Origin of the sequence: Vibrio hibernica, from assembly GCF_015223435.1 — a bacterium.
In the GTDB taxonomy this organism is placed as follows: Bacteria; Pseudomonadota; Gammaproteobacteria; order Enterobacterales; family Vibrionaceae; genus Vibrio; species Vibrio hibernica.
In genome coordinates this window covers 1-57,671 of record NZ_VHKO01000011.1, presented here as the reverse complement: position 1 = coordinate 57,671, position 57,671 = coordinate 1, and the positions used below count along the sequence as shown (strand labels likewise).

The window sequence follows — 57,671 nt, the reverse complement described above, 5'->3', positions numbered from 1 at the left end:
GAGACAAGATGATCAGCTAAAAGATCAAGCCTTACGTTTTTTTCAGCGTCTGCAATTACTCAGTGATGATGCCATTTTGAATGGACAAGATTACGGTATTTATATTGATGATAAAAAATTCAACTATAAATACATGATCTTAACTGAAGATGGCTGGAAAGAAGTAAAAGATGATAAGCATTTTACCGCAACGCAGTTACCGGAAGGCACTCAGTTTCAATTTCATTTAGGCTCTGGCGCTTGGGCGGATGATGATCGTCTATTTAAAGCAGAAGATTTTTATGAAGATCATTTTGAAGAGGATGATATAAAGCCTAAACCTCCACAAATCTTTGTACTTTCAAGTGGTGAAAATACGCCATTTGAAATCACTTTTAACTCTGAGCAGAATAAAAACAATGAACAAAATTGGCGAGTTAAAGTGTTAGGAACGGGTGAGGTTACACTACTGTCTCCGGGGGAGTTGTCTCCGAGTGAGTCGGATGAGAATGATGATGCTAAAGCATATTAAATCATCAATATGGTCGAATTCGTCGACATTGGGTCGAAAAAACCAGATCGGCATGACGTTACTTGAAGTTTTGATCGCACTGGCTATTTTTGCTACCGCAGCGATTAGTGTGATCCGCGCTGTCACCCAGCATATTAATACTTTGACGTATTTAGAAGAGAAAACCTTTGCCAGTATGGTGGTCGATAATCAATTGGTATTACTGCATTTAGATAAACCATTAACGTCAGCTAAAAAAGGCAAAGAAGAGTTTGCCGACAAAACGTGGTATTGGACGGCTAAGCCAGTAAAAACCGGTATGGATTTAATTAAAGCCATCGATGTTAGTGTTTCAACCGATAGCGATCAAAAGAATAGTATTTTAACGGTGCGTACTTATGTTAAACCATAATCTCAACCGTTATTGCAGGCAAAAAATAGCGTTCAAGCAGAGCCGAGGCTTTACTTTAATTGAAGTCTTAGTGGCTATTATGGTATTTGCTAGTTTAAGCCTTGGTGCGTATCAAGTCGTCAATCAAGTACAGCGTAGCAACCAAGTTTCATTGGATAAAACCGAGCGGCTGCAAGAGTTGCAACGAGCAATGATCGTAATGGATAACGATTTTCGACAAATGGCTCAACGACAATTTCGCTTTGGTAGCGATAATGGCAACAATGATAAAGCGAAGGTTCTCTATGCTGGAGAATATGTTCTAGATTCTGACAGTAATGGCATTGTTTTTACGCGTTTAGGTTGGCTGAATCCACAACAGGCTTTTCCTCGTGGTGAAATCGTAAAGGTTGGCTATCGAGTGGTGCAAGAAAAGTTAGAGCGAGTCTGGTGGCGCTATCCGGATACTCCAGTTAGCCAAGAGCCATTACATAAAGTTGTGCTATCTCAAGTCGAAAAACTGAAATTTCGTTTTTATGATGGAACCACTTGGCAGCAAGCATGGACAAAAGATGCCCAGTTACCTCAAGCGATAGAAGTGACATTACATTTAAAAGATTATGGTGATATTCGTCGGGTTTATGTGATCCCACAAAGTGAATCAACCAATGTTGCTGAAGGGGATAATAATGCCGCTTCATAAACAAAATACTGCTTATAAAATGACAATGAAGCATCGTCAAAAATATAAAACTAAGCAAAGCCAGCAAGGTGTGGCGCTCATTTTTGTATTGTTGATTGTCGCGGTATTAGTGGCATTAGCGGCAACCATGACAGAGCGTATGTCGACTCAATTTTATCGTGCCAGTAACTTATTGAATCACCAACAAGCTTATTGGTACAGCATGGGCGTAGAAGCGCTCGCGCAAGTGGCAATTGAAGAAACCTATAAAGAAAACAGCGATGTGGTCAATTTGAGCCAAGCGTGGGCAATGAAGGATGCACATTATCCGCTTGATAATGGTGAAGCGATTGGCAGTATCCGTGATATGCAGTCGTGTTTTAATCTTAATGCACTTTCAGGATTACCCGTTTCGAGTAACCCAAGTGAACGACCTTATTTAGTTAAAGTACTGGCGTATATGCTAGAGGATGCTGGAATAGAAAGCTATCAGGCCGAAGTGATTGCTGACTCAGCCAAAGAATTTGTTGATAGTAACGATACGGTTAATACGCCATCAGGTGTTGAGAATAGTACTTATGAAGGTTTTAAACCGGCGTACAGCGCGCCCAATGGCATGATTGCAGATGGCACTGAATTTAGAGCGATTAATCAAGTGAGCGCTCAGGCAATGAATGCTGTTAAGCGCGTCACTTGTGCCATTCCAACTTCTACTTTAGCGGTTAATGTGAATACGATTAAACCCGAACAGGCCTTGTTATTAGCCGGTTTATTTCAGCCGAACTTGAGCCTCGATGATGCAAAAAAAATAATCGATGGTCGACCTTATGACGGCTGGTCAAGCGTACAAGATTTTTTGGCCGAGCCAGAAATTAGTCGAGTGGCAGCTAATATTCAATCGGAAGCCACACCATACTTAGTGGTGACCAGTAAATATTTTGAATTAGACGCGCAAATTAAAGTGGATAAATCGAGAGTGCGCTTAAGAAGCCTGTTATATAGTGCAGACAATAAAACCACCCAAATCATACGTCGTCGTTTCGGAGGGATCAGTGAACGAGTTTCTGACAATCAGACTGAGCAATAACCCTAGCGATCCTATCGCATGGTTAGTGTGGTCGACCCAGTTAAATGATGTGATAGCCTCGGGCGAAATTGTGGGTCGTCAACATTTGGCGCAGTTGTTTGAATACAGCCAGCAACGTACTACGATTGCATTATTACCGAGCAGTCATGTGTTATTGACTCCAGTCACTGTGCCTTCTGGTGCTGCGCGGCAACTCAATAATATGTTGCCATTCTTAATGGAAGATACGCTGACACAAGATATTGAAACCATGCATTTTAGCGTATTGCATAAAGAAAGCGATCAAGCGACGGTTGCGACGGTTGATCGCGATTTATTGGCACAATGGGTACTCGATTTTAAGCAAGCGGGGATATTGCTCAAGCGAGTTTTACCAGATTGTTTAGCACTACCAAAACGAGACACGGGCATTAGCGCTGTGCATCTTGATGGGCAATGGTTATTTCATCAAGGTGAGGTAAAAGGCGCTGCAGTTGATGACTCTTGGTTAGACATATTCTTACGTTCAGGCTGGCTTGATCCTGAAGGCGATGCATTACATTTTGAAGATCTGCTACAAGATATTGAAGATCCCGATCTTGTCGATCAAGGTGAAAGCGCTGAACCCGATGCAGATTCTGAACTCAATGAGATCCAGTCGATTCAAGAATCGGTAGAAGAATTGGCAAATGCATCAAGTGGCGCTCTAGTTACAGATCAAACGGCTGTTGGAAATAACGGCGAATTAGAATCTTCTGCGTCTAAACCATCTTCTGTGTCAAAGGCTGAAGACAATACTACGATTTACAGTTATAGCCCGTTACCCATCGGACACGAAAGTTTACCCGGACAATGGCAAGCATTACCTGATAAATTAATCATGTCAGTTTTGGCGCAGGGCGCTATTTCAAATAAAGTGAACTTGTTGACTGGGGAGTTCAAATCTCAATCTTCATGGTTAAAACATTGGAAAGTATGGCAGAAGGTTGCTATTGCCGCTGGCGTGCTTATCGTTGTTTTACTCGCGAATAAAAGTTGGCAAGTGCAACAGCTAGAAGCTCAAACGCAAGCGTATAGAATTGAAAGTGAACGTATTTTCCGCGCTGTATTTCCAGACAAGCAACGCATACCAACCGTGAGTTATTTAAAGCGCTCTATGCAAGATGAAGAACAAGCGTTATCTGGCGGCGGCAGTGGAGCATCGGCGCTGGGTTGGATGGCCAAGCTTCCAAAGGCGCTGCAACAAGCAAAATCTATCTCCGTACAAAGCGTTCAATTTGATGGCACCAGACAAGAGATTCGTCTGCAAGCACAGAGTAACGATTTTCAACCTTTCGAGATTCTACGGACTGAACTCGCAAAAGATTTTTCGGTTGAACAAGGTCAGTTAAATAAGAATGGTTCGGTTGTACAAGGTAGTTTTGTTATAAGAGCTAAATCATAAAAAGGCGTACTCATGAATGAAAAAATAGCGGCTTATATTACGCCTCTGTCGACTTGGTGGAACAGTATTTCCTTACGAGAGCGCCGATTAGTCTTAGCATGCGCGGGATTACTGGTGCTTGGGTTTTTATATTGGGGAATATTTCAGCCGTTATCACAACGCAGCGAAGATGCTCAATTACGCTTAAGCAGTGAGAAACAATTATTGTCTTGGGTAACTCACTCTGCCGATAGCATCGTTGAACTGAGATCGAAAAGTGGCACTCAATCTTTTGATAGGGAGCAGCCGCTCAATCAAGTGATTGCCAGCACTGCTCAGCGTTTTAAAGTCGAACTTATTCGTATGCAACCTCGTGATGATATGCTGCAAGTTTGGGTCCAACCTTTAGCATTTAATAACCTAATCAACTGGATAGCCGAGTTACGCGATAAATATGGTCTGAAAGTGCAGTTCCTTGATATTAACCGTGCGGATAAATCCGGTGTCGTAGAAGTCAATCGCCTGCAATTTACCCGAGGATAATAGTGTGAAACAAAAGAAGTGGTATTTCATCGTTTTCATCCTCGTTTTTCTCTGGAGCGTGATTGCACACCTCCCAGCAAGTTGGCTGTACGCTCATGTTCCTCAAGCTTCATTGCAAACGAATGTGGCTCTACAAGGTATTAGCGGCACAATTTGGAAAGGTTCGGTACAACAGTTAAACGTTGAACGTCAGCAATTAGGTTCGTTGTATTGGGATTTTCAACCAAGCCAATTATTGACAGGGAAAGCACAATTCAAAGTTCGTTTCGGTCAAAATAGTGATTTAAAATTAGCCGGAAAAGGTGAGGTTGGTATTAGCTTTTCTGGAGCTTATGCGAAAAATTTTGTGGCTTCGGTTCCTATTGATAAGCTTGTAAGCCAACTTGAGCTCGTGAGTAAATTTAAGCAGCAAGTGCCGGTTGATCTTTCTGGTCAGCTGGAGTTGTCTCTTCGTCACTTTAGCTATGCTCAACCATGGTGTGATTCCGCTGATGGTGATCTTGTTTGGAATCAAGGCATGATTGATTCCCCTATAGGGTCGATTGCACCAGGGCCGGTGATTGCAAGTTTAAAATGTACTAAACAAGCGGTTGATGTGAATGGCACACAAAATAGCAATCAAGTCAGCAGCCAGTTTAATATCAACTTAAATAAACAAGCTCAATATAAGTTAACAGCGTGGTTTAAACCGGGCGCAGAGTTTCCAGAATCGATGGGGAAACAATTACGCTGGTTAGGCAATCCTAATGCTGAAGGGCAGTATCCGTTTATCTTCTCAGGCAAACTATAGTTATTATTGCGTGTATGCTTCATTCATCCACGTAACACTAATGGGCTTGAGTGCGTGTATATCGATTATTTGAAATCACTGGCTGAAATGGTTAAGTAAAGGAGTAGTGAGATGGCAAAACAGCAACCCCCTGAAATTTTAGCAACATCAGTGGTGGCAAAATCTCGCCTATTTACCATTGAATCATTGGATTTGCGTTTCTCGAATGGTGAGGAACGAACCTATGAGCGTATGAAGCCGAGTAATCGCGGCGGCGTGATGATTGTTCCGGTGACGGCTCAAGGTGATCTATTATTGATCCGAGAGTATTGCGCTGGCACTGAGCGTTATGAATTAGGTTTTCCTAAAGGTTTAATTGATCCGGGTGAGAATCCACAGCAAGCGGGAAATCGCGAACTAAAAGAAGAAATAGGAATGGGCGCGCATCAGTGGACACCGCTCAAACAAGTCGTGTTAGCGCCTTCTTATTTCTCAAGCACCATGACACTATTTTTAGCGCAAGATTTGTATGCTGAACGCCTTGTTGGTGATGAGCCCGAGGAATTAGAGATAATACGCTGGCCGTTGCAGCAAGCAGAAGAACTACTGACTCATTTGGATTTTAGCGAAGCGAGATGTATTACTGCATTAATGTTAGCGCTCCGCGTCTTAGCTAAGGAGGCTTGATATGTCTCAGATAATATCGCCGAAAGATTTATCACATTTGCTTCCTGATGTTATTCAAATCGCGCGTGAAGCCGGTCAACGAATTTTAGAAATTTATCATAGCAAAGATTATCAATCCTTTGTAAAAGAAGATGATACGCCGGTTACTAGCGCTGATTTCGCGGCCCATAAGATCATTACTCAGAGATTACCTGAACTGACACCCGACATCCCTGTTTTATCAGAAGAAGCCGCTGATATCAGTTTAAAAGATCGGGCACAATGGGATCGATACTGGCTGGTGGATCCATTAGATGGCACGCAAGAATTTATTGCTCGCAGTGGCGATTTTGCTACCGTAATTGCATTAATTGAAAATAATCGTCCTATCATGGGCGTCGTATATGCCCCTGTTTCTGGCGTGACGTATTTTGCTTATGATGGAAAAGGCTCATGGAAAATTCCTGAAATGGATGAGCATATTCGGATCCATACCCATAAACATGAAACGGCCGATCAATCGATTTCAATTGCGATTAGCCGTCGTCAGAATATCAACAATATGACCAAAAAATTGTCTCCCGCCCGAAATTATGAACTTGTTCCATTAGGATCGGCAGCGCTTAAAGCGTGCTTGGTCGCAGAAGGTGCGGTGGATTGTTATATTCGCTTAGGGCCGACAGGTGAGTGGGATACGGCTGCGACGCAATGCATAGTTGAAGAAGCTGGTGGTCGTATTTTGAACACTGAGCTTGAACCTTTGTCCTACAACGAGCGTGAAACATTAGAGAACCCAAACTTTATCGTACTGGGTGATGAAAGTATGGATTGGCAAGAGATCTTGATAAGGTAACTTAAACGTTCTTTCTCATATGCAATAATAAGCCCACTTCATTTGATTGAAGCGGGCTTTCGGTTTTATAGACAAATATAAAGATATCGATAGTAGTTTTAGGCATATTTTTGGCTATCAATATTGAGTATCTAAAATAGTGTAAGTGATTGAATATAAAGTGGTTTGAAGCGTTTTTTAATTGACAATATATAATAAAATGAGTGTTGTTATTTCTTCGGCATCATCCGTATTAAGGTGTCATCTTTCACCACATAATGATGATACAAAGCCGCGATAGCGTGAATACCAATCACAAAGTAGCCAGTATTGGCAATCCACTCATGAATATTTTTAATCGAGCCTGCCATATCTTTATCGGGTGTTGAAACTGTCGGCATTGATATCCCTAGTAATGGCCAAGACTTACCTGCAATGAACAACAAACTTATCCCCAAAATAGGTAAAGCAATAAACCCGAGATATAACAAGCTATGCGCTAGATGCGATAGCCCAGTTTGCCATGCGGGTGGTGTTGGCGAAATAGCAGGGGAGGTGTGTTTCTTTTTTAGATAAACCCGTACTAGCATTAATATCAATACCCATATGCCGGTATTGAAGTGGATGATTTTGACGTAATCATGCCAAGGATTAGGTTTTGGAATAAAGCCTTTCAGCTCAATTGCAGAATAAGTAATGGCGATTAATAATAATATTAGCCAGTGAAGTATTATTTGAGGTTTAGAGTAACGCATGAAGTCATATCCCTATTTTAGTGTGTGGATTATGGACTATATAATGTGGGAATAGTGTTAGGTTTACGCAAATTTACGTTATCTTATTATATTAATTTGAGTCTGTTGGATGTTTTTAATTCCTATGGAAACAACAAAGCCGAGTAATGAAAACTCGGCTTTGTTTTTGTAGCGTCTATGCTTTGTCTTAAAACAAGAACACGTCGTTACATATAAGAGTGCTCACCCGATTCATGGTCTGTTGAATCTCGAACCGCAGTTAATTCACCTGAGAATTGCTCAATAAGTTGCTTCTCAATGCCTTCTTTTAGGGTCACATCAACCATTGAACAACCGTTACAACCGCCGCCAAACTGCACTAAAGCAACACCAGAATCTGAAATGCTGATCAGGCTAACATGGCCACCGTGGCTTGCCAGTTGAGGATTCACTTGAGTTTGAATTGCGTATTCAACACGAGCCATTAGCGGTGCATTGTCATCGAGTTTACGCATTTTCGCATTAGGCGCTTTTAGGGTTAACTGAGAGCCCATCTTATCGGTTACAAAGTCAATCTCTGCATCTTCTAAGAAAGGTAGACTAATTTCGTCAACATAAGCATTAAAATTACTAAAGTTAAGTACTAAATCAGAAGACTCAACGGCTTCTGGTGGACAATAAGAAACGCCACATTCTGCATTAGGTGTTCCAGGGTTGACTACGAACACACGAATATGAGTTTCATTCGGCTGCTGCTCAAGTAATTTACCAAAATGAGATTGGGCAGTATCTGTAATTGTAATAGTGTTTGTATCTGACACGGCTAATACCTGACTATTTTAGTGGGATTTTGTGGTCATTTTACTCTTCTTGTTGTGATGATCCAGCCTCTTTTCTTACTATTTGTTAGAAATTTGATTTCAAGTAATTGGGTTCGATGATTTGAGGCGTTTTAATTATTTGGGTTCAGGCGTTCGGCATAAACAATACACATCAATTCTTTCAACCCCAGCTTTGCGTAATGCGCGACAAAGTGGCTCAAGCGTACTGCCAGTTGTCACGACATCATCAACTAGAGCAACGTGTTTATTTTTGGGAGCCTGCATTAAAAAAAATACACCACGTAAATTTCGTTGACGTTGCTTTTTATCTAACCCCTTCTGTTGAACGGTGGCGTGGGTACGACGAAAGACATGATTATTTAACGCAACGCTTTTGTTCTGATATTGATACTGCTTCACTAACTGAAAAGCCAGTGAATGACTTTGATTAAAACCACGAAATAGTAACCGCTTCCAATGCATCGGGACAGGAATACACTCGGGAGCTGGATTGGGGATTTGGCTTTTAAGTAAAGCGGCCAGATCATACGCCAGCCAATATTGACCATGATATTTAAAATCTTGTGCAACTTTACTGATTGGATACTGGTAACTATTAATGCAATAAAGGCGATCCCATGATGGAGGATCGGAAAGGCATCGTCCGCATTGTGGCACCGTATACAGTGTTGTTAAGCCACAATGTTGACAGCGGGGTTCTGTGTTAATGAAGGCTTTGATGCAAGTGGAGCACCATAAATGAGAAAGAGCATGAGTGGTTTTATCTACCGGTATCGTTAAGCGGCATAGTGCGCATTGTCTCGGAAATAAATGGGGTAGCCAACGCGTAATTACGCAAAACCATGCACTAAAAAGAGTAATCATCGAGAGTCGTTTTTGATCTGAACATTAAGGGGTATAATCGTGCCAGAATCATGTTTGATTAATGTATGAATTTAGTAGTAGGAGTGAGGATGAGTGGATTGCACTGGCAGAGTCAAGGTGAAGGTCTGGATATCGTATTGATTCACGGATGGGGAATGAACGGCGCCGTTTGGCAACCTACCGTTGATGCATTATCGGTTAAGTTTAGAGTGCATAGTATCGATCTGCCCGGTTATGGGTTAAGCCATGATCAAACCGCTCAGGATTTAGACGATATTTGCCAGCAAGTCTTAGCTCAAGCGCCGGAAAAAGCCGTGTATTTAGGTTGGTCATTAGGTGGGTTAGTCGCCACTAATATTGCTTTGCATCACCCTGAACGTGTTCATAAACTGATTACCGTAGCGAGTTCACCTAAATTTGCAGCGGAAAAAGGTTGGCGCGGTATTTTACCTAAAGTGCTAACCGATTTTACCCGCCAATTAACCAGCAATTTTAAGCTGACGATTGAAGGTTTTATGATGCTGCAAGCACTCGGAAGCCCTTCTGCTCGCCATGATGTGAAGGCAATAAAAAAACAAGTCTTCTCTCGCCCGATGCCGGATCCTGAAGCTCTAAAAATCGGATTGAAAATTTTATCTGACACCGACCTTCGGCCTGCATTATCGGATATCACCATTCCTATGCTGCGTTTATACGGCCGTTTAGATGGTTTAGTGCCAAATAAAATTGCTGCTATGGTGTCAGAGTTAGCACCCAGTAGTGAGTGTTATACTTTTCATTCTTCATCCCATGCACCGTTTATGACTGAGCATGAGTTATTTTGGGAAAAAATTGAAACCTTTCTCATACAATAAAATGAGCGAATACTAAGCTTGAATTTGCAATGTAATGCCTAGCTCTTTGATTAAATCATTAATTTCTTTTGGTGGGGCTTGATTGGTGACAATTAGGTCAATATCTTTAATGGTGCCTAAGTTGACCATCGCATTACGGCCAAATTTAGAGTGATCGATTGGTAAAAATATGGCGCGGCTATTTTCGATAATTGCGCGTTTTACTCGAACTTCGTGGTAATCGAAATCCAATAACGAACCATCAAAATCGACACCACTTATACCCAATACACCAAAATCTAGGCGAAATTGGGAAATAAAATCTAAGGTCGCTTCACCGGTTACGCCACCATCTTTATTGCGCACTTCGCCACCGGCTAAAATCACTTTGAAATCAGGCTTACTCATCAAAATGATGGCGGCATTGATATTGTTCGTAACGATACGTAATTGGTGATGATCTTTTAATAACGCCCTTGCAACCGCTTCAGGTGTGGTTCCAATGTCGATAAATAAAGTAGAACCATCGGGAATGTGTTTTACCAGAGCTTCTGCAATGCGGTTTTTTTCATTTTGATTCATAACCTTTCGATCATTATAAGGGGAGTTTTCTGCGCTATTGGTGAGGATTGCACCACCATGATTTCGACGAATTTTATTGGCATCGGCCAGCTCATTAAGATCTCGACGAATAGTTTGAGGGCTAACTTCAAACATAGAGACTAAATCATCGGTACTGACATAGCCTTGAGATTTTACTAACTCAATAATTTGTTGGTGCCTTTCACTCGCTTTCACACAGTTTTCCTTTTTTCGACATGCTCTGATTGCGAAAGCAGTGTACGTGATAAGCGTAATGAAAGGCAATTTAGCATCATTCAATACCATCAAATAATGCTCAAACCGTTATAGTTATCCCATCTTTTTAGCGCAATCGAACATAGTGTCAGGCGTTACTGTGCTATTTGCCACTTTGTTCTCAATATACAAGCTCACTTGCGCTTGGACTTCAGGTGATAACATAATGCCAAGTTTCGTTCTACGCCATAAAACATCTTGTGCGCTGCAAGCAAATTCATGGCTTATTAAGTAATCAATTTCACATTGATACACGCCTTCACCAAAATGTTGCCCCATCTGAGATTCTTGAGTCACCTCTTTTAACATCGTCTTTGTTTGAGTTCCATATTGGCGACAGTAGCGTCGGATGGTTTTATTGTTGAGCCAAGGATATTGTTGGCGAAGTTGCATACTTTGTAGGTTTTCATCGTATCCCTCTCCACCAGGTAAAATGGAATCGGCAGTCCAGCTTTTTCCCATCTCTGGAAAGAAAGGAGATAATTGTTTCATCGCTGATTCGGCTAATTTCCGATAGGTGGTTAATTTGCCCCCAAAAATAGACAGAAGTGGCGCTTGTTCACCTTCTTGTTCGAGTGACAGAGTGTAATCTCGTGTGATCGCTTGTGGTGAATCCGATTCATCATCACATAATGGACGAACACCGCTATAGCTTGATACCACATCATCGGCTTTAATTTGATGAATGAAATGTTTGTTAACCACATCAATGAGATAATCAATTTCTGATTGTTCAATCGCCACATTGCGAGGATCGCCTTTGTATTCAACATCGGTGGTACCGATCAAAGAATAGTCATCTAAATAGGGCGTTACGAACACAATACGATGATCATCATTTTGAAGAATATAAGCTTGTTCTTCGTTGTGAACTTTAGGGACAATGATGTGTGAACCTTTGATCAAGCGGATCCCATAAGGCGATTCGGCTTCGATATTATCCGTTATAAAACTGCGCACCCAAGGGCCAGCAGCATTCACTAATGCATGAGAATGCCGCTCAAAGCGAGTATTACTACGCTTATCCAATAACGTCACTTTCCAAATATCGCCAACACGTTCAGCCTTTTCTACATGGCAATAGTTTTTGATTTCTGCCCCTTGTTGCTGTGCTTGTAAGATATTTAGTAGCACTAAGCGTGCGTCATCGACCCAGCAATCTGAATATTCAAAGCCTTTGACAATATCTTCTTTTAACACCTTAGTTTGACGAAAATCGACGCCATGACTGCCTTTTAATAAACCTTCATTCTTAGAGGTGAAAGGATTAGAAAAGAAAGAAGGTTTACCTAAATGATCATAAAGGAAAAGACCGGCACGGATCATCCATGCTGGGCGCAGAAATGGTCGATGAGGTAAACGAAAACGCATTGGTTTTGCAATATGAGGGGCTTTTTTCAGTAACACTTCTCGTTCAGCAAGCGATTCTGCAACTAAACGAAATTCATAATGTTCAAGGTAGCGTAGACCGCCATGAATTAATTTTGAACTGGCAGAAGAAGTAGCGGAAGCAAAGTCACCTGACTCATATAAGCCTACGTTTAAATTTCTTCCAGAGGCGTCCGCTGCAATGCCTGCACCATTGATTCCACCACCAACGATGATGAGATCTAACACTTCATTTACATTTTCTTGCTTGTTCATCTTTAACCTCTGGTCGAATTTATAAAGTAAATGTTCGTTCGAGCATTTTGGTTTAATTTACCTAAAATAAAATAACTGTCCAGTTAAATTTTAAGGATAAATACCATTATTTAATCTATCACTATGATTTATAAGTTTTTATTGATTGCTTTCTATAGTTTTCGATCTTGACCCCTTGATTTCGTTCGTTATTTGTTATTAACGATACAAATGTGATTATATTTGTTTTTGCTCGAATGGTTAAAAGTGTGAGCGTACGCACATTTATGGTGTTTGTTTGTTTACATATTATAAACATCTTGTAGTTTTGCGTTCGGATTCTTCCAATAACAACAAAATGGACTTTAACTATGGCATCTCTACAAACGAATAAACTAAATCAATTGCTTGGAGAATGTATTTCGGAATTTATTGGCACAGGTTTGCTAATCTTTTTCGGTGTTGGGTGTGTTGCCGCTTTGGTATTGACTGGCGCGAGCTTTGGTCAATGGGAAATTAGTATCATTTGGGGACTCGGCGTTGCTATTGCCATTTACTGTACTGGCGGAGTCTCTGGCGCGCACATAAACCCAGCAGTAACGATTGCATTAGCGTTATTCCACGGCTTTGATAAAGGTAAAGTGTTGCCTTATATCGTGTCGCAAGTGCTGGGCGCATTTTGCTCTGCAGCATTAGTATATGGGCTGTACAGTAACCTATTTACCAATTATGAATTCACGCATGACATGGTGCGTGGCTCTCAAGACAGTTTAGCGTTGGCTGGGATTTTCTCTACTTACCCTAATTCACTCCTCAGCTTTGGTGGCGCATTTGCGGTAGAGTTTGTGATCACCGCAGTATTGATGTTCGCTATCTTAGCGTTAGGGGATGATCGTAACGGCGCGCCTAATAAAGCCATGACACCCTTATTAATTGGTTTATTAATTGCAGTTATTGGTGGTTCATTGGGGCCATTGACGGGCTTTGCGATGAATCCTGCGCGTGATTTTGGACCTAAATTCTTTGCTTACTTAGCAGGATGGGGTGACATGGCATTAACTGGAGGCAAGGATATTCCTTACTTCATCGTTCCAATTCTAGCGCCAATTATGGGCGGCTCTTTTGGTGGGTGGTTATACCCGAAAGTGATCGCTCCTTACTTAGCGGCTAAAAATGAGCAGCCGAACGAACCAGCAGAAAATGCACCTCAAGTGTCAACCAACTCATAAATATCACGATTAAATGAAAATGAAGAGATAAGGAATCAGCATGGAAAAGAAATATATCGTCGCTTTAGACCAAGGTACAACGAGCTCTCGCGCTGTCGTACTGGATCGTGATGCCAACATTGTTTGTAGTGCACAACGTGAATTTACACAAATCTATCCTCAAGCGGGTTGGGTGGAACATGATCCACTCGAAATCTGGGCGTCTCAAAGCTCAACGTTAGTGGAAGCGCTGGCGAAAGGCGGCCTACATTCTGATGAAATCGCTGGCATTGGGATCACCAATCAACGTGAAACGACTATTGTGTGGAACCGTAATACCGGCAAACCTGTTTATAACGCGATTGTGTGGCAATGTCGTCGTACCGCCAGTATTTGTGAAGAATTGAAAAAAGCAGGTCTTGAGGAGTATATCCGTGAAAATACAGGTTTAGTTGTCGACCCTTATTTCTCGGGCACTAAAGTTAAATGGATTTTAGACAACGTGGAAGGCGCTCGTGAACAAGCAGAAAAAGGCGAGCTTGCGTTTGGGACGGTAGATTCATGGTTGATTTGGAATATGACCCAAGGGCGTACTCATGTCACCGATCCAACTAACGCCAGCCGCACCATGTTATTTAACATCAATACTCTTGAATGGGATGAAAAGTTACTTGATGCGATGGGCATTCCCAAATCCATGATGCCAGAAGTGAAGTCGTCATCAGAAGTCTACGCGCAAACCAACATCGGTGGTAAAGGCGGTACTCGTATTCCTATTGCAGGTATTGCGGGTGATCAACAAGCGGCATTATTTGGTCAAATGTGTGTTGAAGCAGGGCAAGCGAAAAATACTTATGGCACCGGTTGTTTCTTATTGATGAACACTGGCGACAAAAAAGTCACTTCAAAAAATGGCTTATTAACCACTTTGGCTTGCGGCCCGAAAGGTGAAGTAAGCTATGCATTGGAAGGTGCCGTCTTTATTGGCGGTGCATCGGTGCAATGGCTGCGTGATGAACTGCAACTGATCAGTGATGCGGCGGATACCGAATATTTTGCAACTAAGGTAGACACCTCAAATGGCGCCTATGTTGTGCCAGCATTTACCGGTTTAGGTGCGCCGCACTGGGACCCGTATGCACGCGGCGCTATTGTTGGATTAACACGTGGTGTAAACCGTAACCACATCATCCGCGCCACACTCGAAAGTATCGCCTATCAATCATTGGATGTGATTTCAGCCATGCAGGCAGATTCAGGTATCAAACTTGATTTCTTAAAAGTGGATGGCGGCGCGGTAGCCAATAATTTCTTAATGCAATTCCAGTCAGATGTTTTAAATACCGAAGTGCAACGTCCAGTTGTGACTGAAGTCACCGCTTTAGGTGCGGCTTACTTAGCCGGCCTAGCCGTTGGGTTCTGGGGCAGTATTGATGAGTTAAAACACAAATCAGTATTGGATCGTTCTTTCCAACCGTGCGCCGATGATGGCAAACGTGAACGCCGTCATAGTGGCTGGAAGCGCGCAGTTGAGTGTGCGAAAGGCTGGGCGGTTGAATAGAGAGGTATAACCGTTCAAAAAATCTTTAAAGCAGAAATATAAACGACGAGCATAGAAGATAGTAGTATTGTTTCTACGCTCTATTTTTCCTTAATAATCATGAGTTAAAGGTTTATGATTATTCATTTAAACCTCATATCTTTACTCGATAGAATGGTGTTTTACTGGCTTTATACGCAGGTATATTGGCGATCTTAACTGCACCATTTAAATCAAAATAAAATATGTTATCGAACAATACTAATAATCGAGGTCATTATGATCCATCTTTTTAAGCCTAAAGCGCATATAGAGCGTTTGGCTGATGATAAAATAAGTACTACTTACACCCGTTTACGCTGGCAACTTTTTTTAGGCATATTTTTTGGCTATGCGGGTTATTATTTAGTACGTAAAAACTTCAGTTTGGCGATGCCATACCTGATTGAAGAGGGCTTTACTCGTGGGCAATTAGGTGTCGCGCTTTCTGCAGTATCTATCGCTTATGGCTTATCTAAATTTTTAATGGGCAGTGTCTCAGACCGTTCTAATCCCAGATATTTCTTAACTGTCGGGCTGGTTATGTCGGCATTAATTATGTTGTGTTTTGGTTTTATGCCATGGGCAACAGGCAGTGTGACCGCTATGTTCATCCTGCTTTTCTTGAACGGCTGGTTTCAAGGTATGGGTTGGCCAGGTTGCGGCAGAACCATGGTCCATTGGTGGTCGAAAAAAGAACGTGGTGAGATTGTTTCCGTTTGGAACGTCGCGCATAACGTGGGCGGCGGTTTAATTGGTCCATTGTTCTTACTTGGCTTATGGGCATTTAATGATGACTGGCGTTCGGCTTTCTATGTACCGGCATTTGCAGCGTTATTAGTCGCTTTCTATATTTGGATGACGGTGCGAGATACGCCTCAATCATGTGGTTTACCACCGATTGAAGAGTACAAAGAAGATTACCCTGAAGATTACAGTAAAGATCATGAAAAAGAGTTGTCTGCCAAAGAGATTTTCTTCAAGTTTGTGTTTAACAATCCAGTGTTATGGATTATTGCGGTGGCTAATGCCTTTGTGTATTTGATCCGTTATGGCGTACTTGATTGGGCACCGGTTTATCTTGGTGAGGTAAAACATTTCACCGTAGATAAATCCTCATGGGCTTATTTCCTTTATGAGTGGGCTGGTATTCCAGGGACATTATTGTGTGGTTGGATTTCCGATAAACTATTTAAAGGAAAACGTGCTCCTGCTGGTATTTTATTTATGGTACTTGTCACCATTGCTGTGCTTGTGTACTGGTTTAACCCACCGGGACAACCCACCATCGATATGCTGGCCCTGATTACCATTGGTTTCTTAATCTATGGTCCTGTGATGCTGATTGGTTTGTACGCACTAGAGTTGGTACCGAAGAAAGCCGCTGGTACAGCGGCAGGTTTAACCGGATTATTTGGTTACTTGGGTGGAGCCGTTGCAGCGAATGCAGTATTAGGTTACACCGTTGATAATTTCGGTTGGGATGGCGGTTTCATGGTACTAACAGTAGCCTGTGTGCTTTCGATTATTTGCTTTATCGTGGCGCATTTCGGTGAAAGTAAATACCGTGGTGAAAATAGTTCTAAAGCTAAATTGAGCTAATTAAATCGTGGTCATAAAAGGAAGCTTATTTTTGATGAGCTTCCTTTTTTATAAGTCTAGCCATGTGTCATAAAAAATTCACCGCGCATTATTTAAGCTATCACTTTGAATATGCATAGTGTTTATCTTTAAATAACCTGTTTTTACGAACTCGTTTTTACGAATCAGTTTTAAGGAATTTATATGTTTTCGGTTCAATTCTTGTTAAAAAAAACAAAAATTAAAAAAAGTGCTTGTCTATTGGGCTTAGCCATGATTTCAAGTGTCAGTGTAGTGAATGTGAGTTGGGCAAGTGATTCAGATAAAATTGTGATTGCGCACCGTGGTGCATCGGGGTATTTACCAGAACACACCTTGCCTGCAAAAGCATTAGCCTATGGGATGAAACCAGATTACATCGAGCAAGATGTGGTCATGACCAAAGATGATCAGTTAGTGGTTTTACATGATCATTATTTGGATCGTGTGACTAATGTAGCTGAAGTTTTTCCAAATCGGGCTCGAAAAGATGATCGTTATTACGCCATTGATTTCACCTTGGCGGAAATTAAACAGTTAAAAGTAACTGAAGGATTTGTACTGGATAATTCAGGTAAACCGAAAGCCGTATTTCAAGATCGTTTCCCCATTTGGCAATCCAACTTCTCGGTTCCTACCTTTGCCGAAGAAATTGAAATGATACAAGGTTTGAATAAAACCTTAGGCTATAACGTGGGTCTGTATCCTGAAATCAAAGCCCCTGCTTTTCATCGTCATGAGGGTAAAGACATCAGCAAAGCGGTACTGACCATGCTGAAGCACTATGGATACACCAGTAAAAACGATAAGGTTTATTTACAGTCTTTTGATCCCATTGAACTGAAACGCATTGATAAAGAATTGATGCCGGAGATGAAGATGGATCTTAAACTAGTGCAGTTGATGGCTTATACCGATTGGAATGAAACCATGGTGTATCAAGACAACAAATCAACCCCTTATAATTATGATTGGATGTTTAAAGCGGATGGCATGCAAGCAATCGCGCAATATGCAGATGGTATTGGCCCATGGAAATCAATGGTGATTGATGATAAATCTACGCCATCTAATATCATAGTCATGCCGCTTGTTGCACAGGCCAAAAAGGCGGGATTAAAAATTCATCCTTATACCTTCCGTGCTGATGAAGGCCGCATTCCAAGTTATGCCAAAGATTTCAACGACATGTTGGATATCTTTTACAACAAAGCCAAAGTGGATGGTGTGTTTACCGATTTTCCGGATAAAGCGGTTGCGTTTTTAAATCGTTAAGTTCTGTAGGCGCATCTACACTTACTTAAACTGAGAGATGAATATGGTTTTGTATCTCAATCTGCCCTAACTAAGAGAAGAGTGGCAGATTGATTTACCGTCAGCGTATCTTGGCTTACTTTTAAGTACCATTAACCCTTATCGTTTCTTTTTATACACCGGAATATTAATCTGAACTTTTAACCCACCTTCGGTTCTATTCGTTACTAAAATAGCCCCTTGATGCTGGCTGACAATTCGTTTGATAATCGCCAGTCCAAGTCCCGCGCCTTCACTGCTGCCTCGCGCGGCATCGCCTCGTGTAAACGGTTCGAATAAGAATTCAACTTGTTGTTTATCAATCCCTGGGCCATTATCTTCAACGCAAACCCACACTAATTTATTGTCGGCGGTGATCCCGGTGGAGACTTTTATCCAACCATTACCGTAGCGGATGGCGTTGACGATTAAATTAGACACCACGCGCTTAAGTGCAATTGCCTCACCCAAAGCATGACGCAGTGAACTGCCTGTTACCAATTCAAAATTAACCCCATGCTTGTCACGCTCGGCATTGACGACTTCGGTCACTATTTGGTTAATGTCCACATCATTATGGCTATCAATTTGCGCGGGTTTTAAATAAGCCATGAATTGACTAATGATATCGTTACATTCTTCGGTGTCTTTTATCATGCTTTCAGCTAGATAGTCGTCTTGTGGCGACATCATTTCAGTCGCTAAGCGAATACGAGTAAGCGGTGTTCTCAGGTCATGGCTAATACCAGACATTAATAATGCTCGATCTTCTTCTAGTGCTTTGATGCCTTTGGACATCTGATTAAAAGCTTTGGTTACCGCTAATATTTCAGATGATCCACGCTCTGGCAGTAGAGGCGGGATATCGCCGTGACCAACGGTGATGGCGGCTTTTTCTAATGCCACCAATGGTCTATTTTGTAATCTAATAAAGAACCACATTCCAGCAATTAATAGTAAAGCGATCAGTAAACTATTACGAAAAAGAGGGGCGAAATCTTTTTCTTGTAATTCAGTTAAGGGAATACGAACGAGTTTATTAGGCAGGTCATCAATTTTAAGCCACAGAACATAGTTTTTACCACCAAGAACCAGCCTTGCTTCGGTTGGCGAGTTTACTTGTTGCGTCATATCCTCGCTTAAAAAGTCGATAGGGGCGGCATGGTTAAATTCGACCGCTTCAGGGGAATTATTCGCATAAATAGACACCCCTAACTCGGATAATAACTCCCGACGAAAAGGGCGATCATTATCGTTGTTATCTTGTTGCATTTTATCTTCATCCAGCATGAGTTTCACTTCATGAGATAAGATACGATTGAATTGTTTTAAGCTAGGTAATAAGGCGTAGTTAAACATGATTAAGTAAGATAACACTTGGCTAGCAATCAGTAAGACCACTAAAAAGAAAACGGTTTGACTGCGAGAGCTACGAAGACGAAGCATGACAAATATCCAAGGTTGGTAAGGTATTGAATGACCAATTCGGTGAAGAAGGGAGCTTGAATTCTGGGGCCATCCTTAGCGCCAAATTTTAAGTCATATTTATGAATGTATATTTTTATTAACACATATTTACCAGCCTCTAATATCTAGGGCTAGCAAAGATGGAGTGAGTTTGTACTTATGCCTTTTTACCGTCAGGCACAAACACATACCCTAATCCCCAGACAGTTTGAATGTAACGAGGATGACTTGGGTCTTCTTCTAACATACGGCGTAAGCGTGAAATTTGAACATCGATTGAACGCTCCATTGCCGAGTACTCACGACCACGCGCCATGTTCATTAGTTTATCGCGCGACATTGGCGTTCGCGCGTGGTTCACCAGGATTTTTAATACAGCAAATTCACCTGAAGTGAGCGGCATTGGAGCTTCACCACGGAACATTTCTCGTGTACCAAGATTGAGCGTGAACTCACCAAACTCAACAATTTCTTCATCTGAACTTGGCGCACCAGGCGCTTCAATTGATTGACGACGTAAAACTGCACGTAAACGCGCCAGTAATTCCCGAGGGTTGAATGGCTTAGGAAGATAATCATCGGCGCCAACTTCAAGGCCTACAATGCGATCAATTTCATCACCTTTTGCGGTTAACATTACGATGGGTAGCTGATTATTATCGTGGCGTAGACGACGGCAAATCGACAATCCGTCTTCACCCGGCAACATAAGGTCAAGCACCATTAAATGGAAATTTTCACGGGTTAACAAACGATCCATTTGCTCTGCGTTAGCCACACCACGAACTTGAAAACCTTGTTCTGTTAAATAACGCTCCAGTAATGAGCGCAGGCGAGCATCGTCATCGACCACTAATATTTTATAGTTCTCTTGCATTTTATCTGTCTCGCATTTTTTAAAGGCTTACCGAATGAGTTTTCCATCATGGCAAAACATGGGTAAAGAATAAAATAGAATCTGAATTTTAATATAAAGCAAATGTAACGGAACATCTTCTTTTTATCATCGTTTGATACATTGAAAATAGACTAATATTAAAAAAGTTTCCTTCATGCTTTTATTCAAACATTGTCTAAGATCGTCTCTCCAGAATTTTTATGCCTCTATCAATTGGAGCCTGGTGAAAATGGCAGTATAGTTTTGTCTCACAAAAGTCTTTCCTGTTGCGATGCTTGACGCAACCAAAAGCCTTTACAGTAGCTATAAATAAATTGGATTGTTGACGTGAAAACAAAACTAATCACCAGAGAAGGTTATAACAAACTGAAAGCTGAACATGATCACTTATGGAATGAAAAACGCCCTGAAATTACCAAGATAGTGACATGGGCTGCAAGCCTCGGTGACCGCTCAGAGAATGCAGACTACACTTTCAATAAACGGCTGCTTCGTCAAATAGATCGTCGTGTTCGCTTTTTACGCAAGTTCTTACCTGAAGTCACGATTGTTGATTATTCCCCTCAACAAGAAGGAAAGGTTTTTTTTGGCGCATGGGTTGAAATAGAGAATGAAGACGGTGAGATCAAAACCTTTAGGATAGTCGGCCCTGAGGAAATTTATGGGGGCGCAAAAGATTATATTTCAATCGACTCACCAATGGCTCGAGCAGCATTGAAAAAAGAAGTCGATGATGAATTTACCGTACCAACGCCTGAAGGTAACAAAGAATGGTTTATCAACTCAATTAAGTACTAAGCTATCGTAATGGATAATATTACGCTAAGTCATCTCGGCCTAAAATCCAGTTTGGGTTAGGGCAGTTATAAAGGTAAAAATTGGCTTCATTTGGATCGACGACACCGGGGTAGTTATTTTGATACTCCTCCATGTCTTTAATAATTTGAAAATGCAGATGGGTTGCCCAGCCGCCATTCTCATCACTATGACCAATAGTGGCAAATGCTTCGCCTTGTTTCACCTTCTGGCCGACGGTTAACGAGACTAATGCAGATTTGGCTAAGTGCCCGTAGAGGGTATGAAATGTATGACCTTCTAACTGATGACGCAAAAGAATGGTTGGGCCGTAATCACCTTGCTGAGGATGATCAGCAAAGCCGAAAATCTCGCCATCCAATGGTGAAAATACAGGGTTTCCCGCTGGAATACCGAGATCGATGCCAATATGAAGTGTACGAGATTTATTGTCGGAAAAAGTATCCGTATCTTGATATATCATACGTTGTTCTGCGTAACGGCCAATTTCTAATACCGCGCCTACTTCCGCCACCTGACGTTTAATCTCAGCCGAAAAATCATGTCCTGTATTTACTTTTTTCCAGATTTCACTGCTTGGCGATAGATCGACAATTAAGGCGTGACCAAACTGCAATTCGCTAGGAATAACAGAGTGGCAACGATGTTGCTTAAGTACAGATTCAAGTGATGTATTCATACCTTCGCCTTTTGTAAACCAGCTTGTGTTTGACTTGGGATCAAGATGACAGCAATGGCATAACCGGCGGCGGCAATAAAGGTCGGAAGCATTAAATTCACATTGACGAGAATCGCGGTGAGGTAGCCTGTTAGAGTCCACGCTAAACCAACCATCGCACTAGACAGCGCCATGGCCCAACCTTGATCAGCATCACTTGCTCGATCAGACAACGCAGTAATGTACAGAGGAAAAGCGGAGGCGACCATAACGGATGTCCAAATCATCGCCATAATATGAGTGGTCGGGGTGTGTGTGATGGCAAGGAAAATCATCCCAATGCCGGCACCACTTAAGACTGCTCTTAATGCACGAGATAGTGGCATCCATGAAAGTAATAAACGGGGTACAAAGAGTAAAGAGGCAATCATGACCGAACCAATAGCCAACATAAAGTATTGGTAAAAATCACCTTCAACGGCCAGTTGCCATTTTTGCGGCAGGATAAATGAGATATTTTGGAAATATAAGCTCCAGCTAAATTGGCACAAAAATACGATGACTAAGCATGGAAGCAACCCTTTTTTGCTACGTGATAAAGGCGCAACCAGTGAAAATGGGTTTTCTTGCTGTAATTTGATTTGCTTAGGTAGGCGAATGACATGAAGTAAAAGAAAGCAGAGTATTGCAATCAATAAACAGGCATAAAAAGGGGCTTGTGGGCCATATAAGGCGGTTAACTTACTACCAAGTGCAGGACCAAAAGACATGGCAGCGGTCATGACGATAGCAACAAAACTCATTAACGTTGCTTTGGTTTTCCCTTGACTATTATCAGCTAAAACTGCTTGAGCAATAGGTTGGCTGGCAGACCCTAAACTATTAATCATATTACCGGCAAACAATAGTGTAATTGAACCGGCAATAATGGCATAAACAGGCATGACAAAGCCGATTGCCGCTACGATCAAACAGATTGCCATCACCACTTTACGGCTGTAACGATCAGCAAAACGAGCAATAAAAGGAGTGAAAAACATCGAGATAAAAGGCGCGGCAGACATCACGGTACCAAATAAGGTGCGCCTATCTTCCAGTGACATCGCCTGAGCAATAGCGAAAGAGTGATCGGTTAAAAAGAGATTCACATAGGCTGGAATAGTAATAAAAAAGCCAGCGGAGCCTAAAAATATGATCAAGTATAGAGCCGATAACGTGCTTTTGGGTAGGCAATATGGTGTTTGGGTTGAGTAAGTCGCCATTGGTTTCTCCAAAAAATGATGGACACATTTTAATGGGGTATAGCCCTTATTGCCATGAATTATCGGTTTAATCTGCGGTTTAGCTTATTGTTACCCTCGTGGATGTTCAGTTTGATTGTTAAACCTTAACCCTAAAATGATTAAAAAATAAGCCTCAAGCTTTAAGGTGTTAGTTCACTTTATTGCCAGAGGCTATTTAAATCGGTCTTATTTCATAAGTTGTAGAGGTTTATTCTATCTTTAATTTACCATCAAACATTTTGAGTGTGGTGATCGAAGATACTGGCTGACCTTTCATATTTTCACCGCCAAAAAGATAAACCGTTTCATCGTAGGTGATGGATATGCCATAGCCGATCGCTTGCTTCATATTGCCGATAAATTGCCAATGACCCTCGATCAGAGCATAGACTTCATTGCGCCATTTTTTGCTAATCCCTTCATGCGAGTAGTATTTTCCATTAGCATAATTTTCAGTGGCTCCTGGAAAATTGGCACCGCCGGCAACCAGAAGAGTGCCATTGCTGTATCCTGAAAACGCTCCAGCCAATCCCTCTTGATATTTATTATCTTGTAATGGAGGTAAGTGTTTATCGGCAAGCCATTGTAGTTTATGGTTTTTCCATACCGCATGATGAGTAATATCTGTCCGTAGGCCCGGTTTTATTTCGCCATTAATGATGGTCAAATAATTGTCTTTTAGCGTTATAGCTGAACCTGCGGTACCTAGACCTGGCACTGTTCCAGCATTTTCCCATTTATTTTGCGTTGAATTGTAAATAAATATGGAATCATTGAAGAAGTAATCTTTAGCTGGCTTATTAAAGTAGTTATGTATGACTTTATCTTTTTCAATATTGTTGTTCTTATTTGATTCTAAATCTTGAAAGTATTGATCGAAAATATTTTTATTTACACCACCAGTAATGAGAACAGTGTCGTTATTCAAATTAATGCCAGTATGGCCAGTCAGCCCAATTGGCGCGATGGTATTCACTTGCTGCCAGGTATTATTTTGTGGGGAATACTTATAAACATCACTAAAAACGTGGAGTGGTGAATTACCATTTATCTTCCCAACACCACCAAAGACATATAACTCATCATTTAAGAAAACAGACACCGATTGTTCACGAGCTGCGCCTGGGAATGGTTGAATAGCTTTCCAGATTTTATTTTTATTCTTGAGATCAATTTTGTACCACGCCGTGCCGGCAGAACCTAAACCGACGTAGACTACACCGTTACTATCAATAGCGCCTGTACCATTCTTTAAGGGAACCGGGATATCAGGTAATACTGCAGCGTAAGTTATATTAGTCAGATATAAAAAAAATAATATAGTTTTCGTCACAGGTAATATTATGCTTTTTAATGTTATCGCATTTATAAATTTATTCATTTTTAGTCCCATGCACCTGTCTTTGTGGAGTTAAGCTCCGTTATTAATGAGTTATCGGGGCTTAATTTCAATGTTGTTCATTGCAAAATGTGACCAAGTGCTAATATAATATTTTCAGAATTGTAATATATGAAAAGAAAAAATAAGAAGGAAGCTTAGGTTCTCTTAAGTATGCATATATAAAATCACAGAGCGACCAAATATAAATGGACGTATTCAGTCTTGAATCCCGCATCTAATCATTTAATTTTAGTGATTCTCTATAGTGACTATTAGTTTGAGATAATATAGTCACTAATACATATAAATTAGCCTTAAAAAAATGCTCGATAGATGGAAGCATTGTAAAAAATAAAGAAGAGATCCCATGAGCCAACCGAATCAAATCTGTAAGATTATCGCCCAAGAACTTAACGTTCGACTTGAACAAGTGCTGGCCACCGTAACCTTGATTGACGATGGCAATACGGTGCCATTTATTGCGCGTTATCGTAAAGAAGTGACGGGTGGATTAGATGACACACAGCTGCGTAATCTTGATAGCCGGTTAAGCTACCTGCGTGAATTAGACGATCGTCGTCAAACCATTCTTAAATCGATTCGCGATCAAGAAAAGCTGACTCCTGAGCTTGAAAAAGAAATCCTAGCCACTGACAGTAAAACCCGTCTTGAAGATCTTTACCTGCCATATAAGCCTAAACGCCGCACTAAAGGTCAAATTGCCATTGAAGCTGGGCTTGAGCCTTTAGCCGATGCACTTTGGTCAAACCCACAGCTTGATCCTGAAATTGAAGCGGCGAAATATATTAAAGATTCGATTGCTGATACCAAAATTGCACTGGATGGTGCGCGTGCGATCATCATGGAACGCATGGCAGAAGACGCCAATTTATTAGAAAAAGTACGTACTTACTTGCAAAAAAATGCTGAATTACAATCGCGCGTGATCACAGGGAAAGAGCGTGAAGGTGAGAAGTTTAAAGATTACTTTGAGCATAATGAGATGATTAGCCGAGTGCCATCTCACCGTGCACTCGCCATGTTGCGTGGACGTAATGAAGGATTTTTACAGTTAAATTTGAATGCGGATCCTGCGCAAGAAGAAGGCGTTCGTGGTTCGTATTGTGAAACTATTATTGCCGATCATTATCGTGTTCACTTCAATCAATCGCCTTCGGACATGTGGCGAAAGCAGGTGATCAGTTGGGCATGGCGGATTAAGATTTCCATGCACCTTGAAACTGAATTAATGGGCGCAATGAAAGAACGTGGTGAGATTGATGCGATTGAAGTCTTTGCCACTAACTTGAAAGATTTATTGATGGCGGCTCCTGCTGGCCCTCGTGCAACGCTAGGTTTAGATCCTGGTTTACGTACTGGTTCTAAAATTGCGGTGGTCGATGCAACCGGAAAAGTACTGGCGACCGATACGATTTACCCACATCAACCGCATAATAAGATTGAACAATCGGCGCGTGTGATTGAACAGCTAGTCAAGCAACATAACGTTGATTTGATTGCGATTGGTAATGGCACCGCTTCGCGTGAAACTGACACTTTTGTGGCGGATATTATTAAGCGCAGCAATTTAAAAGTACAAAAAATCATTGTCAGTGAAGCGGGTGCCTCGGTGTATTCAGCATCTGAACTGGCAGCGAAAGAATTTCCGAATATGGACGTGTCTATTCGTGGTGCGGTGTCAATTGCACGCCGCCTGCAAGATCCATTAGCAGAGCTAGTGAAAATAGATCCCAAAGCGATTGGTGTTGGTCAATATCAACATGATGTTAGTCAAAGTATGCTGGCTAAGCGTTTGGATGCGGTGGTGGAAGACTGTGTAAATGCGGTTGGTGTGGATGTCAATATGGCCTCAGCAGCATTGTTGACTCGCGTGGCTGGGCTTTCAACTGCAATGGCGCAAAATATTGTCGATTATCGTAATGAACAAGGGCGGTTTGAAGCACGAACGGCACTTAAAAAAGTCCCACGTTTAGGGCCAAAAGCGTTTGAACAATGTGCTGGTTTCCTACGGATCATGAACGGTAAAAATCCATTGGATGCTTCGTCGGTTCACCCAGAGGCTTATCCTTTGGTCAAAGCTATTGCCGAGAAAAATGATAAAACCGCAAAAAATATCATGGGCGACAGTGATTTCTTACGTAACTTACACGCCATGGATTACACCGACGACACCTTTGGGCTGCCAACGGTGACTGACATCATTAAAGAGCTGGATAAACCAGGCCGAGATCCACGTCCTGAGTTTAAAACTGCTACGTTTGCTGAAGGTGTTACAGAAGTAAAAGATCTCGAAATAGGAATGATATTAGAAGGCGTAGTGTCGAATGTGGCGAACTTTGGTGCATTTGTCGATATTGGTGTGCATCAAGATGGTTTGGTTCATATTTCCGCTTTAACCGATCGTTATGTCGCCGATCCACGTGAAGTGGTGAAGGCGGGCGATATCGTAAAAGTAAAAGTGATGGAAGTGGATATCCAACGTAAACGAATTGCACTGACGATGCGTTTAACGGATGAACCGGGTGAGCAGAATAGTCAACGTGGTGCGAAACCTGATAACCGTAATTCAACTACTCGTCATCAGCCATCTCAAAATACAGCACAACGCAATAATCGCTCATCAGCACCTGCTGAAAATGCGGCGATGGGTGGTGCGTTTGCGGCGGCATTTGCCAAAGCGAAAAAGTAGATCTCACTCGTTATTAAAAAGCGCGATATGAAAATATTGTCATCCCAAATTGCTCGTACTTTATTTTTGGGATGGCAGAGCTAAATCCCCATCATCCTAAATAGTGAGGTACGAACGTGGTTCAGGATCTTCTACCATCAAGTAATATTTCAACATGTTGTTGGAGATCCCAAACAGCTCGTACCTCACTTTTGGGATGACAGAGCTAAATCCCCGTCATCCTGAATAGTGAGGTACGAACGTGGTTCAGGATCTTCTTCCATCAAGTAAAATATCAGTATTTTATTGGAGATCCCAAACAGTTCGTACCTCACTTTTGGGATGGCAGAGCTAAATCCCCATCATCCTAAATAGTGAGGTACGAACGTGGCTCAGGATCTTCTACCATCAAGTAAAATATCAGTATTTTATTGGAGATCCCAAACAGCTCGTACCTCGCTTTTGGGATGACCGAGTTAAATTCCCGTCATCCTGAATAGTGAGGCACGAACGTGGTTCAGGAGCTCCTACCGTCAATTTGAATGCTAATTTTTAGTCTTGTTTATGATCGGTTGCTGGCAAAAACATGCTCAGCAATATAGCGGTGATCCCGCCAGCAGAGACACCTGATGAGAAAATACTTTTGATCACATCGGGCATAAATTGCAAAATTTCTGGTTTTTGTGCAATACCTAGTCCCATTGAGAAAGACAATGCCATGATTAAAATTGCGCGACGATCAAGATCAACCCGAGAAATAATGCGCACACCTGCCGCGGCTATAGTGCCGAACATTACGATGGTGGCTCCGCCCAAAACTGGCTCAGGGATTAATTGGACAAAATTCGCCACGCCGGGGAATAAGCCTAATAAAATCAACATTGCGGAAATGAAATAACCGACATAGCGACTGGCGACGCCAGTGAGCAGAATAATGCCGTTATTTTGGCTGAAGGTTGAGTTCGGAAAACTGTTAAATATAGCCGCAATCGCTGAGTTCAAACCATCGGCTAATACACCACCTTTAATACGTTTTAGGTAAATGGGACCATCAACTGGTTCACCTGATACTTCAGAGGTCGCGGTAATATCACCAATGGCTTCTAGCGCTGTGATCAAAAAGATCAAAACCAGTGGGATAAACAAAGACCAATCGAAACCAAGGCCAAACTGCATTGGGATCGGCAGTGCAATCATTTTGTGTGTAGTGGGCTGGCTGAAATCTAACATGCCCATAAAGTAGGCAGCAATACAGCCCGCAAACATGGCAATCACAATGGATGCTACGCGTAAGTATGGGTTTTTAGCACGGTTTAATATAACAATTAAGCCTAATACTATTCCCGCTAAAGCTAAGTTATCTAAGCTACCAAAAGTATTGTTGGCCATCGCGCCATAACCGCCGCCAATGGAAACCAACCCAATTTGAATCAAGGTTAAGCCAATGAGCGTCACTACAATGCCAGATACTAATGGCGTAATGATTTTTTGAGCGTACTGCAAAATGCGAGAAAGTAAAATCTCAGCACTAGAGGCGACTAAAATGGTACCAAAAATAGCGGCCATCATGGTTTCAATCGATGCGCCACCGGCTTTGAGTGATAAACCAGCACCGATGATTGGACCGAGGAAGTTAAAGCTGGTGCCTTGGATCGATAATAGACCAGAACCAATAGGCCCAATAGTTCGAATTTGAATAAAAGAGCAAATACCCGAAGCAAATAAAGACATGCTGATAATGGTATTGGTTTGATCGCTTGGTACGCCCAAAGATTGGCAAATAATAAGAGAAGGCGTGATCACGGCAACAAACATGGCGAGTAAGTGTTGTAAGGCTGCAAATAACGTTTGTGGCAGTGGTGGACGTTCGTTGAGTTGATAGACTAATTCGGTTGGACGAGGTGTATTGGGCGTGGTCATGGGCTTCTTTTCTTCCACTTTGTATTGACTGAATAGTCAGTTAAATTAAGTGGCGTATTATAGGAATTTCCAAACAAAAAGCAAACGTTTGCTTTTGTGGGTAACTAGATCTGATATCAAGTGCGTTGTCCTGAAAAATGACGAACGAGTGCAGTTTAGGATCTCTTGCTGCAATTAGAATTTCGACGTATTGCAGCAGATCCCAAATCGCTCGTGCTTCGCCTTTACGATGATCAATACTAAATTTTTTGGAGTGTTGGTGTTTGGTTCTTCTTTGAAATAGTGGAGTTTAAGCTTAATTGTAGAATGGTGAGCGTTACTTAAGCCTTAACATAAATATCCCGATCGCCAAGCCATCTTGCAATAATCGCCTTAGCATTTTGGGGGTATTGTTGGTGAATATGACGTGCGATGCGTTGTACTTCGGGGATCAAGTATTGGTCTCGCATGAGATCGGCAATTTTAAAATCCGCTACTCCCGTTTGTTTGGTGCCAAGCACTTCTCCGGGGCCTCGAATCTCTAAGTCTTTTTGCGCGATCACAAAACCATCATTGCTTTCGCGCAGTACACCTAAACGTTTTTGGGCGGTTTTCGATAATGGTGCGTGATAAAGCAATACACAATGGCTTGCTACTGATCCGCGACCTACACGGCCACGTAATTGGTGTAATTGAGATAATCCTAAACGTTCTGGGTTTTCGATGATCATCAAGCTGGCATTGGGTACATCCACGCCTACTTCAATCACGGTGGTCGCGACTAATAACTGTAACTCGCCTTGTTTGAACTGCTGCATAACCCGCTGTTTTTCGGCTGGCTTCATCCGTCCATGTACTAAACCAATGTTTAACTCAGGCAATTGACGTTGCAATTCTTTGGCCGTGTCAGCGGCCGCTTGCGCTTCTAATACTTCAGATTCATCAATTAAAGTGCACACCCAATACGCTTGCTTGCCTTCTTTTCCATCCGCGACCGAGCCGCAGGCTAAGCGGACTCGTTCTACAATATCTTGGCGGCGAGTATCGGCAATCGCCACTGTTTGAATAGGCGTTCGCCCTGGTGGAAGCTCGTCAATTACCGAGGTTTCAAGATCGGCATAGGCTGTCATGGCTAGCGTTCTTGGAATCGGTGTCGCCGTCATAATTAATTGATGTGGATAACTGGCAGTCTGATTATCACCGATATGTTTTTTGCCTTTTTCACGTAGTTCTAATCGCTGGTGGACACCAAATCGATGTTGTTCATCGATGATCACTAAGGCTAAATGATCAAACTCGACCTGCTCTTGAAATAGGGCATGAGTACCAACCACCATTTTTGCTTCGCCAGACTTAATCGCATCCAACTGTGTTTGCTTAGCTTTACCTTTTATTCTACCTGCTAGCCAGCCAACTTTGATGCCGAGAGGCTCTAACCACTGCGCAAAGTTAATCGCATGCTGTTCTGCCAGTAATTCGGTGGGAGCCATTAATGCCACTTGATAACCTTGTTCCAATGCATGCGTTGCTGCTAATACTGCAACTAAGGTTTTACCTGAACCAACATCGCCTTGTACTAAACGCATCATTGGATGAGGTTTGAATAAATCACTTTCGATCTCTTGCACCACGCGCGCTTGTGCATTGGTTGGGGAAAAAGGCAGGGTGGCGAGTAATTGTTGTTTGAGTGTCCCAAAGCAGGTAAGTGGCAATGCTGCTTCTTGTTGTCCTTGGCTACGAAGATCTAACATGGACAAATTCTGCGCCAATAATTCTTCCATGATTAAGCGACGTTGAGCGGGATGCTTACCTTGCTCAAACTCTTGCATATTCAAACTAGGATGCGGACGATGAATAATATGCAGCGCTTGATTTAAGCTGATTTGATGATCGTATAAACCATTGGGTAGCAGTTCACTCACGGCGGCTTTATCAAGCAGATCTAATGCTTGGTCGGTGAGATTTTTTAAGGTGGTTTGGCGAAGACCTTCGGTGGTGGGATAAATTGGAGTCAAGGTTTGCTCAAGCTCAGGGCCATCTTCACCTGTGATGAAGTGATAATCTGGATGCATGATTTCAAGCCCGATGCCACCACGCTTTATTTCACCATAAGCATAAAGCAGGCGACCTTCTGCAAAGCTGTTTTTCATACCCGCATTAAAATTGAAGAAGCGCAACGTAACTGTGCCATTACCATCACTGATTTTAACTGTCAGCATTTTACGACGCCCGAAATGGGTGTCGCAATGCATGACTTTACCTTGAACGGCAGCAAATAATCCCGCATGCAATTGGGGCATTGGGTAAATACGAGTGCGATCTTCATAACGCAACGGAAGATGAAACAGCAGATCTTGAATGGTATTCAGCCCAATTTTACTGAGTTTTTCCGCTACTTTTGCGCCAACGCCAGAAAGTGAGGTTAGAGATAAGGAAGATAAAATTGTGGCCTGCATTGGCTCTCCGAACGTATAACGCTTCTCATACTTGAATGGTTCGTTTTTCGTTACTTAAAAAGATGAAGATTAGAAAAATAATCGTCATTCCATATATGAGTTTTAACTAAGAGGATATGGAATCACCTACCACGCTTTGAGTTTCAAATTGTTGCAGGAGATCCTGAACTGCGCTCCTTCGTCGCTTTTCAGGATGACGACTTATGTGCTCTCGAAAGTAAGGCATTTCTATTTTGATGTTACTTGTAGCGAATGCCTTTATTTTTCCCATCGGGCATACTTTTAAAGCGTTTATGCACCCACATCCATTGATCGCCGCCACGTAAAATGAGTTTCTCAACCACTTGATTCATCACGCGCGCAGCACCTTCAGTATCGCGACGCGGAAATTGATGACTAATATCTTGTTCAATACGAAAGTCATAACGAAAGCCAGTTCTAAAGCAAGAAACGGGTAGAACGGCGCATTTACTGGCATCAACTAATACACTCGTTCCCATGGTGGTGCTGGCTTCATCGACGGCAAATAAAGGAACAAAAACCGCATTCTTTGAGCCATAATCATGATCAGGAAGATAAAACAGTTTCTTGCCTTTACGCAGAACTTTTAGCATTCCTTTGACGTCTTTACGATCGACCATAATGTTACCAAAGCGAGTACGACCCCAATGCTGAATATAGTTGTAAGCTGGATTATCATGTGGTCGATACACGCCATAGCCAGGCGAGAATAGCGAACAGCAGCGGGCGGTAAGTTCTACGTTTAACGCGTGCACGCCACAGATCAATGTTCCTCGGCCTTCATCTTCAAATTTGGTTAAACGATTGACATGGTGAAACCCCACGATACGTCTCAAGCGCCAGTTGGGCCAAAACCAAGCAATGGCACTTTCAAACAGCGCAAAGCCAGTATTTTTGAAGTTTTCTTTAACAATGTGATCGCGACGTGTATTGCTTAGATCGGGAAAGCATAGATCCAAATTTCGACGAGCAATATGAACCCGCTTTTTGGCGACGAACATGGCAAGGAAGCCCAATCCTCGGCCAAGCCAGAATTGAATACGGTAAGGTAAAATATTGACTAGTAATGCTAGCGCACCAAAGCCTAACCATACTCCCCAGTATTTAGGGTGCAATAAAGACAGTGAAAACTTCGGAGGAATGAAGTTCACTAAAGATTCGGATTGAGATGATGTTTTTTTATCGATCATGCTATTACTCTATCTGCGCTCTTAATAATTCCCAATATTGTTCAAAATTCTCCATTGGCTGATACTTAAAATCAGAACGAACAAAGCGATTTAAGCTGCCTTCGACTTGACCGAGTAATTGAGCGGCGAGAATCGATTCACTAACCGGAAAGCTTTTGCCTTCTCGCAGTTGGCGTTCGCGTAATACTTGACGGATTTGCGCTTCAATTCGATCAAATAACTGATTAATACGACTGCGCAGACGCTCATTTTCAAACATGAGAGCATGGCCAGACATGATGCGAGACAATCCAGGGTTACGTTCGGCAAAGGCGAGTAATAATTGTAGAACCAAACGGATACGTTTAAGCGTGTCTTTTTCTTCATCGAGAATACGGTTGATACGAGACAAGAGCGCATCTTCGATAAACTCGATCAAACCTTCAAACATTCTCGCTTTACTCGGAAAGTGACGATATAGCGCCGCCTCCGATACACCGACTCGTTTAGCTAATTTCGCGGTAGTAATGCGTGAAGCGCCATCGGTTGATTCCAACATTTGAGCTAATGCTTGTAAAATCTCTTCGCGGCGATTGTGTTTTTTAGGGCCAGCCATGGGGCGATTTCCTTTGATTATTTGGTTTAAAGCGAATAAGCGGTTAGCTTTTCCCTGAATGTCCGAAACCGCCTTCTCCACGATCACTTTCATTAAAATCTTCAACCAGATTAAATTCAGCTTGGATTACAGGAACAAACATTAACTGAGCAATACGATCGCCCGGCTCAATAGTAAAGGTATCTTGACCTCTATTCCACACTGAAACCATCAATTGGCCTTGGTAGTCAGAGTCAATTAAACCCACGAGATTGCCCAATACAATACCGTGCTTATGCCCTAAACCTGAACGCGGTAAAATGGTGGCCGCTAAACTGGGATCGCCAATATGAATCGCAAGACCGGTTGGTACTAAATGAGTTTGGCCTGGTTCAACCGTCAGCGCGTCATCTAAACAAGCTCGTAAATCTAAGCCTGCAGAGCCTTCAGTGGCATAAGCAGGAAGTGGGAATTGTTTGCCGATGCGGCGATCAAGGATTTTTAAATCAATTTTTTTCATAATATTCAGCTCTATCTGTAAAAGAATGAGTAATAAAAGTAAGTGATAACAATGTTGGCTTATGTGGTAATTTAACGCTGAAATCGTTCTGCAATAATATTCAGCAATTGCTGAGCCAATTGTAGCTTATTGGTAACGGCAAGCTCTTTATCACCATCTTGCCAATAAACATGCAGAGCATTGTCATCACTATTAAACCCTAAACCTTGCTGTGATACATCATTAGCGCAAATCATATCTAGATTTTTTCGAGTAAGTTTCCCACGTGCATAACGCTCGACATCTTGTGTTTCTGCTGCAAACCCGACGGTAAATGGACGATTTTCTTTAAGCGCAGCAACCGATGCCACAATGTCTGGGTTTTTTACCATGGTAATGACCATCTCATCATTATCACTGGTTTTCTTGATTTTTTGATCCGCGACTTGGCTTGGTCGATAATCCGCCACGGCAGCACAGCCAATAAAAACTTGATGAGTCGTGGCTTGTTGCATGGAAGCTTGAAACATCGATTGAGCACTATCAACATTAATTCGATTGATATTATTTGGTGTAGCCAGTGAAACCGGGCCACTAATTAACGTTACTTGTGCACCCATTTGTGCGGCAGCTTGCGCAATGGCAAAGCCCATCTTGCCCGAACTATGGTTTGAAATATAACGCACCGGATCAATGGCTTCGCGTGTTGGCCCAGCCGTTATTGCAATGCTTATTCCGCTAAGGGGTTTTGGTCCGAAAAACTGCTCGCATAAACCAACCAGTTGCATGGGTTCTAGCATCCGCCCATAACCTACATCACCACAGGCTTGTTGCCCTGCAGCTGGCCCCCACATCATCATGCCACGTTGACTTAGCGCATTGATATTTTCTTGGGTGGCGGTGTTGGCATACATTTGTTGATTCATCGCTGGCGCTACTGCAACTGGAGCATCAGACGCTAAAATGAGAGTAGAAAGTAAATCATTGCCCATGCCAGATCGTAGACGAGCGATCAGATCGGCAGTTGCAGGGGCAAGTAAGATTAAATCTGCCCATTTTGCCAGTTCAATATGCCCCATTGAGGCTTCTGCTGCAGGATCTAATAAACTCATCGATACCGGTTTACCAGAGACCGCTTGCATCGTTAAAGGCGTGATGAATTCTTTGGCTGCAGGCGTCATGACCACTTGAACTTGTGCGCCGCGCTCGATTAAGCGACGAGTTAGATCCGCGCATTTGTAAGCTGCGATACCACCGCTGATCCCTAATAGAATGTTTTTTCCAGTTAGAGTTTGGATTATTGAGGGTTGCGGTGTTGTAGTCGTCGGGTCGGTAATATTTAGATCTGACATAGCCATTCTCATCGATAAAATCTAAGCCAACTTTACCATAGGTTTTGTGAAATGGTGTTGCACAAAACCTATAATTTCTCGTTAAGTTTATAAAATAATCATATATAATTTGATGTGATAGGTATGCGCTTACTCTCATTCATTTTGATAATAGTGCAACTTAGCTTCATTTTTAAGATTAAAGGTATGAATCCATAGATTGTGTTTGTATCTGTTCATACAGGCTGCTTTTATCCGGTTATCTTTTCCTTTATAGATTACTTTTATGTCATTAAAGCTACTGCCCCAAGAGTCTCGTCCAAGAGAAAAGCTCCTCGCTCGTGGCGCCGAATCACTTTCAGATGCTGAATTACTCGCTATTTTCCTGCGCACCGGCTTACAAGGAATGAATGCCATTGAACTCGCCGATTATTTGTTAAAAAAATTTGGTTCATTAAGAGCATTGTTATCATCAACTCAAACGGATTTTTGTGCACATAAAGGGTTAGGGCCGGCTAAATATACTCAACTGCAAGCCGTGGTTGAAATGACAAAGCGTTACTTAGCTGAAACGATGAAAAGAGGGGATGCGCTCACCAGCCCAGAAAGTACTAAGCAATATTTAAGCAGCGTATTACGAGATCGGCATCGAGAAGCTTTTTATGTTTTGTTTCTCGATAATCAGCATCGAGTTATTCATGGGGAGATCATGTTTGAAGGTACAATTGATGCCGCTTCTGTTTATCCAAGAGAAATAGTGAAACAAGCGATACATTATAATGCAGCGGCTTTAATTTTAGCTCATAACCATCCCTCGGGAATTGCAGAACCAAGTAATGCTGATGAGCGAATTACTAAACGGTTAGTCAATGCACTCGCTCTGGTGGATATTCGTATTCTCGATCATTTTGTTATTGGTGATGGCGAAGTTGTATCGTTTGCTGAAAGGGGATTAATGTGAAGATAAAAAGGAGAATAATTTAAATTACACTTGAGTGGGAAAATTAGATGGTCTTTTCTCTTGTGAGTCCGAGAAAAACTGCTACAATGCCGCCACTATTTTTTAGAACCTGATTCAGCTCTTTGTTCTAATACAAAAAAGCGTTTAAAAAACTGCCCTGTTCAAAAAAAGATCGCGTTTTTCCTGAAAAGGATCCGTACAGGTCTTGAGCAATGCAACTCAAGTTAGTATAATGCGCGACCTTTGATAGCCTTGGTATGGTTTTTCCATAGCGGTTTTTGCCCCAAGGTGATATCGAGCTGAAACGATTTGGAGAAGACATTCATGTCCCGAGTATGCCAAGTAACTGGTAAGCGTCCTGTAGCGGGTAATAACCGTTCACACGCACGAAATGCTACCAAGCGTCGTTTTCTGCCGAACCTACAAACTCACCGTTTTTGGGTAGAAAGCGAAAAACGCTTTGTTAAACTACGTCTAACTGCTAAGGGTATGCGTATTATTGATAAGAAAGGCATCGATGCTGTTCTTGTTGATGTCCGTGCTCGTGGCGAGAACGTATAAGAGGAATTGAACAATGGCTAAAGGCATTCGTGAGAAAATCCGTCTAGTATCATCTGCTGGAACTGGTCACTTCTACACAACTGACAAAAACAAACGTAACATGCCAGGTAAATTTGAGATCAAGAAATTTGATCCAGTAGTTCGCCAGCACGTTATGTACAAAGAAGCTAAAATCAAGTAATTGATCTTAACTTTTTTAAAAATTAAAACCCAGACTACTTCGGTAGACTGGGTTTTTTTCGTTTCTCGAATAGTAAAAAATAAAGCCGAGTTACAGGAACGCTTCGCTCGAGAGCCGAAAAGCGTTTACGTTATTCAACCGTTACAGTTCTCGTTGCTCGGATCAGATTAAAATGATAAGGATGGAGTCATCCTGAAAAGCGACGAAGGAGCGCAGTTCAGGATCTCCTTCAACTATTTGAGTCTCAACATGCTGTAGGAGATTCCGTATCTTCTTCGCTTAGGCTCATGTACGGAATGACGACGTGTTGTTTTGAGTTACACATTCATTTTTCTTGTTTTACTCGCAACACGAAGCGAAGCGCACTCGGATTTCGCAACCATTTTCCCGTATAATCTTCCAGCCACACAAGCACACTCAGGACGATTTATGCCCGAACTACCAGAAGTAGAAGTCAGCCGAATGGGGATCACCCCGCATCTTTTAGGCCAAACAATTAAAACGATCCAAGTTCGCCAACCTAAATTACGCTGGCCGGTGCCAGAAGAGATCCTTTTACTGCAAGGGCAACGTATTCTTACTATTTCTCGCCGTGCTAAATATCTCATCATAGAAACGGACCAAGGCTGCGCAATCATTCATTTAGGCATGTCGGGTAATCTGCGAGTATTAGACTCTTTTATTGAACCCAACAAGCATGATCATGTAGATCTCATCTTAGATAATGGCAAAGTTTTGCGATATCACGATCCTCGTCGTTTTGGTGCTTGGCTGTGGTGTGAAAAAGGCACAGAGCATCATGTCATGGCGCATCTTGGCCCAGAGCCTTTAACGGAAGAGTTTAATCCCGAATATTTGTTTGAGAAGTCGCGCAATAAGAAGATGGTGGCGAAACAATTCATTATGGATAATAAAATGGTGGTGGGTGTCGGTAACATCTACGCCAGTGAATCTTTGTTCTGCGCTAAGATTCACCCTAAAACACTGGCTAATCAACTCACGTTAAAACAAATAACAGTATTAGTCGCAGAGATTAAGAAAGTACTGGCTCGCGCTATTGAACAAGGTGGCACGACATTAAAAGATTTTAATCAAGTCGATGGCAAACCAGGATATTTTGCACAAGAATTGCAAGTGTACGGTAAAGCAGGAAAACCTTGCCCTATTTGCTCTACCTTGATTAGTGAAGAGAAAATCGGGCAAAGAAATAGTTTTTATTGTGAGAGTTGTCAGAAGCTAAATTAGGTTTATTAAGCTCAATATGATGAAAACGCTACAGATTTAAAAAACCAGGATCTCTTTCTTTAGTATAATTTTCAAGACGAAAAAGGAGGAGATCGAAAGATTTTTTTGTTTTTCTTCGAGTTAGAGATTTAGATAAGCAACGGAAAATCATTTTCAAACCAACTCGCCTAGCGGAAAAGCCATCAATAAGCCTTGCTTCTAAGCTCCCATCCGCTTTTTTTTGCATTAAAATATTAGACATGTTTGCATCATATATAAGTATGTTTTGTTGTATTGATTTTAGAGCAAGAGTGCGAATTATATGTTCAACCTGTTCCTTTGTTAACATTTTATTTGCGTAGTAGAAAGCTAATGATTTCGACTTTTTACCATTGTAATCAGTAATTACATCATAAATTAAAGCATCGCCTAAATTTGTTTTTGTTTTCCCATGGTAAATTGGAAGGATTGAGTTTGAATCATTAAATTTTGCAATTTTCCAATTAAAGTACTGTAGATAAATAAACTCAGATTGATTTTGATCTATTTTCATATTTGGTTTATTAATTTTCAAACAGAGATCTTTGTTTATGGGGTGGTAATAGCATAATCGAGCATTACCTTTAGATAAGTAGTTTTTGTCGAATAAAGTTAACATTTTACATCACTTTTTGATTCAAGTTGAGAGTATAGATACTGCAATCGTGTTTTATATAGAGCACTTTCCATATAGCTGTTGGTATAAGTTTGTTTGGAAACTAATGAATGAGAAAAAATATTAAAATCATCTTTTGTTAAAGCATGATTATTTGTGATTTTTATATCATTGGTTGAACGCAAAAAAATAGACAGTTTTTCAGAAGACAAATGCTCTTCCAGAGATTCATAAAAGAAATAACCAGTAGAGAAGTAAGGCATAAATCCTAGTTTTTCAGCATTGATTATAGTTTGTGAGTTTTGAGGTACATCATCTCCTATCAAAGTATTACTGATAAGCGATAGCTTTCCAGATATAAACAAAGAATATTCCCTTGATTTGAAAATATAATCTACGATTTTTGCTAATGTATTATTAATAATAGGGGAAGCTTTGGAGGAGGCGATAAACCAGACTTCAATTGGACGAGTGTTATTGTATTTATGCCTGAAGGTGAATAAACCACAATAGCTAGAAGCTTCTTTTAACCAAAAAGATAAAGGCTGTAAGCAAAAAGTAGTCGCATCAGCCCAAACGCCACCATACTTACTTAAAAGATATAGACGTAAAATATCTGACTTTATGGCAGGTAAGCAATGTATACTTGATAGATAAAACATACAGTTGAAATCAAAATCTAGGTATTTATCAAGATTGTCATTGCTCAATAATTTTACTTCATAATCAGGATTCATTTCTTTCCAAGAATACACACTTTTGTGCACAACATCTGGTGCATTATCGAAACCTGAATCCCAAAAAATCCAAATGATTTTAGGGATGTTATTATTGTTTCTTAGAATTTTTGTTGGTTCTAATAGCTTATTTATTGATTGGTTTGCATTCTCTGCTAATTTATTTTTTTGTACTTCCGAATGAAAACTATGATTAATATTAATATTTAAAATATGATTATATAGTTTATTAATCGTGGAAGAATATTTTCTTAACGTAGCTATTCTTCTATCTAATGATTTGATCTGTTTAGAAAATTTCATAGATATCTATCTTTTTGTGAGAGTTTACTTTTGATTTTTTGAGCGACATACGAATGAAGAAACTGTTTAACATCACCACCATGGATCGCAACTTCTCGCACAATCGTCGAGGATAAAAAGGCGAACTCTTCGGTTGGGGTCAAGAAGACGCTTTCTAGTTCTGGCATGAGCTTTTTATACATGCTGGTTAAGCCAAATTCGTACTCATAATCAATAGTGGTACGAAGCCCACGAATTAAAATATCGGTTTTTTGCTGCCTGGCAAAATCCACCAGTAAGCCGGAAAATCCAATAACAGTGACGTTCTTTAGATGTTTAGTCACTTCTGTCACCATATCAACCCGTTCTTGCAGATTAAACATGGTATTTTTACTTGGGCTTTCTGCAATGGCAACAATGACATGATCAAACAAGCGAGCACTGCGTTTGATTAAATCAAAATGCCCATTAGTGATCGGATCAAACGTACCAGGATAAATCGCTTTAGTGGTTAGTTTAGTCATGCTCTATCCATTTATATTATTTGGTTGCAACTTGGGTATAGATATCTTTGTACAAAGAAGCGGTATAAGCGATATCAAACTGCTTTAGCTTTTCTTTACCACCTTTTTGTAGCTGAAGACGCAGTGCTTTATCATTTTCTACGCGATCGATGCATTGAGCAAGTTGTTGAGAATTACCCGCTTCACATAAAAGGCCAGATTTCTCATGCTCAATAATATCGGGTATACCGCCGGCATTGGAACCAATAACCGGTAGACCCGCACCCATTGCTTCAAGAATGACCGAACCTAAACCTTCCGAATAAGAAGGGTGAATAAGTAAGTCAGCGGCTGCAAACCAATTTCCCATATCACGTTGTTTACCCATGAATTGAATATTGGTTAGTCCTGCTGCTTCTTTTTCTAATTTCTCTCTTTCAGGCCCATCTCCAAGTAATAAAAATTGAACCCTTGGGTTTTGGACGTTAAGTTTTTTTGCAGCAGCAACAGTGACATCAAATCCCTTATGTTTCAGCATATTTGCAGCATGGATGACGATGAACTTGCCACGATAACGGCTCGATATTTCATCCACTTTATTTTGATCAATAGCGTAGTGAACAGGAGAACTTGGTATTTTGTGAATCTTATTTAACGGATTAAATTCAGATATTCTAGTGACGATTTCTCTACTTAATCCGATTAAGGCAGAGGCTTTACGATAAGCTAGTTTCGATAACCACTTATCCTTCATTGGATTATCAATTCTTCGCGTCACAATATAAGGGATGTTATACAATAGATGTTGTATTAGAGCCCAATAAATAGCTCGCCCTTCATGCACATGAATAGCAATGCAATCTTGAGTAATGCTTTTGCTGTGTGATTTGGTGAAGTGAGTGGCAAGAATAATTTGGCAACCAAGCTTCCTCACTTCCTCTACCAGCTCACTTTTAGGATTCATAACCACTGTGAGTTGATAACCTTCACTTACCTGTTGTTTGATCAGCTGCAAAGTTTGACGTTCACCACCGCTAAAGCCAGAAGCAAGATTGACGTGACAAATTTTCATAATCTTCGGATTAACCTTTTAACGAGCGAACTTACCAAACTTTTTTAAAGTCAGCTTTTTCTAATACTTTGGGATCGCGCTGAAACTCTAAAAGTTTTGCATACTTTAAGTAGCTGTTAAGACCAGAGCTTAATGCAACGGTCATTCCATCAACGCCACCTAAAAAACCTTTTTGAAAGAAGTACTTGCGAATAAATGCATTGATACCATGAGTAAACGGTGAAAGCGAATTCGCTCGCTTGCCTTTCTCATACATGATTTTGGCTGCGCGACCACTAAAGTTACGGCCTGGTTTCGCAAACAGCTGACCAATATCTTCAAATGAATAATGAATAATATCGGCGTCCAAACGATCGGGGTTACTGGCTTGAACGGCAGCATGTTGTTTAACAGCAGCAAACCGCGTTTTATTTTTGTTGTATAAGCGGATGCAGAAATCTGGATACCAACCACATTGTTTGATCCAACGGCTACCGATGTAATTACGGCGCCGAAGAGCAAACGCATCATGCTTTGTGGTTTCTAGATTAAGCGCTTGGATTGCGATTACGGCTTCCGGTGTTAGCCGCTCATCTGCATCTAAACTTAGGATCCAATCGTTGCTGGAATAATCTAAGCCTACATTTTTTTGAATGCCGTCGCCTAAATAAGGTTGATGAATGACTTTTGCTCCAAGGCTTTCTGCAATTTTAACTGTGCCATCGGTACTTTCTGAATCGACAATAATAATCTCAGAACAAACTTGCTGTAGTGACTCAATGCACTCTTTTATATTTCTAGATTCGTTAAGAGTAATAACAACGCCAGTGATCATAAATTATGCCTATTAAAGTTTAAAAAAATCGGTAATTAATCGGTTATTTTTAATGTGCTAGTTATTTTATCAAACATAGCTATAACAGACTCGCTAGATATAAAAGTCATAGCATCTTTATTTTTAACTCTAGTCCGCCATGGTAACTTATCAATTGTATGATTATGTTCCATCGCGATAGCTTGCTTATAAGCTGAAACTATAAAATCACGATATTGATAAGGACCTGTTCTTTGGGGGTTATGGTGAGCATATAAGCCAATAACTGGTGTGCTCATAGCATTAGCCATATGGGTTGGCCCTGTATCTGGTGCTATGACTAAATCAGCATTATCAATAAGAGCGAGCATTTGTTTTATGCTGCTTTTGCCGACTAAATTAGTCACATTAAAAACTTGTGATTGGATGCTTTCAGCTAAGTCTAACTCTATCTGTGCGGGGCTGCCGGCTAGAATAACATTCCAACCTAAATGTTGAGCATGCTTAATTACTGCAACGTAGCCTTCAGGCGTCCAGTTTTTATAAGCTTTACTGGCAGCGGGAACTATAATCAAGTTTTTATGTTTCGATAAATCATTTGGGTCAATAAGGTATTGTTTAGCCCACTGGTTGTCTTCATCGGTATAAGGAATAGACCAAATAGGCGTTGTATCTATAACACCAAGCGTGGTTACAAAAGCAAGCAGCCCATCTAAAACGTGTGGTGCTTGAGGAGAGGGGACCTTAACATTGGTAAACCAAGTTTGAAAATCTTGGCTACGTTTAGCATCAAATCCTAGTTTATATTTAGCGTTTATTCCTAACGTTGCAATACTTGCTCTTAGAGCATATTGCATGTGTAGCAAAGCATCAAATTTTTCGGCCTTAAGTTGTCTCCATAGAGATAAATAGCCCTTAATCCCTTCTTTTTTATTGAAAATCACAACATTAACATTTGGGAGGTCATGAATTAATTGAGATTCTATTTTGCTGGTTATCCAAGTGATCTTAGTTGTTGGCCATTGACGTTGAATGCATTGTACTGCTGCTATTGTATTACATACATCACCAATAGCGGATAAACGTAAGATACAGATAGAATTTGGCGCGGTAGTAAAAAGGGGCATAATAAAACCAATGTCCTAACAGTATGAAAAAATAAACCCATATCACCAAACTAATTAGTTCGGTTAAGGTTTAAAGGCCTATTTTTTTTGATTGAGTAAAGAGCGAATATACATGTCCTGTAATTTATCATAATCACTTATAAAGTTGGGATCGGGATTATTTACGGCTACAGGCTTCGTATGTATAAGATCATCATTCCAAAGATAAAGCTCTTGTGGTCGGCTTTTCGAATAAGCGCCACTTGAATTGATGACATGTGTTTCATTATAGCCAATATTATCGACAGCTTGAATGCTCAATAAATTTTGACCACCCAGGGTGATGTATTGAGTATCAGACAAGCTAAAATTATACAGTGTTGGGAATATATCTCGATGTGAACCGATTCTGTTTTTTACATATTTATGCGGAACTTGTTGTAGGATTTTTTTAGGGATATGCAGATAAAAGGGCACGCCATAGCTTATAGCGAACTCATTTTTTAAGTCCATTTTAATGTTACGCATATGGTGATCGCCAGATGCAGCAATCAGGGTGTTATCACTCAGTTTTGAATGTTTGATCGACTCAATGAAGTTCCCTAATGAATTACTTGCATATTGGTAGGTTTCTTCTGACGTTAAAGCCTCTGCAGCACTATTACTTATATTGTCCTTCAACCGTTGGGTTAAACGTACTGGTTTCGGTTGATAAGTGTTTGGTAGTTTATAAGGGGGATGATTGGTTAATGACATCATAAATATCATCTGCGGTTTTTTTGCTGTTTCTAATATGTGGTGAGCAAATTTAAAGGCATATTCATCCGCCAATCCCCATTCTGATTGTGTCTTTTTAGCTTCAGGGTACTGAGATAAAATAGCCGCTTCATCATAAAAATGATCAAACCCTTGATAGCGTAAATATTCTCCCGCATTTCTCCAGCCACTATCACCTGCATAAATAAAGCTTATTTCATAGCCTGCATTTTTATATGGAATGGTTGCAAGGCTATCGAGTTTTATCTTTTTATATGATGATTGGCTAATAGAAGCATGATTGCTTTGAGTTAACATCATCATAATGCTGGTCCAAGTACCACTAGTACCCGCTTGAAAACGCTTGAAAGTGAAATCTTCATTGAACTGATGACGCAAAGAGCCCAATAGATCATTACTGTTTTTATCATCGTCAATAAGGTAGTTAGTCCCCATGCTTTCCATTAAAACGACAAAAACATTAGGCTTATTTTTAGCCAAATAGTCATTCTTCGGAGTATGATAAACAGGTGTATCTTTACCGATCACTTTTCTCATTTGATTCGTTAATTCTAAGCTATCAACAGGAAGGAAGCTTTCTTCTTTTTTATGATCTTTACGAGCCCAATCCATTGCCATAAAAGCATTTGGAGTCACTTTATTTAATGGTATGAAGCTGGATATATTGGCATCATATCGACCTAAAGGAAATGCCCCTAAAGCCCCACGAGCTAACAAGAAAAAAACTAAAACACTAATCAACGCAGTAATAGATACTCGGGTTTTAGATGGAGTGGATGATATTGTGGTAGATAAGGACTTATTCGCTTTTCTAAGTAGGTACAAACTGAGTATGGCAATGAAAATAGCAAAGAATACTGAGCGTAAAACCGGATAGTCCTGCCACATACTGATTGCAACTGCTTGGGTATCGTCATCAATAAAACCAAACATAAAGACATCGAAAAAATTACCATAAGTTTTATAGAAATAATAATTCCCGATGGAGAATGCGACCAAAAGAAAGAAAATAATAGCCGAGTAATATTGGCTTATAGAATCGTATCGACGCTGCCATCGTTCATCATTTGCGCTAATACAACCTAAGAGAAATAATGGCATAAAAGCGATAACAGAAACTTTTAAATCAAAGCGTAAGCCGACCACTGTTGATAGCCAGAAATCCTGTGTATACTGCAATAACTCATTAACATTAGTGATGTTAAACAAGAATGTAACTCTGGCCAAACCAAGAACAAAAGTTGAGATTGAAATTGCAATGATTATCTGACGTAAATTTTGAATGAAGTGGATTCTAAACATGTCTTTCTACCCTAAAATAGTTATGCGCATTTTATAGAATATTGATTATTTTGTCGATGAATTGATAGCGATTAAAGCATGGTGTTTGGGCCGAAGTTCCTCAATAACTGAATATTGGTTTTATGAAAGTATTAGAAACGGCAAGCAGTAAAGCTTGGTATAATGAAGCGCTATTTTTAGGCTCTATGGATTCGTGTTTTGATCCAGAATATTGGAAGCGAATCGGAAAAATAATTGGATCTGCACAAGGGCGTGGAATTACCTGGTTTGTACAGACAGAGCAAATGCCAGCAGCACTACGGCATTATCGACGTGGTGGATTATTTGGAAAAATCATTAGTGATACTTATTGGTTTACAGGTTGGGAAAAAACAAGGAGCTTTCAAGAATTTATTTTACTTGAACATTTAATCAAACAAGGCGTCCATGTTCCTCAACCGATCGCCGCACGAGCGATGAAAAAATGGTGCTGCTATCAAGCAGATATTCTGACTCAAAAAATCCCCAATGCACAAGACTTAGTTAAGCGATTACAATTAGGTTCAATCGGGCCTACTTTGTATAGAAAAATTGGTCAGGAAGTAAAAAAATTACATCAAGCTAATGTGAATCATACAGATTTGAATATTCATAATATTTTGGTCGATACAAATGACAAAGTTTGGATTATCGATTTTGATAAGTGCCATATAGAAAAAAATGGCAATAGTCTCAGTTGGAAAAGAAATAACCTTGAGCGATTATTACGTTCGTTTAAAAAAGAGCGAATAAAGCGTCAGATTAACTGGAATCAAGAGTCTGATTGGCAAGCATTACTATTGGGTTATTCCGATTAAACTACTTTTATTATAAGCAGGTTTCATTTGAGTTTTTACAAGTCTCCACTGACATTTAAACAAAAATTACATAGCCATGGTTGGGTTATTTTAATTAATGCACTCATTGCAATGCTGATTGCAGTTCGATATTTTTTGTACCTTCCAGCATTTCCTCAAGACGGATTGAGTACTAGCTTTATTGTGGCAGGAACGTGGAGCCAAATGGCGCTATTGGCTGCCCTAATTGGTTTAATTACTATTCCTTTATTATGGTTACCTACTTTTGCTCGTCGTAGCCTGATTGCCATTATTGCCTCCGTTGGACTTGCAGGCTTGGTGATTGACACCTTTGTATTTGCACAATATCGTTTTCATATTAATGCCGTTGTTGTGGAGCTTGTATTTTCTGGTGATGTGGTTGATTTTCCTCTGATCACTTGGCTGATGACGATTGTCAGTGTTACCGGGTTGGTATTGTTTCAGTATTGGCTAATAAGCTTTATGGAGAAAAATCCAACATTAACGAAAAAACGATTGGGCCGAAAGTTCGTATTCCTCACTTTTGTTTGTCTGCTATTTACTAATGGTGTCCATGTTTGGGCGTCGGCTTATGCTTACCAACCCGTGAATATCATCAAGCAGTATTTACCTTTATTTCAGCCAGCAACCGCAAATAGCTTTATGAGAAAACATGGCTGGATTGATGAACAAGCCGTTGATCGCCAAAAATCGATGGCATTAAAAGGAAATAGTGACTTAAATTACCCATTGTCGCCTTTAAAAACGAAAGCAGTAGAAAAGCCAGTTAATATTGTTTTCTTGGTGGTTGATTCTTGGCGGGAAGATACGTTCAATGCTGATAACACACCAAACCTTTGGGCGTTCTCACAAAAAGGTGAGCGCTTTTATAATCATATTTCAACGGGGAATGCGACTCGAACCGGGATTTTTGGCTTGTTCTATGGTCTGCCTGGAACGTATTGGCATGGTTTCTTAGCGAATCATCGTGCACCGGTATTAATAGATCGCCTACAGCAACTTGATTATCAAATTGGGCTATTTGCCTCAGCTAAATTAACTGCTCCTGAATTTAATCAAACAGTGTTTGCAAGTCTGAAAAACATACGCATTGGTTCAAAAGGATCAACACCTTCGGCTCGTGATATTGATCTGACAAAAGATTGGCTTTCATGGTATGACAAGCGTAATAAATCAAAACCAACATTTTCATTCTTGTTTTATGATGCACCACATGGCTATGACTTCCCTGAAGGATACCCACATCAATACCAACCTATGTTGAAAACATTAAATTACCTCAACTTGGACAATGATACTGATCCAGAGCCAGAGCCTTTAATGAATCGTTATAAAACCAGTGTTCATTTTGTTGATAGCTTAGCTAAGAAAGTCTTGGATAAGTTAAAATCAACCGGTGAATTGGATAATACTCTAGTAGTTATAACGGGAGATCATGCACAAGAGCTCAATGACAACAAACTAAATTACTGGGGACATAATGGTAATTTTACCCCAGCTCAAACTCATGTCCCATTTGTTATGGTTGGTCCGAAAGTCCCCGAAAACTTCGTAAAAGGTTGGGGTAATAATTTCAGTAGCCATGAAGATGTCGCGCCAACCATTGCAAAAAATTACCTTGGTGTAGAAAATAAAATAAGCGATTACTCGACAGGCATTGACCTACTTGATACACCTCAAGATCGTCCATGGATTATGGCCTCAAGTTACAGTGGCTATGGTGTGGTTTCTCACGATTCAATTCTCGAAGTTGGAGCAACGGGTCAATCTCAGTTTATGGATATCACGAATCATCCTAAAGATGGTCAACCTAACTACCAATACCTGCAACAAGCGTTAGAGCAGATAAGTCGATTCAGGAAGTAAAATGACAGATTTAGTAACAGTAGCTTATGCTTGTGATGATAATTATTCACGCCACTTAGCGGTTTCTATTGCATCGCTTATTCATCACTATCCAATCAGAAAAAAATTAGAAATATTTGTTTTTGATGCAGGAATATCAGAGAGTAATAAAGGTAAAATTTCCAAATTAAATAGTGAAAATGTAATAATTAAATTTATTAGTATTGATATCAGTATGTTTGATGGCTATCCATTGACGATTGAGCATATTTCATTAGCAACATATTTCCGTCTTAAATTACCATCATTATTACCAGGACATAAGAAAGTTATTTATCTGGATGTTGATATTTTAATTGGTGATGATATTTCAGATATGTGGGATATTGATATTGGAAATAAATCTATTGCAGCTGTAATTGAACCGGAGATATCATTAAAAAATATTGAGCATTTAAATAATATTGGAATTAAGGGGGGAGGATATTTTTACTTTAATGCAGGATCATTAATTATTAACTTAGCTAAGTTAAGAGATTCTAAATTTGAAGATAAAGTGGTTGTTTATCTTTGTAAATATTCAGAAAAATTGATATATCAAGATCAAGATATTCTGAACGGAATCTTATATGATGATGTAAAATATATCTCACCAAAATATAATTATATGCCTATGTATAGAAATATTTTATCTAAAAAACGCAGGTATCAAATTAATATGATTCCTTACACTGTTCGTGAAATTAAAAAATTAAAAAAATCTGCGTGTATATATCATTTTTGTGGGAAAAGGAAAGCTTGGATGCAAACATGCACCAGTACAGGATTTCATTTGTATAAAAAATTTCAAGATAAAACAGAATGGAAAGGTACGGAGTATGTAGATTATGATCTAGTCAGAGGACGAGAGAAGCTTAATTATATATACCGAAGATGTGTGTTAAGAATTATGAACTTTATTGTGTAGTGTTAATTAACTTTTTAGAGAGATGATAATGAAAGTAGCAGTAGTTGTCAGTTGTTTGAAGCTAGGTGGAATGGAAAGAGTTGCGGTTAACCTTGCCGATGCTTTTGCTCAATCAGGGCATGATAGCCACTTGATATATTTCAAAAATAGACAAAAACAAATATTGCCTAGAAATGAGACTGTTAAATTACACCTTTTTGACTTAAAAAAATGGGTACTATTGACTGGTATTGGCAGCTTATGGTTTCTTATTTGTAAATTAATCAATATATTTTTCCGCAAAACCTTTCCTCATTTTTTTGCGTATGCTCAGGCTATTGCATTTCGTTATAAGTTGCGAAAGTTGGAGAAAAAAAATGGCCGTTTTGATTTGATTGTGTTTCGCGGACAAGGAACATTTGGTCAAATTTGGCCATCTAAAGATAATCGTTTTGTTTTCGTTTGTGAAAGTGTACAAAATAAGCATTTATATGCAGGTTTATCGAGATGGGTATTTTCATCATTATTTGAAAACCGAAATGTTGCCTGTGTATCGAATGGCGCTAAGGATAGTTTTTTGGATCTAACCAAAGAGCACAAGATAGATTGTCGGACTGTTTTACAAATTAGTAATCCGAATGATTATCAAATGATCAGAAAAGATGCATTACAACCGATTGACATCGATCTACTACACCCAAATCCTTATATTTTAGGATTAGGTCGTCTGGTGCCTTTAAAAAATTTCACCTTACTTATTCAGGCTTATCACTATGCCCGTCTTCATTTTGGTCTGGAGCAAGATCTAGTGATCGTCGGAGAGGGGAAAGATAGAGAGCAACTTGAAAAAAAAGTATCAGAACTGGGCTTACATCAGAATGTTTTTTTTAAGGGAGCACAAACTAATCCATTTCCTTGGTATAAACAAGCAGACCTATTTGTTCTTAGTTCAAAATCTGAAGGTTTAGGAATGGTTATAATTGAAGCATTAGCCTGTGGAACTCGAGCAGTTTCAACGGATTGTCCTGGAGGTGTCAGGGATATTATGCAAGGTGAATTGAGTCGATTTTTAGCCGAGCAAGATGCGAAATCTTTAGCAGAAAAAATTCAATTATCATTAAATCATGCTCCTAGTGAGGCGTTAAATAATGATATAAACAAGGTACTAATTAGATTTGATCAAGACTTTATCGTTGAACAGTATGTACAGGAATTCATACGGTAAATATTAATTGTTTTGATTAAAAATATTGCAAGGAAACATCAAGAATGATTCGGTTTATCTACACAGTATTACTTGTATTCTTATCACCCTTTTTTTTATACAGCTTATATAAAAAAAAGGAAGGTAAGCCGACTTTTGGTTCTCGCTGGAAAGAACATTTTGGTTTTACACCTCCGATAAAATTACAACCGGATGAAAAAAGCATTTGGATTCATGCGGTATCGGTGGGGGAGGTTTTAGGTGTCACTTCCTTAATAAAAGAATTAAAGCGGCAAAATCCGGAACAGATTATTGTGTTAACGACCACCACTGCAACAGGAGCTCAACAGGCAGAGAGCCTAAAAGGATTGGTGGAGCATCGTTTTATGCCATTAGATTTTTCTTGTGCGGTTAAACGGTTTATTAAAGCTATTCAACCAGAAAGAATGATCATAATGGAAACAGAACTGTGGCCAAATACACTGGCAACGGTAAAAGGTAATGATATTCCAATTACTGTCATTAATGCACGTTTATCGAAACGGTCGGCGTTGCGCTATGCTAAAGTTAAGACTATTTTCAACATATTATCTTCCTCGTTAGATCAAGTTATTTGCCAACATAAAGATGATGCAGAGCGCTTTATTGGTTTGGGGTTAGCTGCCTCTAAGGTTTCAATTTCCGGCTCAATAAAATTTGATATCAGTATTACGCCCGATGTCAAAATAGAGGCAGATAATTTGCGTAAGCAGTTACAAGCCTCAGCAATTCAAAACCCAAACCCAAACCTACAACAACCTATTTGGATTGCAGCCAGTACTCACAAAGGCGAAGATGAACAAATCTTAAATGCACACCGGAAGATATTAACGTTGTTTCCTAATGCAATTCTAGTTTTGGTACCTCGTCACCCGGAACGTTTCAATCAGGTCGCTGAGCTTATAAGTAATCAAAATTTTAAACTTGTACGTAGAAGCGCAGTTAAAGAGAGTGTTAATGAGTGTCAGGTATATTTAGCAGATAGTATGGGGGAAATGTTATTACTACTGGCGGCGAGTGATGTTTGTTTTATGGGAGGCAGTTTAATTGGAGATAAAGTTGGTGGGCATAATTTACTCGAGCCGTCAGCGTTAGGTATACCTTCCATCACGGGGCCTAGCTACTATAATTTCAAAGATATCACCGAACAATTATTACAAGCTGAAGCAATCTCGATCTGTATGGATTCTGAACAATTAGCCGATCAATTAATAACACTTTTTTTAGACCCGGTCAGTGCACGCTATAAAGGACAACGGGCGATGAAGGTTATCGAATCAAACTCTGGTGCGATAAGTCGAACATTAACTCTAATTAACGCAAGTAAGTAGCTAAGATGAAAAAGATAGACTATCAATATGCATTACGAGCCGATGACCAATACGATGTCACAATTCTATCTGTATCTGCGAAGGATGATGCATATAAATTGAGTGATATTTTACGACAGGACTCGTCAAAAGCGTTGCAAAATTCAGCTAATTATACCTGGTTGCTCGTATTTTCTTATCAAGCCAAACATAAAAAGAAGCAAGGCCGAATTGCAGTTACTGATAATGATGCCGAAATAAATATTGAAAGCAGCCAATACTTTGAACCGAATCAAAGAGGTATCCGCTATTTAAATTTAAGTGGTTATATTGATTTTGAAAATCTGACTTTATTTTGTGAACATTGCTCTGTTTCTGAATCTGCAACCCTACTGGCATTTAAGAAGCCAGATTTAGCCGCTGGGCCTACTCTCATTATTGCTCCGCATGCTGATGATGCTGAGTTGGCTGCCTATGGCTTATATCAAGATTTTGCACAACAAACTTGGATAACAACAATTAATGCAGGTCAAAACGTACAGAAACTAAGCCAGCAGTACATTAAAGATCTTGATAAGAATATAAACGACGCGATAAGAAGAAAAGCTAAAATAAGAGCATGGAATAGTATGACTACACCATTATTAGCTGGAGTGGATTATCATCGTATTTCTTATCTCGGTTATTATAATATTACGAAAGAATGCTTATATTACAGCAAAGATGAAGTGCGTTCAGACAGTATTATTGGTCATTTGGCATCAGAAAAAAATAGGTCACTTAATCATATTAAGCTACCGAATGACAAAGATTTTATTAATTCCGGTCAAGCTTTAATCGATGACCTTGTTAGCCTGATTGAACAAATAAAACCAACTAGTATTCTCGTTACCGATCCTGAAATTGATCCACACCATGAACATATTGTTGCGGCCCATGCCTTAGCTCTTGCGATTCAAAAAAGTGAATATAAACCTAAAAATATTCTTTTGTATGTAAACCATTTGAGAAATATTAAAAACTTCCCTTATGGCCCCGAACATGCCAGAACAGCATTGCCTCCATGGTCTGAATCAATATCGATATTTGGGCAATATTCTTGCTATAGCCATCAGCTTACGTTGTCGACTCAAAAAGATAAAGTAATCGCATTTGATTCAATGCATGATCTACGTAGTAAAAATCGCTGGGAGAAAAAGCTCAAGCAATGGTGGGCGAAAAATATACAAAAAAACGGGCATCAATATTACAGTAATCATAGTTATTTTCAAACGCATATAAAATCTAATGAGGTTTTCACAGTGCTAGATGCTATTGAGTTTAGTGATAGAGTGACTTCATTCGATTTAGTTAAGGAGGATTAGAGTTTGAAATATGATAATGATCCATTAGTTTCTATTATAATTCCAATTTATAATGTAGAAAAGTATTTAGAGCAATGTTTATATTCTGTTGTTAATCAAAAATATAGAAACATCGAGATAATTTGTGTTGATGATGGATCACTCGATAATTCAATCGATATTTTGAATGAATTTAATTCTAATGATGATCGAGTGAAAATAATAAGACAAGAAAATGGTGGTATATCAAAAGCTAGAAATACAGGGATTAATGCATCTTCAGGGCTATATTTATACTTTTTAGATTCTGATGACTGGATAGATTTAAATGCAATTTATAACCTTGTTAATGCAGCATTAGAATACAAAGTTAGTATTATATCTGGTTCGGTTGTTTGTTATAATGAAGATACTAATCTATATAATCCTTATAAAGAAAATCGAAAAGTAGGTTTGATTAATTTGGAAAAAAGTGGTCTTTATTCTCTTGAAGTTGTCGTTTGGAATAAATTATACCACAGCTCTATATTTGATAAGTTTCGATTCACTGAAGGCATGTATTATGAAGATGAAGATTTATATTGGCGTTTATTTTCTAGTCTAACATTAGTGGTATCTCTAGATTGTAATGTATATTTCTATCGAAAAAGAAAAGGCTCAATAACTAGTGGTGATTTATTATCAAAAAAACACCAAGATGGTTACATTACAATATTGAAACATGCCGGTGAAATTGTAGAAAAAAATCCAAAACTTAAAAAATATCTTATTAAATGTGCCATGAAGTATCAACGCAAAATGAGAGCAAAAGGTATTGTTCATGATAAATATGATGAGTATATATATCATGAGCTTGGTGTCAGGAGTGATATTTTTTATAGAGTATGGCAGAAGATAAAATGGTATTTGACATGAATATTCATGTCTTAGTTGCAATGAAATCTTTTCTATCCATTAAGATGAAAATAATAACAATAAATATACCTAAAGTTTGGTTTTCACGTATTGCTACGTAACTTAATCCAGATATAAAATAAATAAAAAATATTGCTATGCATAATAAATTTTCCACACTCCGATTTTGAAAAAAACGGTATGCAGGGTAAAAGAAAAAAAGGCAAAATAAGGTGAACCCGACAATACCGTATTGAACGAGTGTTTGCAGAGTGTCGTTGTGAAAGCTAGACATGTCAAAAGTTTTAAATTGAGGTATTATTAAACCAGCTGATGCAAGTTTTTTTACAGGCTCTCGATATTCTTTCCCTACTCCTAATAATGGGTTGTCCTTAAATAAATAGAGTCCAGCCTTCCAAATTTCAAATCTTAAGCCTATAGATGTATTTAAGTTATTATTTTTTATTTTGTTGATTTCAAGTAGCGTTGAGTGTAAGCGACTCTGGACTAAAGATGTTTGACTAGTTAAATAGGTTAAAGGTAAGAATAAGAGAAAGCAAAGCAGCAAAGTCTTTTTATTTTTTTTGTAAATATAAATTAAAATTAAAGTTATTGTTATTAAAAGGGCAATCCAAGCCGAACGAGTATCAGACATGACGGTTGCAGCACCCGATAATAGTATTGTCATCAATGATAAACATCGCACTTTTGTATTAGTATGCTTCAATACGATTATTAAAGATAATGTGCATAAAGATGCTGTGTATGTTGCATACTGAATAGGATTTATTGGCCAGGCCATTCTTCTTTGATCGTAAAAATATATAGCATTAGAAAATGACCATAGTCCCCCTAAAAACAATAAAAGACTAAAAAAATTAAAATTAATGGTATTTCTATCTATAAATATAATCAGAGCTAAGAGCGATAGTGAAACGCGTAACTCTCCATTTGATGCTCCATAAGTTAAGTAAGATATTGTGAGTAAGGCGCAATAGAAAAACAAAAAAACAATCCATTTATGATCTACACTGGCAGGAATAGTGACTTTCCTTTGCTTGATAAAGTAAGATATTAAGGATATTACAGTAAGAGTTATCAGTATTCGGCTGGCGCCAGATGTTAAATACATACCCGTAAACAGCCAAATAAATGGCAGGCTAATTAGTAGCTCTAGGCTGATAGTAGTTATTTTTTTTCTTTCAAGTAGGTTGGGCATATTTATCTTACTGTTATAGATGCTGTAATATTATTTCTGGCTTCAAATCTTTCAAACACTTCAAATGCCCCAATGGACATTCACGCTTAAAGCATGGGCGGCATATGATATCAGTATGAACAATCGAAACTTTTTCTGCTAATGGTGGCGTATACTCTGGAGAGGTTGAGCCATAAATGCCAACCACTTCGCAACCAACAGCCGCTGCAACGTGCATCAAGCCAGAATCATTACTGATAACAGTGTGGCAAGCGCCAAGTAAATCAACTGCTTCAATGAGCGATGTTAATCCAGCTAAAATAAAAACGTGTTTTTGGTTTTCTTCTGAAACAAGGCTTTTAATGGAATCCGTTGTTGGCTTATCTTTAGCTGAACCAAATAACCAAACTTGTTTCCCTTTTGATATTAATGTATCGGCAACCGTTGCATAGTGCTCTGCTGGCCATTGCTTGGCTGGGCCAAATTCTGCGCCAGGGCATAAGCCTATCGTTTCTCGTTCTTGAGTGAGATCGAACTTTTTAATGGTCGCTTGCTGCTGATCTTTATCAATAAATAAATGAGGTTTTGGAAGGGAGGCTAATCCACCTAAAGAGCTAGAATTGAGCATATCAATTTTAGGGTGAGCCAAAGCAATATAGCGCTCAACCATATATTGAAATGATTTCTTATTACTGCGCAAATCAGTTAATAGACCATAACGCATTTCACCTTTCCAACCCGTTCTTATTGGGATATCTGCAAACCAAGGAATAAGCGCTGATTTTGCTGAATTAGGAAGAACATATGCGTGGGTGTATTCCTGCAATTTAAGCTCTTTACCTAATGCTCGACGGCCTAGGAAATTAAAATCACCGTGTCCAAGTGGCATTTCTATTGCTTGATTAACTTCGGGCATGCGCTCCAAAATAGGTTTACACCATGCCGGAGCCAATACATCAATACTTGCTTCTGGGTGTTGTTGTTTCAGGGTGATATAAAGTGATTGTGACATCACCATATCACCTACCCAAGATGGACCAATAATTAAAATTTTCATAAAACTCGATACTATCTAAAATAGGTTTAAGCGTTTATCTCAGCCAAATATTCCGCTACGCCATCGGCTACAGATTTAAACTCAACATCGCAGCCAGCTGCGCGCAACTTGGTTAAGCTAGCTTGAGTATATTCTTGATACGCGCCTTTTAGATGCTCAGGGAATGGGACATTTTCAATCGTGCCTGTACCGTGATACTTAACGACGGCTTTTGCCACTTCACCAAAAGTTTCTGCTTTACCTGTACCGCAGTTAAAAATGCCAGACACACCATTTTCAAAGAACCAAAGATTGACTTTGCACACGTCACCAACATAAATGAAATCACGCTTGAACTCATCGCTGCCATCAAATAATTTAGCATTTTCGCCTGCTAATAATTGATTGTTTAGGTGGAATGCAACCGATGCCATGCTGCCCTTGTGTTGCTCGCGAGGCCCATAAACATTGAAGTAACGGAAACCAGTAATTTGAGAGAGCTTTTCACCGTGAGCTTCAGCATCGGCCCATAAGCGGCGAACGTAGTTATCAAATTGTTGTTTTGAATAACCGTAAACGTTTAATGCGCCTTCGTATTCACGTTCTTCTATAAACTCTTTATCTTGAGCGCCATAAGTTGCCGCAGAAGAAGCATAAAGGAAAGGGATGTCACGCTCTAAACTGTAGTGAAGTAATTCCTTTGAATACTCATAGTTGTTGAGCATCATGAATTTACCATCCCATTCAGTTGTAGCTGAACAAGCACCTTCATGGAATATTGCTTCAATAGGTCCGAAATCATCACCGGCCATAATTTGAGTCAAGAAGTCATCACGATCCATATAATCAGTAATATCAAGGTCAACCAAATTTTTGAATTTACGACCATTTTTTAGATTATCGACAACTAAAATATCATTGTGTCCAGCTGCATTTAATGCTTTAACAATGTTGCTGCCAATCATGCCGGCGCCGCCAGTTACTATGATCATATTTATTTCCTAAATGGTTGAAACTGATTTGAAACGTTAGATGAGATAAGTATATCAGAAGAAAGCTTTAGGAGGGAAAAGTAAAAGTGAAATACGTGTGGAGATTTGAGAGTGTAGCAGGAGAGTAGGTGAAGACTAGTTACTCGAGAGCTGAGATAGTTGGCTAGCCGTTTCATTGAGTCGATTTTTATGATTGTTGTAAGAGATCCTGAACTACGTTCGTGCCTCACTATTCAGGATGACGTTAGATATATCAGAAATGAGGCCCGCTATTCCTGTCAGCAGGACTTGAATAGTGAGGTGTTTTTACCCGCCATATTTAAAATGCGACCTATTTTTTCCGTCATCCTGAAGATGCGACTTATTTCCCCTGTC

The 57,671-nt window shown here is 40.0% G+C and carries 53 protein-coding genes (1 of these 53 running past the window's edge); 27 read left to right on the top strand and 26 right to left on the bottom strand.

What is annotated here, in order from left to right:
* From gspH to cysQ, 9 genes are all read left to right on the top strand, one after another.
* Window positions 1-511 carry the 3' portion of a type II secretion system minor pseudopilin GspH gene (gspH, locus tag FH976_RS06780; RefSeq protein ID WP_194090133.1) on the top strand. 95 nt of this gene lie to the left of the window's left edge, so the window shows 511 of its 606 coding nt (coding positions 96-606); its start codon lies off the left edge, out of view; it ends in the stop codon at window positions 509-511.
* Entirely contained in the window at window positions 495-902 is a 408-nt protein-coding gene (gene gspI, locus FH976_RS06775; RefSeq protein ID WP_407701634.1) for a type II secretion system minor pseudopilin GspI, read from the top strand. The genes gspH and gspI overlap by 17 nt, the downstream gene beginning before the upstream one ends.
* On the top strand, window positions 889-1,584 hold the full coding sequence (gspJ, locus tag FH976_RS06770) for a type II secretion system minor pseudopilin GspJ (protein ID WP_194090132.1): 696 nt from the start codon (window positions 889-891) through the stop codon (window positions 1,582-1,584). The genes gspI and gspJ overlap by 14 nt, the downstream gene beginning before the upstream one ends.
* Window positions 1,585-1,603: 19 nt before the next feature.
* Window positions 1,604-2,650: a type II secretion system minor pseudopilin GspK gene (gspK, locus tag FH976_RS06765; protein ID WP_407701633.1), complete on the top strand. Its 1,047-nt coding sequence runs from the start codon at window positions 1,604-1,606 to the stop codon at window positions 2,648-2,650.
* Window positions 2,616-4,073 (top strand): type II secretion system protein GspL, encoded by a 1,458-nt coding sequence (gene gspL / locus FH976_RS06760; protein WP_194090131.1) that lies wholly within the window; start codon window positions 2,616-2,618, stop codon window positions 4,071-4,073. Before gspK ends, gspL begins: the two co-directional genes overlap by 35 nt.
* Window positions 4,074-4,085: 12 nt before the next feature.
* The gene (locus FH976_RS06755) at window positions 4,086-4,595 is read left to right on the top strand and encodes a type II secretion system protein M (protein WP_194950335.1); all 510 of its coding nucleotides are present in this window, start codon (window positions 4,086-4,088) and stop codon (window positions 4,593-4,595) included.
* 4 nt (window positions 4,596-4,599) lie between these two features.
* Complete coding sequence (locus tag FH976_RS06750; RefSeq protein ID WP_194090130.1) at window positions 4,600-5,385, top strand: type II secretion system protein N; 786 nt, start codon at window positions 4,600-4,602, stop codon at window positions 5,383-5,385.
* A gap of 111 nt (window positions 5,386-5,496) precedes the next feature.
* Entirely contained in the window at window positions 5,497-6,051 is a 555-nt protein-coding gene (gene nudE / locus FH976_RS06745; protein WP_194090129.1) for an ADP compounds hydrolase NudE, read from the top strand.
* Between the two features lies 1 nt (window position 6,052).
* On the top strand, window positions 6,053-6,883 hold the full coding sequence (cysQ, locus tag FH976_RS06740; RefSeq protein ID WP_194950334.1) for a 3'(2'),5'-bisphosphate nucleotidase CysQ: 831 nt from the start codon (window positions 6,053-6,055) through the stop codon (window positions 6,881-6,883).
* Window positions 6,884-7,092: 209 nt separating this feature from the next.
* On the opposite strand, the gene cybB is transcribed toward cysQ, so the two are convergent.
* The 3 genes from cybB to FH976_RS06725 form a co-directional block, all read right to left on the bottom strand.
* On the bottom strand, window positions 7,093-7,617 hold the full coding sequence (cybB, locus tag FH976_RS06735) for a cytochrome b561 (RefSeq protein ID WP_194090128.1): 525 nt from the start codon (window positions 7,615-7,617) through the stop codon (window positions 7,093-7,095).
* Between the two features lie 206 nt (window positions 7,618-7,823).
* Window positions 7,824-8,417: a Fe-S biogenesis protein NfuA gene (gene nfuA, locus FH976_RS06730; protein WP_194090127.1), complete on the bottom strand. Its 594-nt coding sequence runs from the start codon at window positions 8,415-8,417 to the stop codon at window positions 7,824-7,826.
* Between the two features lie 135 nt (window positions 8,418-8,552).
* On the bottom strand, window positions 8,553-9,302 hold the full coding sequence (locus FH976_RS06725) for a ComF family protein (RefSeq protein ID WP_194090126.1): 750 nt from the start codon (window positions 9,300-9,302) through the stop codon (window positions 8,553-8,555).
* Window positions 9,303-9,391: 89 nt separating this feature from the next.
* Here FH976_RS06725 and bioH point away from each other — a divergent pair, with 89 nt between their 5' ends.
* Window positions 9,392-10,156, top strand: coding sequence for a pimeloyl-ACP methyl ester esterase BioH (bioH, locus tag FH976_RS06720; RefSeq protein WP_194090125.1), 765 nt, complete (start codon window positions 9,392-9,394; stop codon window positions 10,154-10,156).
* 12 nt (window positions 10,157-10,168) lie between these two features.
* Here bioH and FH976_RS06715 read toward each other — a convergent pair whose 3' ends face one another.
* Both FH976_RS06715 and glpD read right to left on the bottom strand, forming a co-directional pair.
* Window positions 10,169-10,933: a DeoR/GlpR family transcriptional regulator gene (locus FH976_RS06715; protein WP_194090124.1), complete on the bottom strand. Its 765-nt coding sequence runs from the start codon at window positions 10,931-10,933 to the stop codon at window positions 10,169-10,171.
* A gap of 114 nt (window positions 10,934-11,047) precedes the next feature.
* Window positions 11,048-12,637, bottom strand: a complete 1,590-nt coding sequence (gene glpD, locus FH976_RS06710) for a glycerol-3-phosphate dehydrogenase (protein ID WP_194090123.1) — start codon at window positions 12,635-12,637, stop codon at window positions 11,048-11,050.
* Between the two features lie 350 nt (window positions 12,638-12,987).
* Between glpD and FH976_RS06705 the strand changes: the two genes are divergently transcribed.
* The 4 genes from FH976_RS06705 to glpQ all read left to right on the top strand — a co-directional run bounded on the left by FH976_RS06705 (window position 12,988) and on the right by glpQ (window position 18,298).
* Window positions 12,988-13,845: an MIP/aquaporin family protein gene (locus tag FH976_RS06705; protein ID WP_194090122.1), complete on the top strand. Its 858-nt coding sequence runs from the start codon at window positions 12,988-12,990 to the stop codon at window positions 13,843-13,845.
* 34 nt (window positions 13,846-13,879) lie between these two features.
* Entirely contained in the window at window positions 13,880-15,385 is a 1,506-nt protein-coding gene (gene glpK, locus FH976_RS06700; protein WP_194090154.1) for a glycerol kinase GlpK, read from the top strand.
* 258 nt (window positions 15,386-15,643) lie between these two features.
* Window positions 15,644-17,005 (top strand): glycerol-3-phosphate transporter, encoded by a 1,362-nt coding sequence (gene glpT / locus FH976_RS06695; protein WP_194090121.1) that lies wholly within the window; start codon window positions 15,644-15,646, stop codon window positions 17,003-17,005.
* Window positions 17,006-17,188: 183 nt separating this feature from the next.
* Window positions 17,189-18,298: a glycerophosphodiester phosphodiesterase gene (gene glpQ / locus FH976_RS06690; protein ID WP_194090120.1), complete on the top strand. Its 1,110-nt coding sequence runs from the start codon at window positions 17,189-17,191 to the stop codon at window positions 18,296-18,298.
* Between the two features lie 138 nt (window positions 18,299-18,436).
* Here the strand turns inward: glpQ and envZ are convergent, their stop codons facing one another.
* Window positions 18,437-19,762 carry a two-component system sensor histidine kinase EnvZ gene (gene envZ / locus FH976_RS06685; protein ID WP_194090119.1) on the bottom strand — a complete coding sequence of 442 codons (1,326 nt, stop codon included), beginning with the start codon at window positions 19,760-19,762 and terminating at the stop codon, window positions 18,437-18,439.
* Between the two features lie 178 nt (window positions 19,763-19,940).
* Entirely contained in the window at window positions 19,941-20,660 is a 720-nt protein-coding gene (ompR, locus tag FH976_RS06680) for an osmolarity response regulator transcription factor OmpR (protein WP_194090118.1), read from the bottom strand.
* Between the two features lie 348 nt (window positions 20,661-21,008).
* Here ompR and greB point away from each other — a divergent pair, with 348 nt between their 5' ends.
* Window positions 21,009-21,479 carry a transcription elongation factor GreB gene (gene greB / locus FH976_RS06675; RefSeq protein ID WP_194090117.1) on the top strand — a complete coding sequence of 157 codons (471 nt, stop codon included), beginning with the start codon at window positions 21,009-21,011 and terminating at the stop codon, window positions 21,477-21,479.
* A gap of 19 nt (window positions 21,480-21,498) precedes the next feature.
* On the opposite strand, the gene FH976_RS06670 is transcribed toward greB, so the two are convergent.
* From FH976_RS06670 to FH976_RS06660, 3 genes are all read right to left on the bottom strand, one after another.
* Window positions 21,499-22,176, bottom strand: a complete 678-nt coding sequence (locus tag FH976_RS06670; protein WP_194090116.1) for a peptidoglycan DD-metalloendopeptidase family protein — start codon at window positions 22,174-22,176, stop codon at window positions 21,499-21,501.
* The gene (locus FH976_RS06665) at window positions 22,173-23,417 is read right to left on the bottom strand and encodes an MFS transporter (protein ID WP_194090115.1); all 1,245 of its coding nucleotides are present in this window, start codon (window positions 23,415-23,417) and stop codon (window positions 22,173-22,175) included. Before FH976_RS06665 ends, FH976_RS06670 begins: the two co-directional genes overlap by 4 nt.
* Before the next feature lie 229 nt (window positions 23,418-23,646).
* A complete protein-coding gene (locus tag FH976_RS06660; RefSeq protein WP_228767359.1) occupies window positions 23,647-24,819 on the bottom strand; it encodes an N-acetylneuraminate epimerase in 1,173 nt (390 codons plus the stop codon).
* A gap of 367 nt (window positions 24,820-25,186) precedes the next feature.
* On the opposite strand from FH976_RS06660, the gene FH976_RS06655 reads away from it, so the two are divergent.
* Window positions 25,187-27,529 (top strand): Tex family protein, encoded by a 2,343-nt coding sequence (locus FH976_RS06655; protein ID WP_194090113.1) that lies wholly within the window; start codon window positions 25,187-25,189, stop codon window positions 27,527-27,529.
* 531 nt (window positions 27,530-28,060) lie between these two features.
* Here FH976_RS06655 and FH976_RS06650 read toward each other — a convergent pair.
* The 6 genes from FH976_RS06650 to coaBC all read right to left on the bottom strand — a co-directional run bounded on the left by FH976_RS06650 (window position 28,061) and on the right by coaBC (window position 35,445).
* On the bottom strand, window positions 28,061-29,428 hold the full coding sequence (locus FH976_RS06650; protein WP_194090112.1) for a uracil-xanthine permease family protein: 1,368 nt from the start codon (window positions 29,426-29,428) through the stop codon (window positions 28,061-28,063).
* Between the two features lie 320 nt (window positions 29,429-29,748).
* The gene (gene recG, locus FH976_RS06645; protein WP_194090111.1) at window positions 29,749-31,863 is read right to left on the bottom strand and encodes an ATP-dependent DNA helicase RecG; all 2,115 of its coding nucleotides are present in this window, start codon (window positions 31,861-31,863) and stop codon (window positions 29,749-29,751) included.
* Between the two features lie 239 nt (window positions 31,864-32,102).
* Window positions 32,103-33,074, bottom strand: a complete 972-nt coding sequence (gene lpxL, locus FH976_RS06640) for an LpxL/LpxP family Kdo(2)-lipid IV(A) lauroyl/palmitoleoyl acyltransferase (RefSeq protein ID WP_194090110.1) — start codon at window positions 33,072-33,074, stop codon at window positions 32,103-32,105.
* Between the two features lie 4 nt (window positions 33,075-33,078).
* Window positions 33,079-33,669: a nucleoid occlusion factor SlmA gene (slmA, locus tag FH976_RS06635; RefSeq protein WP_194090109.1), complete on the bottom strand. Its 591-nt coding sequence runs from the start codon at window positions 33,667-33,669 to the stop codon at window positions 33,079-33,081.
* 43 nt (window positions 33,670-33,712) lie between these two features.
* Window positions 33,713-34,168 (bottom strand): dUTP diphosphatase, encoded by a 456-nt coding sequence (dut, locus tag FH976_RS06630; protein ID WP_194950332.1) that lies wholly within the window; start codon window positions 34,166-34,168, stop codon window positions 33,713-33,715.
* 71 nt (window positions 34,169-34,239) lie between these two features.
* Window positions 34,240-35,445 carry a bifunctional phosphopantothenoylcysteine decarboxylase/phosphopantothenate--cysteine ligase CoaBC gene (coaBC, locus tag FH976_RS06625; RefSeq protein WP_194090152.1) on the bottom strand — a complete coding sequence of 402 codons (1,206 nt, stop codon included), beginning with the start codon at window positions 35,443-35,445 and terminating at the stop codon, window positions 34,240-34,242.
* A 319-nt stretch (window positions 35,446-35,764) separates the two neighbouring features.
* Between coaBC and radC the strand changes: the two genes are divergently transcribed.
* The 4 genes from radC (at window position 35,765) to mutM (ending at window position 38,426) form a co-directional block, all read left to right on the top strand.
* Window positions 35,765-36,439 (top strand): RadC family protein, encoded by a 675-nt coding sequence (gene radC / locus FH976_RS06620; protein ID WP_194090108.1) that lies wholly within the window; start codon window positions 35,765-35,767, stop codon window positions 36,437-36,439.
* A 324-nt stretch (window positions 36,440-36,763) separates the two neighbouring features.
* Window positions 36,764-37,000, top strand: coding sequence for a 50S ribosomal protein L28 (gene rpmB, locus FH976_RS06615; protein WP_017036316.1), 237 nt, complete (start codon window positions 36,764-36,766; stop codon window positions 36,998-37,000).
* 13 nt (window positions 37,001-37,013) lie between these two features.
* Window positions 37,014-37,181 (top strand): 50S ribosomal protein L33, encoded by a 168-nt coding sequence (rpmG, locus tag FH976_RS06610; RefSeq protein WP_002535344.1) that lies wholly within the window; start codon window positions 37,014-37,016, stop codon window positions 37,179-37,181.
* Between the two features lie 429 nt (window positions 37,182-37,610).
* On the top strand, window positions 37,611-38,426 hold the full coding sequence (mutM, locus tag FH976_RS06605; protein ID WP_194090107.1) for a bifunctional DNA-formamidopyrimidine glycosylase/DNA-(apurinic or apyrimidinic site) lyase: 816 nt from the start codon (window positions 37,611-37,613) through the stop codon (window positions 38,424-38,426).
* A gap of 28 nt (window positions 38,427-38,454) precedes the next feature.
* Here mutM and FH976_RS06600 read toward each other — a convergent pair whose 3' ends face one another.
* The 7 genes from FH976_RS06600 to FH976_RS06570 form a co-directional block, all read right to left on the bottom strand.
* On the bottom strand, window positions 38,455-39,063 hold the full coding sequence (locus FH976_RS06600) for a YrbL family protein (RefSeq protein WP_194090106.1): 609 nt from the start codon (window positions 39,061-39,063) through the stop codon (window positions 38,455-38,457).
* Window positions 39,057-40,100, bottom strand: coding sequence for a capsular polysaccharide synthesis protein (locus FH976_RS06595; RefSeq protein WP_194090105.1), 1,044 nt, complete (start codon window positions 40,098-40,100; stop codon window positions 39,057-39,059). Before FH976_RS06595 ends, FH976_RS06600 begins: the two co-directional genes overlap by 7 nt.
* Window positions 40,097-40,603 carry a pantetheine-phosphate adenylyltransferase gene (gene coaD, locus FH976_RS06590; RefSeq protein WP_194090104.1) on the bottom strand — a complete coding sequence of 169 codons (507 nt, stop codon included), beginning with the start codon at window positions 40,601-40,603 and terminating at the stop codon, window positions 40,097-40,099. Before coaD ends, FH976_RS06595 begins: the two co-directional genes overlap by 4 nt.
* Before the next feature lie 16 nt (window positions 40,604-40,619).
* Complete coding sequence (locus tag FH976_RS06585; RefSeq protein ID WP_194090103.1) at window positions 40,620-41,654, bottom strand: glycosyltransferase family 4 protein; 1,035 nt, start codon at window positions 41,652-41,654, stop codon at window positions 40,620-40,622.
* A gap of 31 nt (window positions 41,655-41,685) precedes the next feature.
* Window positions 41,686-42,468 (bottom strand): glycosyltransferase family 2 protein, encoded by a 783-nt coding sequence (locus FH976_RS06580; protein ID WP_194090102.1) that lies wholly within the window; start codon window positions 42,466-42,468, stop codon window positions 41,686-41,688.
* A 35-nt stretch (window positions 42,469-42,503) separates the two neighbouring features.
* Window positions 42,504-43,574, bottom strand: coding sequence for a glycosyltransferase family 9 protein (locus tag FH976_RS06575; RefSeq protein ID WP_194090101.1), 1,071 nt, complete (start codon window positions 43,572-43,574; stop codon window positions 42,504-42,506).
* Between the two features lie 78 nt (window positions 43,575-43,652).
* Window positions 43,653-45,632, bottom strand: coding sequence for an LTA synthase family protein (locus FH976_RS06570; protein WP_194090100.1), 1,980 nt, complete (start codon window positions 45,630-45,632; stop codon window positions 43,653-43,655).
* Window positions 45,633-45,754: 122 nt separating this feature from the next.
* Between FH976_RS06570 and FH976_RS06565 the strand changes: the two genes are divergently transcribed.
* The 7 genes from FH976_RS06565 to FH976_RS06535 are packed head-to-tail and all read left to right on the top strand — an operon-like array spanning window position 45,755 to window position 54,091.
* Entirely contained in the window at window positions 45,755-46,468 is a 714-nt protein-coding gene (locus FH976_RS06565) for a 3-deoxy-D-manno-octulosonic acid kinase (protein WP_194090099.1), read from the top strand.
* 48 nt (window positions 46,469-46,516) lie between these two features.
* The gene (locus tag FH976_RS06560) at window positions 46,517-48,355 is read left to right on the top strand and encodes a DUF3413 domain-containing protein (RefSeq protein ID WP_194090151.1); all 1,839 of its coding nucleotides are present in this window, start codon (window positions 46,517-46,519) and stop codon (window positions 48,353-48,355) included.
* A gap of 1 nt (window position 48,356) precedes the next feature.
* Complete coding sequence (locus FH976_RS06555) at window positions 48,357-49,301, top strand: glycosyltransferase family 8 protein (RefSeq protein WP_194090098.1); 945 nt, start codon at window positions 48,357-48,359, stop codon at window positions 49,299-49,301.
* A gap of 28 nt (window positions 49,302-49,329) precedes the next feature.
* Window positions 49,330-50,505: a glycosyltransferase gene (locus tag FH976_RS06550; RefSeq protein ID WP_194090097.1), complete on the top strand. Its 1,176-nt coding sequence runs from the start codon at window positions 49,330-49,332 to the stop codon at window positions 50,503-50,505.
* 44 nt (window positions 50,506-50,549) lie between these two features.
* Window positions 50,550-51,854 (top strand): lipid IV(A) 3-deoxy-D-manno-octulosonic acid transferase, encoded by a 1,305-nt coding sequence (gene waaA, locus FH976_RS06545; protein WP_194090096.1) that lies wholly within the window; start codon window positions 50,550-50,552, stop codon window positions 51,852-51,854.
* Between the two features lie 5 nt (window positions 51,855-51,859).
* The gene (locus tag FH976_RS06540) at window positions 51,860-53,197 is read left to right on the top strand and encodes a PIG-L family deacetylase (RefSeq protein ID WP_194090095.1); all 1,338 of its coding nucleotides are present in this window, start codon (window positions 51,860-51,862) and stop codon (window positions 53,195-53,197) included.
* A gap of 3 nt (window positions 53,198-53,200) precedes the next feature.
* Window positions 53,201-54,091, top strand: a complete 891-nt coding sequence (locus tag FH976_RS06535; protein WP_194090094.1) for a glycosyltransferase family 2 protein — start codon at window positions 53,201-53,203, stop codon at window positions 54,089-54,091.
* 4 nt (window positions 54,092-54,095) lie between these two features.
* Here FH976_RS06535 and FH976_RS06530 read toward each other — a convergent pair whose 3' ends face one another.
* Genes FH976_RS06530 through rfaD form a run of 3 tightly spaced genes read right to left on the bottom strand, consistent with a single transcriptional unit; the run spans window position 54,096 to window position 57,296 of the window.
* On the bottom strand, window positions 54,096-55,289 hold the full coding sequence (locus FH976_RS06530; RefSeq protein ID WP_194090093.1) for an O-antigen ligase family protein: 1,194 nt from the start codon (window positions 55,287-55,289) through the stop codon (window positions 54,096-54,098).
* Window positions 55,290-55,302: 13 nt separating this feature from the next.
* Complete coding sequence (gene waaF, locus FH976_RS06525) at window positions 55,303-56,325, bottom strand: lipopolysaccharide heptosyltransferase II (protein ID WP_194090092.1); 1,023 nt, start codon at window positions 56,323-56,325, stop codon at window positions 55,303-55,305.
* Between the two features lie 26 nt (window positions 56,326-56,351).
* On the bottom strand, window positions 56,352-57,296 hold the full coding sequence (rfaD, locus tag FH976_RS06520; protein WP_194090091.1) for an ADP-glyceromanno-heptose 6-epimerase: 945 nt from the start codon (window positions 57,294-57,296) through the stop codon (window positions 56,352-56,354).
* Between the last annotated feature and the right edge of the window lie 375 nt (window positions 57,297-57,671).

Excerpts from the sequence above, each read along its gene's own strand:
- gspI (WP_407701634.1), top strand. The coding sequence starts at position 495 with ATGCTAAAGCATATTAAATCATCAATATGGTCGAATTCGTCGACATTG.
- gspJ (WP_194090132.1), top strand. The coding sequence starts at position 889 with ATGTTAAACCATAATCTCAACCGTTATTGCAGGCAAAAAATAGCGTTC.
- gspK (WP_407701633.1), top strand. The coding sequence starts at position 1,604 with ATGACAATGAAGCATCGTCAAAAATATAAAACTAAGCAAAGCCAGCAA.
- FH976_RS06755 (WP_194950335.1), top strand. The coding sequence starts at position 4,086 with ATGAATGAAAAAATAGCGGCTTATATTACGCCTCTGTCGACTTGGTGG.
- nudE (WP_194090129.1), top strand. The coding sequence starts at position 5,497 with ATGGCAAAACAGCAACCCCCTGAAATTTTAGCAACATCAGTGGTGGCA.
- cysQ (WP_194950334.1), top strand. The coding sequence starts at position 6,053 with ATGTCTCAGATAATATCGCCGAAAGATTTATCACATTTGCTTCCTGAT.
- cybB (WP_194090128.1), bottom strand. The coding sequence starts at position 7,617 with ATGCGTTACTCTAAACCTCAAATAATACTTCACTGGCTAATATTATTA.
- FH976_RS06725 (WP_194090126.1), bottom strand. The coding sequence starts at position 9,302 with ATGATTACTCTTTTTAGTGCATGGTTTTGCGTAATTACGCGTTGGCTA.
- bioH (WP_194090125.1), top strand. The coding sequence starts at position 9,392 with ATGAGTGGATTGCACTGGCAGAGTCAAGGTGAAGGTCTGGATATCGTA.
- glpD (WP_194090123.1), bottom strand. The coding sequence starts at position 12,637 with ATGAACAAGCAAGAAAATGTAAATGAAGTGTTAGATCTCATCATCGTT.
- FH976_RS06705 (WP_194090122.1), top strand. The coding sequence starts at position 12,988 with ATGGCATCTCTACAAACGAATAAACTAAATCAATTGCTTGGAGAATGT.
- glpT (WP_194090121.1), top strand. The coding sequence starts at position 15,644 with ATGATCCATCTTTTTAAGCCTAAAGCGCATATAGAGCGTTTGGCTGAT.
- glpQ (WP_194090120.1), top strand. The coding sequence starts at position 17,189 with ATGTTTTCGGTTCAATTCTTGTTAAAAAAAACAAAAATTAAAAAAAGT.
- envZ (WP_194090119.1), bottom strand. The coding sequence starts at position 19,762 with ATGCTTCGTCTTCGTAGCTCTCGCAGTCAAACCGTTTTCTTTTTAGTG.
- ompR (WP_194090118.1), bottom strand. The coding sequence starts at position 20,660 with ATGCAAGAGAACTATAAAATATTAGTGGTCGATGACGATGCTCGCCTG.
- FH976_RS06670 (WP_194090116.1), bottom strand. The coding sequence starts at position 22,176 with ATGAATACATCACTTGAATCTGTACTTAAGCAACATCGTTGCCACTCT.
- FH976_RS06665 (WP_194090115.1), bottom strand. The coding sequence starts at position 23,417 with ATGGCGACTTACTCAACCCAAACACCATATTGCCTACCCAAAAGCACG.
- FH976_RS06660 (WP_228767359.1), bottom strand. The coding sequence starts at position 24,819 with ATGAATAAATTTATAAATGCGATAACATTAAAAAGCATAATATTACCT.
- FH976_RS06655 (WP_194090113.1), top strand. The coding sequence starts at position 25,187 with ATGAGCCAACCGAATCAAATCTGTAAGATTATCGCCCAAGAACTTAAC.
- FH976_RS06650 (WP_194090112.1), bottom strand. The coding sequence starts at position 29,428 with ATGACCACGCCCAATACACCTCGTCCAACCGAATTAGTCTATCAACTC.
- recG (WP_194090111.1), bottom strand. The coding sequence starts at position 31,863 with ATGCAGGCCACAATTTTATCTTCCTTATCTCTAACCTCACTTTCTGGC.
- lpxL (WP_194090110.1), bottom strand. The coding sequence starts at position 33,074 with ATGATCGATAAAAAAACATCATCTCAATCCGAATCTTTAGTGAACTTC.
- slmA (WP_194090109.1), bottom strand. The coding sequence starts at position 33,669 with ATGGCTGGCCCTAAAAAACACAATCGCCGCGAAGAGATTTTACAAGCA.
- dut (WP_194950332.1), bottom strand. The coding sequence starts at position 34,168 with ATGAAAAAAATTGATTTAAAAATCCTTGATCGCCGCATCGGCAAACAA.
- radC (WP_194090108.1), top strand. The coding sequence starts at position 35,765 with ATGTCATTAAAGCTACTGCCCCAAGAGTCTCGTCCAAGAGAAAAGCTC.
- rpmB (WP_017036316.1), top strand. The coding sequence starts at position 36,764 with ATGTCCCGAGTATGCCAAGTAACTGGTAAGCGTCCTGTAGCGGGTAAT.
- rpmG (WP_002535344.1), top strand. The coding sequence starts at position 37,014 with ATGGCTAAAGGCATTCGTGAGAAAATCCGTCTAGTATCATCTGCTGGA.
- mutM (WP_194090107.1), top strand. The coding sequence starts at position 37,611 with ATGCCCGAACTACCAGAAGTAGAAGTCAGCCGAATGGGGATCACCCCG.
- FH976_RS06600 (WP_194090106.1), bottom strand. The coding sequence starts at position 39,063 with ATGTTAACTTTATTCGACAAAAACTACTTATCTAAAGGTAATGCTCGA.
- FH976_RS06595 (WP_194090105.1), bottom strand. The coding sequence starts at position 40,100 with ATGAAATTTTCTAAACAGATCAAATCATTAGATAGAAGAATAGCTACG.
- coaD (WP_194090104.1), bottom strand. The coding sequence starts at position 40,603 with ATGACTAAACTAACCACTAAAGCGATTTATCCTGGTACGTTTGATCCG.
- FH976_RS06585 (WP_194090103.1), bottom strand. The coding sequence starts at position 41,654 with ATGAAAATTTGTCACGTCAATCTTGCTTCTGGCTTTAGCGGTGGTGAA.
- FH976_RS06580 (WP_194090102.1), bottom strand. The coding sequence starts at position 42,468 with ATGATCACTGGCGTTGTTATTACTCTTAACGAATCTAGAAATATAAAA.
- FH976_RS06575 (WP_194090101.1), bottom strand. The coding sequence starts at position 43,574 with ATGCCCCTTTTTACTACCGCGCCAAATTCTATCTGTATCTTACGTTTA.
- FH976_RS06570 (WP_194090100.1), bottom strand. The coding sequence starts at position 45,632 with ATGTTTAGAATCCACTTCATTCAAAATTTACGTCAGATAATCATTGCA.
- FH976_RS06565 (WP_194090099.1), top strand. The coding sequence starts at position 45,755 with ATGAAAGTATTAGAAACGGCAAGCAGTAAAGCTTGGTATAATGAAGCG.
- FH976_RS06555 (WP_194090098.1), top strand. The coding sequence starts at position 48,357 with ATGACAGATTTAGTAACAGTAGCTTATGCTTGTGATGATAATTATTCA.
- FH976_RS06550 (WP_194090097.1), top strand. The coding sequence starts at position 49,330 with ATGAAAGTAGCAGTAGTTGTCAGTTGTTTGAAGCTAGGTGGAATGGAA.
- waaA (WP_194090096.1), top strand. The coding sequence starts at position 50,550 with ATGATTCGGTTTATCTACACAGTATTACTTGTATTCTTATCACCCTTT.
- FH976_RS06540 (WP_194090095.1), top strand. The coding sequence starts at position 51,860 with ATGAAAAAGATAGACTATCAATATGCATTACGAGCCGATGACCAATAC.
- FH976_RS06530 (WP_194090093.1), bottom strand. The coding sequence starts at position 55,289 with ATGCCCAACCTACTTGAAAGAAAAAAAATAACTACTATCAGCCTAGAG.
- waaF (WP_194090092.1), bottom strand. The coding sequence starts at position 56,325 with ATGAAAATTTTAATTATTGGTCCATCTTGGGTAGGTGATATGGTGATG.
- rfaD (WP_194090091.1), bottom strand. The coding sequence starts at position 57,296 with ATGATCATAGTAACTGGCGGCGCCGGCATGATTGGCAGCAACATTGTT.